Origin of the sequence: Nonomuraea sp. NPDC050786, from assembly GCF_040654115.1 — a bacterium.
In the GTDB taxonomy this organism is placed as follows: Bacteria; Actinomycetota; Actinomycetes; order Streptosporangiales; family Streptosporangiaceae; genus Nonomuraea.
The window spans coordinates 56,691-110,033 of record NZ_JBFAHJ010000031.1 but is presented as its reverse complement, the minus strand read 5'-3'; the positions used below and the strand labels follow the sequence as shown (position 1 = coordinate 110,033).

General features: G+C 71.9%; 58 protein-coding genes, 4 tRNA genes and 1 riboswitch. Of the genes, 27 read left to right on the top strand and 35 right to left on the bottom strand.

All coding sequences use genetic code 11. From position 1 onward, the window contains the following. Window positions 1–90: 90 nt before the first annotated feature. Together AB0H84_RS41200 and AB0H84_RS41195 are read right to left on the bottom strand one after the other, a co-directional pair. A complete protein-coding gene (locus tag AB0H84_RS41200; protein WP_357617165.1) occupies window positions 91–963 on the bottom strand; it encodes an aldo/keto reductase family oxidoreductase in 873 nt (290 codons plus the stop codon). Window positions 964–1,161: 198 nt separating this feature from the next. After that, entirely contained in the window at window positions 1,162–2,160 is a 999-nt protein-coding gene (locus AB0H84_RS41195; RefSeq protein WP_357617163.1) for an alpha/beta hydrolase, read from the bottom strand. 70 nt (window positions 2,161–2,230) lie between these two features. Here AB0H84_RS41195 and AB0H84_RS41190 point away from each other — a divergent pair, with 70 nt between their 5' ends. The 3 genes from AB0H84_RS41190 to AB0H84_RS41180 all read left to right on the top strand — a co-directional run bounded on the left by AB0H84_RS41190 (window position 2,231) and on the right by AB0H84_RS41180 (window position 4,289). Continuing rightward, a complete protein-coding gene (locus AB0H84_RS41190) occupies window positions 2,231–2,356 on the top strand; it encodes a hypothetical protein (protein ID WP_357617161.1) in 126 nt (41 codons plus the stop codon). A gap of 22 nt (window positions 2,357–2,378) precedes the next feature. After that, window positions 2,379–2,446: riboswitch (guanidine-III (ykkC-III) riboswitch) on the top strand. A gap of 13 nt (window positions 2,447–2,459) precedes the next feature. Beyond that, a complete protein-coding gene (locus AB0H84_RS41185) occupies window positions 2,460–3,338 on the top strand; it encodes an MBL fold metallo-hydrolase (protein WP_357617159.1) in 879 nt (292 codons plus the stop codon). Between the two features lie 363 nt (window positions 3,339–3,701). Further along, window positions 3,702–4,289, top strand: a complete 588-nt coding sequence (locus AB0H84_RS41180) for a hypothetical protein (protein WP_357617157.1) — start codon at window positions 3,702–3,704, stop codon at window positions 4,287–4,289. Here the strand turns inward: AB0H84_RS41180 and AB0H84_RS41175 are convergent. Continuing rightward, window positions 4,283–4,462, bottom strand: a complete 180-nt coding sequence (locus tag AB0H84_RS41175; protein WP_357617155.1) for a hypothetical protein — start codon at window positions 4,460–4,462, stop codon at window positions 4,283–4,285. The genes AB0H84_RS41180 and AB0H84_RS41175 overlap by 7 nt on opposite strands. Before the next feature lie 184 nt (window positions 4,463–4,646). On the opposite strand from AB0H84_RS41175, the gene AB0H84_RS41170 reads away from it, so the two are divergent. From AB0H84_RS41170 to AB0H84_RS41160, 3 genes are all read left to right on the top strand, one after another. Continuing rightward, window positions 4,647–5,657 carry an aldo/keto reductase gene (locus AB0H84_RS41170; protein WP_357617153.1) on the top strand — a complete coding sequence of 337 codons (1,011 nt, stop codon included), beginning with the start codon at window positions 4,647–4,649 and terminating at the stop codon, window positions 5,655–5,657. After that, entirely contained in the window at window positions 5,657–6,256 is a 600-nt protein-coding gene (locus tag AB0H84_RS41165; protein ID WP_357617151.1) for a TetR family transcriptional regulator, read from the top strand. The genes AB0H84_RS41170 and AB0H84_RS41165 overlap by 1 nt, the downstream gene beginning before the upstream one ends. A gap of 118 nt (window positions 6,257–6,374) precedes the next feature. Beyond that, window positions 6,375–7,310, top strand: coding sequence for an NADP-dependent oxidoreductase (locus tag AB0H84_RS41160; protein ID WP_357617149.1), 936 nt, complete (start codon window positions 6,375–6,377; stop codon window positions 7,308–7,310). A 64-nt stretch (window positions 7,311–7,374) separates the two neighbouring features. Here the strand turns inward: AB0H84_RS41160 and AB0H84_RS41155 are convergent, their stop codons facing one another. Then, window positions 7,375–8,322, bottom strand: a complete 948-nt coding sequence (locus AB0H84_RS41155) for an NADP-dependent oxidoreductase (protein ID WP_357617147.1) — start codon at window positions 8,320–8,322, stop codon at window positions 7,375–7,377. A gap of 49 nt (window positions 8,323–8,371) precedes the next feature. On the opposite strand from AB0H84_RS41155, the gene AB0H84_RS41150 reads away from it, so the two are divergent. Further along, entirely contained in the window at window positions 8,372–8,986 is a 615-nt protein-coding gene (locus AB0H84_RS41150; protein ID WP_357617144.1) for a helix-turn-helix domain-containing protein, read from the top strand. On the opposite strand, the gene AB0H84_RS41145 is transcribed toward AB0H84_RS41150, so the two are convergent. From AB0H84_RS41145 to AB0H84_RS41125, 5 genes are all read right to left on the bottom strand, one after another. Further along, window positions 8,980–9,114, bottom strand: coding sequence for a hypothetical protein (locus AB0H84_RS41145; RefSeq protein ID WP_357617142.1), 135 nt, complete (start codon window positions 9,112–9,114; stop codon window positions 8,980–8,982). The genes AB0H84_RS41150 and AB0H84_RS41145 overlap by 7 nt on opposite strands. A gap of 118 nt (window positions 9,115–9,232) precedes the next feature. Then, window positions 9,233–9,634 (bottom strand): hypothetical protein, encoded by a 402-nt coding sequence (locus AB0H84_RS41140; protein ID WP_357617140.1) that lies wholly within the window; start codon window positions 9,632–9,634, stop codon window positions 9,233–9,235. A gap of 98 nt (window positions 9,635–9,732) precedes the next feature. Continuing rightward, complete coding sequence (locus tag AB0H84_RS41135; protein ID WP_357617138.1) at window positions 9,733–10,377, bottom strand: response regulator transcription factor; 645 nt, start codon at window positions 10,375–10,377, stop codon at window positions 9,733–9,735. Beyond that, entirely contained in the window at window positions 10,368–11,453 is a 1,086-nt protein-coding gene (locus AB0H84_RS41130) for a histidine kinase (RefSeq protein WP_357617136.1), read from the bottom strand. The genes AB0H84_RS41135 and AB0H84_RS41130 overlap by 10 nt, the downstream gene beginning before the upstream one ends. After that, the gene (locus AB0H84_RS41125) at window positions 11,437–12,054 is read right to left on the bottom strand and encodes a DedA family protein (RefSeq protein ID WP_357617134.1); all 618 of its coding nucleotides are present in this window, start codon (window positions 12,052–12,054) and stop codon (window positions 11,437–11,439) included. Before AB0H84_RS41125 ends, AB0H84_RS41130 begins: the two co-directional genes overlap by 17 nt. Before the next feature lie 101 nt (window positions 12,055–12,155). Here AB0H84_RS41125 and AB0H84_RS41120 point away from each other — a divergent pair, with 101 nt between their 5' ends. Together AB0H84_RS41120 and AB0H84_RS41115 are read left to right on the top strand one after the other, a co-directional pair. Beyond that, window positions 12,156–15,005 (top strand): DEAD/DEAH box helicase, encoded by a 2,850-nt coding sequence (locus tag AB0H84_RS41120; protein WP_357617132.1) that lies wholly within the window; start codon window positions 12,156–12,158, stop codon window positions 15,003–15,005. Further along, window positions 15,002–16,342, top strand: coding sequence for an SWIM zinc finger family protein (locus AB0H84_RS41115; RefSeq protein ID WP_357617131.1), 1,341 nt, complete (start codon window positions 15,002–15,004; stop codon window positions 16,340–16,342). Before AB0H84_RS41120 ends, AB0H84_RS41115 begins: the two co-directional genes overlap by 4 nt. A gap of 42 nt (window positions 16,343–16,384) precedes the next feature. Here the strand turns inward: AB0H84_RS41115 and AB0H84_RS41110 are convergent, their stop codons facing one another. From AB0H84_RS41110 to AB0H84_RS41090, 5 genes are all read right to left on the bottom strand, one after another. Beyond that, entirely contained in the window at window positions 16,385–17,020 is a 636-nt protein-coding gene (locus tag AB0H84_RS41110; protein WP_357617129.1) for an SDR family oxidoreductase, read from the bottom strand. Window positions 17,021–17,201: 181 nt separating this feature from the next. Beyond that, complete coding sequence (locus AB0H84_RS41105) at window positions 17,202–18,407, bottom strand: SGNH/GDSL hydrolase family protein (RefSeq protein WP_357617127.1); 1,206 nt, start codon at window positions 18,405–18,407, stop codon at window positions 17,202–17,204. Between the two features lie 13 nt (window positions 18,408–18,420). Then, the gene (locus AB0H84_RS41100) at window positions 18,421–19,725 is read right to left on the bottom strand and encodes an FAD-dependent oxidoreductase (RefSeq protein WP_357617125.1); all 1,305 of its coding nucleotides are present in this window, start codon (window positions 19,723–19,725) and stop codon (window positions 18,421–18,423) included. A 21-nt stretch (window positions 19,726–19,746) separates the two neighbouring features. Continuing rightward, window positions 19,747–20,451, bottom strand: a complete 705-nt coding sequence (locus tag AB0H84_RS41095; RefSeq protein ID WP_357617123.1) for an SDR family oxidoreductase — start codon at window positions 20,449–20,451, stop codon at window positions 19,747–19,749. Then, window positions 20,445–20,897, bottom strand: a complete 453-nt coding sequence (locus tag AB0H84_RS41090; RefSeq protein WP_357617121.1) for a carboxymuconolactone decarboxylase family protein — start codon at window positions 20,895–20,897, stop codon at window positions 20,445–20,447. The genes AB0H84_RS41095 and AB0H84_RS41090 overlap by 7 nt, the downstream gene beginning before the upstream one ends. A gap of 144 nt (window positions 20,898–21,041) precedes the next feature. Here AB0H84_RS41090 and AB0H84_RS41085 point away from each other — a divergent pair, with 144 nt between their 5' ends. Next, on the top strand, window positions 21,042–23,936 hold the full coding sequence (locus tag AB0H84_RS41085) for a BTAD domain-containing putative transcriptional regulator (RefSeq protein ID WP_357617119.1): 2,895 nt from the start codon (window positions 21,042–21,044) through the stop codon (window positions 23,934–23,936). Here the strand turns inward: AB0H84_RS41085 and AB0H84_RS41080 are convergent. The 8 genes from AB0H84_RS41080 to thrC all read right to left on the bottom strand — a co-directional run bounded on the left by AB0H84_RS41080 (window position 23,921) and on the right by thrC (window position 30,643). Beyond that, window positions 23,921–24,532 (bottom strand): SRPBCC family protein, encoded by a 612-nt coding sequence (locus tag AB0H84_RS41080; RefSeq protein ID WP_357617117.1) that lies wholly within the window; start codon window positions 24,530–24,532, stop codon window positions 23,921–23,923. The genes AB0H84_RS41085 and AB0H84_RS41080 overlap by 16 nt on opposite strands. Continuing rightward, on the bottom strand, window positions 24,532–24,876 hold the full coding sequence (locus AB0H84_RS41075) for a metalloregulator ArsR/SmtB family transcription factor (protein ID WP_357617115.1): 345 nt from the start codon (window positions 24,874–24,876) through the stop codon (window positions 24,532–24,534). Before AB0H84_RS41075 ends, AB0H84_RS41080 begins: the two co-directional genes overlap by 1 nt. 50 nt (window positions 24,877–24,926) lie before the next feature. Next, window positions 24,927–25,532: an energy-coupling factor transporter transmembrane protein EcfT gene (locus AB0H84_RS41070; RefSeq protein ID WP_357617113.1), complete on the bottom strand. Its 606-nt coding sequence runs from the start codon at window positions 25,530–25,532 to the stop codon at window positions 24,927–24,929. Next, on the bottom strand, window positions 25,529–26,203 hold the full coding sequence (locus AB0H84_RS41065; protein WP_357617111.1) for an ABC transporter ATP-binding protein: 675 nt from the start codon (window positions 26,201–26,203) through the stop codon (window positions 25,529–25,531). Before AB0H84_RS41065 ends, AB0H84_RS41070 begins: the two co-directional genes overlap by 4 nt. Continuing rightward, complete coding sequence (locus AB0H84_RS41060; RefSeq protein ID WP_357617109.1) at window positions 26,200–27,438, bottom strand: thiolase family protein; 1,239 nt, start codon at window positions 27,436–27,438, stop codon at window positions 26,200–26,202. Before AB0H84_RS41060 ends, AB0H84_RS41065 begins: the two co-directional genes overlap by 4 nt. Window positions 27,439–27,454: 16 nt before the next feature. After that, window positions 27,455–28,858, bottom strand: coding sequence for an AMP-binding protein (locus AB0H84_RS41055; protein WP_357617107.1), 1,404 nt, complete (start codon window positions 28,856–28,858; stop codon window positions 27,455–27,457). Window positions 28,859–28,865: 7 nt separating this feature from the next. Beyond that, entirely contained in the window at window positions 28,866–29,474 is a 609-nt protein-coding gene (locus AB0H84_RS41050) for a biotin transporter BioY (protein WP_357617105.1), read from the bottom strand. Between the two features lie 104 nt (window positions 29,475–29,578). Next, window positions 29,579–30,643, bottom strand: a complete 1,065-nt coding sequence (gene thrC / locus AB0H84_RS41045; RefSeq protein WP_357617103.1) for a threonine synthase — start codon at window positions 30,641–30,643, stop codon at window positions 29,579–29,581. Between the two features lie 65 nt (window positions 30,644–30,708). Here thrC and AB0H84_RS41040 point away from each other — a divergent pair, with 65 nt between their 5' ends. Next, window positions 30,709–31,560 (top strand): MurR/RpiR family transcriptional regulator, encoded by an 852-nt coding sequence (locus AB0H84_RS41040; protein WP_357617101.1) that lies wholly within the window; start codon window positions 30,709–30,711, stop codon window positions 31,558–31,560. On the opposite strand, the gene AB0H84_RS41035 is transcribed toward AB0H84_RS41040, so the two are convergent. The 4 genes from AB0H84_RS41035 to AB0H84_RS41020 are packed head-to-tail and all read right to left on the bottom strand — an operon-like array spanning window position 31,544 to window position 33,605. Next, a complete protein-coding gene (locus AB0H84_RS41035) occupies window positions 31,544–32,071 on the bottom strand; it encodes a GNAT family N-acetyltransferase (RefSeq protein WP_357617099.1) in 528 nt (175 codons plus the stop codon). The two genes, AB0H84_RS41040 and AB0H84_RS41035, sit on opposite strands and share 17 nt — an antisense overlap. Before the next feature lie 8 nt (window positions 32,072–32,079). Continuing rightward, a complete protein-coding gene (locus AB0H84_RS41030) occupies window positions 32,080–32,646 on the bottom strand; it encodes an XRE family transcriptional regulator (protein ID WP_357617097.1) in 567 nt (188 codons plus the stop codon). A 27-nt stretch (window positions 32,647–32,673) separates the two neighbouring features. Next, window positions 32,674–32,961: a DUF6204 family protein gene (locus AB0H84_RS41025; protein ID WP_357617095.1), complete on the bottom strand. Its 288-nt coding sequence runs from the start codon at window positions 32,959–32,961 to the stop codon at window positions 32,674–32,676. A gap of 5 nt (window positions 32,962–32,966) precedes the next feature. Beyond that, window positions 32,967–33,605: a helix-turn-helix domain-containing protein gene (locus AB0H84_RS41020; protein ID WP_357617093.1), complete on the bottom strand. Its 639-nt coding sequence runs from the start codon at window positions 33,603–33,605 to the stop codon at window positions 32,967–32,969. 306 nt (window positions 33,606–33,911) lie between these two features. On the opposite strand from AB0H84_RS41020, the gene AB0H84_RS41015 reads away from it, so the two are divergent. After that, the gene (locus tag AB0H84_RS41015; RefSeq protein WP_357617091.1) at window positions 33,912–34,709 is read left to right on the top strand and encodes a DUF1838 family protein; all 798 of its coding nucleotides are present in this window, start codon (window positions 33,912–33,914) and stop codon (window positions 34,707–34,709) included. Continuing rightward, window positions 34,706–35,713, top strand: a complete 1,008-nt coding sequence (locus AB0H84_RS41010) for a nitrilase-related carbon-nitrogen hydrolase (protein ID WP_357617089.1) — start codon at window positions 34,706–34,708, stop codon at window positions 35,711–35,713. Before AB0H84_RS41015 ends, AB0H84_RS41010 begins: the two co-directional genes overlap by 4 nt. Here the strand turns inward: AB0H84_RS41010 and AB0H84_RS41005 are convergent. Beyond that, window positions 35,710–36,699 (bottom strand): ABC transporter substrate-binding protein, encoded by a 990-nt coding sequence (locus AB0H84_RS41005; RefSeq protein WP_357617087.1) that lies wholly within the window; start codon window positions 36,697–36,699, stop codon window positions 35,710–35,712. The two genes, AB0H84_RS41010 and AB0H84_RS41005, sit on opposite strands and share 4 nt — an antisense overlap. A 291-nt stretch (window positions 36,700–36,990) precedes the next feature. On the opposite strand from AB0H84_RS41005, the gene AB0H84_RS41000 reads away from it, so the two are divergent. The 3 genes from AB0H84_RS41000 to AB0H84_RS40990 are packed head-to-tail and all read left to right on the top strand — an operon-like array spanning window position 36,991 to window position 40,601. Further along, complete coding sequence (locus AB0H84_RS41000) at window positions 36,991–39,804, top strand: nitrate- and nitrite sensing domain-containing protein (protein WP_357617085.1); 2,814 nt, start codon at window positions 36,991–36,993, stop codon at window positions 39,802–39,804. Continuing rightward, on the top strand, window positions 39,801–40,199 hold the full coding sequence (locus AB0H84_RS40995; RefSeq protein ID WP_357617083.1) for a roadblock/LC7 domain-containing protein: 399 nt from the start codon (window positions 39,801–39,803) through the stop codon (window positions 40,197–40,199). Before AB0H84_RS41000 ends, AB0H84_RS40995 begins: the two co-directional genes overlap by 4 nt. 6 nt (window positions 40,200–40,205) lie before the next feature. After that, complete coding sequence (locus AB0H84_RS40990; RefSeq protein ID WP_357617081.1) at window positions 40,206–40,601, top strand: DUF742 domain-containing protein; 396 nt, start codon at window positions 40,206–40,208, stop codon at window positions 40,599–40,601. An 18-nt stretch (window positions 40,602–40,619) separates the two neighbouring features. Here the strand turns inward: AB0H84_RS40990 and AB0H84_RS40985 are convergent, their stop codons facing one another. After that, window positions 40,620–41,171, bottom strand: a complete 552-nt coding sequence (locus AB0H84_RS40985; protein ID WP_357617265.1) for a dihydrofolate reductase family protein — start codon at window positions 41,169–41,171, stop codon at window positions 40,620–40,622. Between the two features lie 392 nt (window positions 41,172–41,563). Between AB0H84_RS40985 and AB0H84_RS40980 the strand changes: the two genes are divergently transcribed. Beyond that, on the top strand, window positions 41,564–42,316 hold the full coding sequence (locus AB0H84_RS40980) for a class I SAM-dependent methyltransferase (protein ID WP_357617079.1): 753 nt from the start codon (window positions 41,564–41,566) through the stop codon (window positions 42,314–42,316). Between the two features lie 24 nt (window positions 42,317–42,340). Here the strand turns inward: AB0H84_RS40980 and AB0H84_RS40975 are convergent, their stop codons facing one another. From AB0H84_RS40975 to AB0H84_RS40965, 3 genes are read right to left on the bottom strand one after another with little or no spacing between them, the layout of a single operon-like run. After that, on the bottom strand, window positions 42,341–42,511 hold the full coding sequence (locus tag AB0H84_RS40975) for a hypothetical protein (protein WP_357617077.1): 171 nt from the start codon (window positions 42,509–42,511) through the stop codon (window positions 42,341–42,343). Between the two features lie 2 nt (window positions 42,512–42,513). After that, a complete protein-coding gene (locus AB0H84_RS40970) occupies window positions 42,514–43,608 on the bottom strand; it encodes an adenylyl-sulfate kinase (protein WP_357617075.1) in 1,095 nt (364 codons plus the stop codon). Window positions 43,609–43,663: 55 nt separating this feature from the next. Next, a complete protein-coding gene (locus AB0H84_RS40965) occupies window positions 43,664–44,029 on the bottom strand; it encodes a nuclear transport factor 2 family protein (protein WP_357617073.1) in 366 nt (121 codons plus the stop codon). Between the two features lie 92 nt (window positions 44,030–44,121). Between AB0H84_RS40965 and AB0H84_RS40960 the strand changes: the two genes are divergently transcribed. Continuing rightward, a complete protein-coding gene (locus AB0H84_RS40960) occupies window positions 44,122–45,003 on the top strand; it encodes a LysR substrate-binding domain-containing protein (protein WP_357617071.1) in 882 nt (293 codons plus the stop codon). A gap of 93 nt (window positions 45,004–45,096) precedes the next feature. Here the strand turns inward: AB0H84_RS40960 and AB0H84_RS40955 are convergent, their stop codons facing one another. Then, window positions 45,097–46,170: an NAD(P)/FAD-dependent oxidoreductase gene (locus tag AB0H84_RS40955; RefSeq protein WP_357617069.1), complete on the bottom strand. Its 1,074-nt coding sequence runs from the start codon at window positions 46,168–46,170 to the stop codon at window positions 45,097–45,099. Window positions 46,171–46,267: 97 nt separating this feature from the next. On the opposite strand from AB0H84_RS40955, the gene AB0H84_RS40950 reads away from it, so the two are divergent. Further along, window positions 46,268–46,993, top strand: coding sequence for a TetR/AcrR family transcriptional regulator (locus tag AB0H84_RS40950; protein ID WP_357617067.1), 726 nt, complete (start codon window positions 46,268–46,270; stop codon window positions 46,991–46,993). Here AB0H84_RS40950 and AB0H84_RS40945 read toward each other — a convergent pair. Then, window positions 46,977–47,729 (bottom strand): MerR family transcriptional regulator, encoded by a 753-nt coding sequence (locus AB0H84_RS40945; RefSeq protein ID WP_357617065.1) that lies wholly within the window; start codon window positions 47,727–47,729, stop codon window positions 46,977–46,979. The genes AB0H84_RS40950 and AB0H84_RS40945 overlap by 17 nt on opposite strands. Window positions 47,730–47,956: 227 nt before the next feature. Between AB0H84_RS40945 and AB0H84_RS40940 the strand changes: the two genes are divergently transcribed. The 5 genes from AB0H84_RS40940 to AB0H84_RS40920 all read left to right on the top strand — a co-directional run bounded on the left by AB0H84_RS40940 (window position 47,957) and on the right by AB0H84_RS40920 (window position 49,404). Next, window positions 47,957–48,027, top strand: a tRNA-Ala gene (locus AB0H84_RS40940). 19 nt (window positions 48,028–48,046) lie between these two features. After that, window positions 48,047–48,119: transfer RNA gene (locus AB0H84_RS40935), tRNA-Glu, on the top strand. A gap of 17 nt (window positions 48,120–48,136) precedes the next feature. Then, window positions 48,137–48,211, top strand: a tRNA-Arg gene (locus AB0H84_RS40930). Window positions 48,212–48,281: 70 nt separating this feature from the next. Beyond that, a tRNA-Cys gene (locus tag AB0H84_RS40925) sits at window positions 48,282–48,352 on the top strand. Window positions 48,353–48,582: 230 nt separating this feature from the next. Beyond that, window positions 48,583–49,404 (top strand): nitroreductase/quinone reductase family protein, encoded by an 822-nt coding sequence (locus AB0H84_RS40920; RefSeq protein WP_357617063.1) that lies wholly within the window; start codon window positions 48,583–48,585, stop codon window positions 49,402–49,404. Between the two features lie 29 nt (window positions 49,405–49,433). On the opposite strand, the gene AB0H84_RS40915 is transcribed toward AB0H84_RS40920, so the two are convergent. Beyond that, the gene (locus AB0H84_RS40915) at window positions 49,434–50,132 is read right to left on the bottom strand and encodes a response regulator transcription factor (protein WP_357617061.1); all 699 of its coding nucleotides are present in this window, start codon (window positions 50,130–50,132) and stop codon (window positions 49,434–49,436) included. Then, window positions 50,129–51,385, bottom strand: a complete 1,257-nt coding sequence (locus tag AB0H84_RS40910; RefSeq protein WP_357617059.1) for a sensor histidine kinase — start codon at window positions 51,383–51,385, stop codon at window positions 50,129–50,131. The genes AB0H84_RS40915 and AB0H84_RS40910 overlap by 4 nt, the downstream gene beginning before the upstream one ends. Before the next feature lie 272 nt (window positions 51,386–51,657). Between AB0H84_RS40910 and AB0H84_RS40905 the strand changes: the two genes are divergently transcribed. The 3 genes from AB0H84_RS40905 to AB0H84_RS40895 form a co-directional block, all read left to right on the top strand. Continuing rightward, window positions 51,658–52,059, top strand: a complete 402-nt coding sequence (locus AB0H84_RS40905) for a DUF6223 family protein (RefSeq protein WP_357617057.1) — start codon at window positions 51,658–51,660, stop codon at window positions 52,057–52,059. Window positions 52,060–52,167: 108 nt separating this feature from the next. After that, window positions 52,168–52,866: a sulfotransferase family protein gene (locus tag AB0H84_RS40900; protein WP_357617055.1), complete on the top strand. Its 699-nt coding sequence runs from the start codon at window positions 52,168–52,170 to the stop codon at window positions 52,864–52,866. 189 nt (window positions 52,867–53,055) lie between these two features. After that, window positions 53,056–53,343 (top strand): DUF6223 family protein (locus tag AB0H84_RS40895; protein ID WP_357617053.1); only part of this gene is annotated, 288 nt, incomplete at its 3' end.

Sequence of the window (53,343 nt, the reverse complement as noted above, 5' to 3'; positions counted from 1 at the left end):
GTGCGGTATGACCGGGGTCTTGTGGCAAGGCCCCCTGCGCGCTATGCGCTGATAGTGACGGGAGCAGCATTCTGATCTGCGGATACCCCGTCAGTGGCCGATCTTGTCCAGCTCGGCGAGTTCCTCGTCGGAGAGTGACAGTGCGGCGCCGGCGACGTTCTCGCGCAGGTGCGCCACCGACGAGGTGCCAGGAATCAGCAGGATGTTCGGCGACCGCCGCAGCAACCAGGCCAGGGCGACAGACATCGGCGTCGCATCCAACCGGGCGGCCACGGCCGACAGCGCCGAGGACTGCAGCGGGCTGAAGCCGCCGAGCGGGAAGAAGGGCACGTAGGCGATGCCCGCTTCGGCGAGCTCGTCGATCAGCTCGTCGTCTTGGCGGTAGGCGAGGTTGTACATGTTCTGCACGCACACGATCGGCGCGATCGCCCGTGCCTCGGCGACCTGTTCCGCCGTCGCGTTGCTGACTCCGAGGTGGCGGATCAGGCCCTGCTGCTGGAGCTCGACGAGCGTCTCGAAGGGCTCGGCGAGCGAGCCGGGTTGCGGTCCCTGGGCGTCGCCGAGCCGGAGGTTGACCAGGTCGAGCACCTCGAGACCGAGGGTTTCGAGGTTCTCCTGGACGGCGCGGCGCAGGTCTTCGGGCCGACGGGCCGACGGCCAGCCGCCGTGCTCGTCGCGGGTCGCGCCGACCTTGGTCACGATGTGCAGCGATTCCGGGTACGGGTGCAGCGCTTCATGGATCAGCTCGTTGGTGACGCGCGGTCCGTAGGCGTGGGCGGTGTCGATGTGCGTGATTCCGAGGTCGATGACCTCGCGGAGGACGGCGAGTGCGCTGTCACGGTCGGCGGGCGGGCCCATGACCCCGGGGCCGGCGAGCTGCATGGCGCCGTAGCCGAACCGGGTGACGGTCAGGTCGCCCAGGGTCCAGCTGCCGCCGGGTAGCGAAGTGGAGAGCGTGCTCATGCCTCTGTCTTTCATCGTTGCGCTGAGGGGCCGTCCATAACGGCTCGCTGCCTCAGTATGGGTAGGCAGCTTCCTGGCAGGAAGTAGGCACCTGCGAGTGCGTAAGTCACCTACGGGTTGGAGGCGCGCTCCACGGCAACGATGAGCCGTCCCCGTCGGCCGACGGGGACGCAGCGCGAACCGGCAGGCCCGGAGCCATCACCCGGCGAGGGCCCCTCGGAGGAAGTCGACGATCTCCGCCCGCGCGGCTTGGGCTTGCGGCACCACGTTCGGCATGCTGAGGAACGCGTGCCCCGCTCCGGGGTGTTCGGTGAGCCGCGCGGGCGTCCCGGCCGCTCGCAGTCGTTCGGCGTAACGGCGGCCGTGATCGGCCACCGGGTCGTGGGTCGGCACCACCACGAGCGCCGGGGCCAGCCCGCTCAGGTCGTCGGCATACAGCGGCGACAGCGCACGAGGATCGGTTCCCGGCGGAACGGCGAACCGGTGGAACAGCCGCAACTGCGGCACGGTGAGGGTGGGGCTGTCGGCGTACTGGGCGATCGAGGCGTGGTCGAACATCGTCTCGGTCAGGTCGACAGCGGGGTTGACCAGCACCTGTGCCCGCAGGAGCAGGCCGGACTCCCTGGCCCGGATCGTGGCCAGGGAGCTGATCAACGCGCCGGCGCTCTCGCCGAAGACGGCGGTCCGCGATGGGTCGACGCCCCACTGCCCGGCATGCCGTACCACGTGCGAGAGCACGTCCCAGCCGTCGTCGGCGGCCGCCGACAGCGGGGTCTCGGGGTCGAGGAGGCGGTGCTCGACCGAGACGACGACCGCGGGCAGGTGGGCGGCGAGGTGGCTGTTCACCCAGTCGCTCTGCACCGCCGTGCCCACGAACCCCCCTCCGTGCACGTGGAGCACGAGGGGCAGGCCGGCCTGGTCGACGCGCTGGTCGACGCGCTCCGGCGCGGGCCGGTACACCCGGACCGGGAGCTCGCGGCCGGGCAGCGCCACCCGCTGCCACTGGATCGCGGCGCCGGGATCCGGATCGCCGGTGATCGCCCGGGCCGCGGGGGACGCCCGCCTGCGGTTCTCCTCGTCCCGGTACGCGACCAGCTCCTCGGCCGTCATCGCCAACCAGTCGGGCGCCTTGCCCGCGGCCTGGCCGCGCAGCTGGATGCCGGCCGGCGTCTGCTTCCCGTCGGTGACGTCACTCATGGCTTCTCCTCTGACGGATATTTTCGCTACCAAAAGTATCGAAACCTATGGTAGCGAAAACAGGTGCCGGATGCGTACGGGGGCTGACGGCGGGGCGTTCGGCCAGGCAGTGGCGTGGGCCGGAGGGCGCGCCGTCCTGGATCCGCGCGACCTGACAGGCACCCCAGGACGGTCCACGGCGGCGGAGAGCGGCTGATCGCTGTCGTGGTACGGTCGCCGTGGAAGCCCGCCAGTGCTTGCCCCGGACGAGACGTGCGCCGTACCCGGCCTGCCAAGACGACGCACTCGAAGGAGACGTCATGGATGCGGGCACACCCCTGATCGATTTCGCTGGAGTGGCTCCAGAGCCTCGCGCGCTGGACGTCCGGTGGATTCACGGCTCACCGTCGGCCAAGCACAACACCGATCCGGACATCCAGGTCCACGCGTACGACGAGCACACGTTCATCCTGCGGCAGAACATGGCGATCAACTATGAGGCGCCGTTCATGTTCCTGCTGTTCGGCAACGCACAGGCGGTGTTGATCGACACCGGCGCCACCGCATCGGCCGAGTTCTTCCCCTTGCGCCGAGTGGTCGACGAGCTCGTCGCCGGCTGGCTCGCCCGCCACCCCCTGGAGGCGTACCACCTGCTGGTGCTGCACACCCACCCGCATGGCGACCACGTCGCGGGCGACGGTCAGTTCGCCGACCGCCCCGACACCACGCTGGTCGGCGCGGACCTGGTCACCGCCTGGCAGTACTTCGGGTTCGGCACGGATCCCGACGCCGTGGCGCAGGTCGACCTGGGAGGCCGCGTGCTGGAGTGCCTGGCCACCCCGGGTCACCACGAGGCGGCGGTCACGTTCTACGACCGGTGGACCGGGTTCCTGCTCACCGGGGACACGGTCTACCCGGGCCGCCTCTACATCCAGGACTGGCCGGCCTTCACCCGGACCATCGACCGCCTGATCGACTTCTCCGACCGCCGACCGGTCACCCACGTGCTCGGCTGCCACATCGAGATGACCAGGCAGCCAGGCGTGGACTACCCGATCCGCAGCACCTACCAGCCCGACGAGCCCCCATTGCAGATGACCACCGGGCACCTGCACGAGATCCGTACGGCGATCAAGGAGCTCGGCGACCGGCCCAGCCGGCGCGCCTGCCCCCTCTTCATCCTCTGGCCGAACCTCTGAGCCGCACAGACGGATCGGACCTCCTGCCCGATAGTTCCTGATCATGAACGGCTTCGCGCCCGGCGGGGCGCGGGTGCCGGACACATTGACCGCTGCCTCAACAACTTGTTTTCCGCGCGAATTCACATTCGACCTGCCGTCCTCGCCCTCCTCCTCGGCGGGGAATTGCAAGAAAGCGGAGGCCCTTACGAACTCCCGTGCACCCGGCTCCATCTAAAGGTATGGAGCAAGCGGCTCGGCGCGTCTCGCCCGGGCCACGGGGAGCGAATGGTCCGCCTGCGCGAAATGGCGGCACCGGAGCGCGACGCCCACGCGGCGGCTCGCGCGAACGCTCGTGAACACCTGAGCATACGGGAGGGCACCATGAGAAAGACGTCCGGCGGAATGGTCCTGGTGGCCGGCGCGCTCACTCTGGCGAGCGTGAGCGGCGGCCTGCCGGCGCGGGCCGAATCGGCGGCGGCCGTCCGGGCCACGGCTGCGCCGGTGAGCACCGTCGCCTCGGCGGCCCAGGTCAGCAGGTGCGACCAGAGCAACGACGCCAAGAAGTACGCGCTTCCCCACAAGAGCGACATCGTCGTCAAGATCGACCACTGCATCACCAAGAGGAAGTCCGGCAGGGGCTACAAGGTCTTCTCCAGTCTGACCATGTCCTGGGACGAGCTCAGCGAGCATTTCGGATCGATGCACCGGTTCAATCATTTCTACGTCTACCTGTACGTCAACAGGAGAAACAATGGCGGTGGCGGCGACAAGAACTACAAGAGAACCATGTGCATCTTCACCGACGCCCTCAACGCGCGCAGAGAAAGCGCCATCGCATGCTCCACGCCAATGGTGAGCTACAGCAAGAAGTACGACTACTACTCGGACGTGTTCGTGGTCGCCGACGTCGCGAACGACGGCAAGGGCGAGATTTACTGGGCACTCGACCGTTCGAAGTACATCTACTGATCCGCGTCGCGGGTGTTGGCCGACAGTGTGCCGGCCTCGCCGCCCCCCGGTCCGCAGTGGCTCGCGGAGAGCGGCGAGGCGGCTTCGCTCTGCGGGCCGATGCCGTCGTGGCCCATGACGGCCACGGCCCCCTTCACGGGTGGAGGCGTGGGCAGCGCAGTCGCGCCGCCCACCGCCCGTTTCCACGCGCCTACCAGCGCAATTCCCCGGTTTCGTCCTGGAACCTGTCGGACCGTCCGCGTCGAAGGTTGCCAGACGCACGACAGTCCTGGCGCACTCCTCCGGTGACCTTGGCTTCTTATCGGTATCAGGTTACAAAGCTTGATACTTGTAACCAATCCGGTTAGCGTTTGCCGTATGGAGCAGAGAACACTCGGCGCCGGCACCTGTGTGGGGGCGGTCGGGCTTGGGTGTGCCGGCATGTCCGGCGCATACGGACCCAGCGCCGACGACCAGAGCATCGCGACACTTCGCAGCGCGCTCGACGCCGGGATCACGTTCATCGACACCGCTGACCACTACGGGATGGGCCACAACGAGACGCTCATCGGGCAGGCGCTGCGACCCGCCGCCCGCGACCGCGCCGTGGTGAGCGTGAAGTTCGGCGCGCTGTTCGGCCCGGACGGCAGCGTGCGGGGCGTCAACGGCCGGCCTGACGCGATCCCGAACTACCTGGGCTACTCGCTGCAGCGGCTGGGCACCGACTACGTGGACATCTACCGCCCGGCCCGGCTGGACCCCGCTGTCGCGATCGAGGAGACCGTCGGCGCCATCGCCGAGATGGTGCACAAGGGCTACGTGCGCGGCATCGGGCTGTCCGAGGTCGGCGCCGAGACGATCCGCCGCGCCCACGCCGTGCACCCGATCACGGACGTCCAGATCGAGTACTCGCTGTTCAGCCGCGGCGTTGAAGACGAGATTCTGCTCACCTGCCGCGAGCTGGGCATCGGCATCACCGCCTACGGGGTGCTCGCCCAAGGAATGCTGACCGGGACGTGGCAACCGTCCGCCGACGACGCACGGCATCGCGGGCACCTGCCCCGTTTCGCCGCCGGCAACATCGAAGCCAACCTCGCGCTTGTCGAGCGGCTGCGGGAGATCGCCACCGCCCGCGGCGTCACGGTCGCACAGCTCGCGATCGCCTGGGTGCTCGCGCAGGGTCGCGTGCACCGAGACATCGTCGCGCTGGTCGGGGCCGGCCGACCGCGCCGGATCGCCGAGACGGTGGACGCCGCCGGCCTGCAGTTGACCGAGGACGACCTGGACGCGATCGAGCAGGCCGTCCCGCGCGGGGCGGTCGCCGGGGAACGCTATGCCCCCGCCCTGCTCGCGCTCCTGGACAGCGAGCGAACAGGAAGCAAGCGCTGATGCCCGCCCGAGTCCCGCTGGACGCGAACACCATCCTGGCGGCCACCGAGGAGATCCTGCGCCGCCACGGACCGGACAAGGCAACCGTCGTCGACGTCGCCCGGGCGCTCGGGGTCAGCCACGCCGCCGTCTACAAGCACTTCGCCTCCAAGCAGGCGCTACGCGAGGCTGTGACCCGGCACTGGCTCGACCACAACCGCGACACCCTCGCCGTCATCGCGGCCGACCGCGCGGTCCCGCCGGCGCAACGACTGCGTACCTGGCTGCACGCCGTCCTGGCCGTGAAGCAGGCCAAGATTCGCGAGGACCCGGAGCTGTTCGCCGCCTATGGGATCCTCGCGGCTGCGCACAGCACCGTCGCCACTGACCACGTCGCCGACCTCTTGGGCCAGCTGGCAGCCATCATCGCCGACGGTGCCGCCGACGGCAGCTTTCGCACCGACGACGCGGAGGCCACCGCCCGCGCGGTCTTCCACGCCACCGCCAAGTTCCACCACCTCGCCCATGCCGCCGAATGGCAGAACCCCGGCATCGGCACCGAGCTCGACGAGGTGTGCACCCTGCTGCTCGAGGGTCTGCAGGCCCCCACGTCGCCATAGCCGGATCGGGCTGAGCACCCGCCGCCGCCGATGTCGGCGGCGCGGTCAGTCCCGCGCACCCTCACCCAGGCAGCAACGAACAAGGAGTGACAGAACAACCGTGGTCCAAGCAATCGGAGTGACACAACCAGGTGGACCGGACGCTCTCGACGAGCTCGATCTGGCGGCCGAGCCGATCGGTCCCGGTCAGGTCAGGATCCGGGTCACCAGCGCCACGGTGAACCCGACCGACGCGATGATCCGCTCACGTCCGCGACAGGACGTGGCGGACGCGGCGGACGCGGCGGACGCGGTGCGGGTGCCGGGCATGGAGGTCGCCGGAGTGATCACCGACATCGGCCCCGCCGTCGAGCGCCCGTTCACGATCGGGGACGCCGTCATGGCCATCGTGGTGCCCTCGGGCGAGCACGGCGGCTACCGGGCAGACCTGGTCGTACCAGCCCGGTCGGTCGCGAAGATCCCGGCCGGGCTCTCGGACGTCCAGGCCGCCACCATCCCGATGAACGGGCTCACCGCGCAGCTCGCGCTCGACACGCTGGCGCTCCCGGCCGGCGCGACGGTCGCCGTCACCGGCGCCGCCGGCACCGTCGGCGGATACTTCGTCCAGCTCGCCAAGCAGGCCGGGCTGGTCGTCGTCGCCGACGCCGCCCGCCAGGACGAGACCTTCGTACGCGACTGCGGAGCCGACGAGGTCGTGCCGCGGGGGGATGATTTCGTGGCAACGGTCCGCCGCCTCCACCCCGGCGGTGTTGACGGGCTCCTCGACGCCGCCGTGCTGGAGGCCGGCACGCTCCCGGCCGTCAAGGACGGCGGCACCGTCGTCACCGTCCGCGGCTACCAGGGCGACGGGACCGGCCGGGTCCGCGTCGCCCCGATCTTCGTCCGCGACTACGTCGAGGCCGCGGCCGAGCTCGACCGGCTCGCCGAACTCGCCGGCGACGGACGGCTCACCATCCGCGTGGCCGGCCGACTGCCCGCCACCCGGGCCGCCGACGCGCACCGCTCGCTCGAACAACGCGGTATTCGCGGGCGGTTCGTCCTGCAATTCGACTGACCAAACCTCGAGCAACCGGAGCGACGAACGATCTCGGGGGCGGCCGTTGCCTGGGTGGGGCCGGTCAGTTCACCAGCACGATCTTCCCGCGAGAGTGGCGGCTCTCGCTCAGCTCGTGCGCCGCAGCCGCCTCAGTGATCGGGAACGCCGCCGCGACCGGCACCCGCAGCCGGCTCTGCCCGGCGAGCTCGACCGCGATGCCGAGACCGTGCACCGCCAGCGGGTCGGCGGCTCCGACGGCCGCTGTGTCGCCGGCCGGCACGCCGTGCGACAGGTGCACGCCGAGGGCCGCCGCGGTGAGGTCGGGAGCGATCGTCACCACGCGCGCCGGGTTGCCGGTGATGGCGATCAGGTCGGGCAGCGCCCCTCCCGCGCAGTCGAACACCGCGTCCACCCCGCCCGGCGCCAGCGCGCGGACCCGTTCGACCAGGCCCGCCCCGTACGTCGTCGGCTCGCAGCCCAGCGAGCGCAAGAAGTCGTGGTTGTGCTCCCCGGCCGTGCCGATGACCGTGGCGCCACGGGCGACCGCGAACTGCACGGCGACCGTGCCCACCCCGCCGGCCGCGCCCTGCACCAGCACGGTGTGCCCGGCGCCGACCGCGAGCCGGTCGAGCACACGCGTGGCCGTCTCGACGCTGCCTGCGGCGCCACCGGCCTCCTCCCAGCTCCACACGGCCGGTTTCGGCGCCCAGACGACCCGGACCGCGTGATCGGCGTTGGCGCCGCGCGCGGTCGTCGCGGTCATGCCGAACACCTCCTCGCCGACTCCGACACCCGTGACGCCGTCGCCGACCTCGTCCACCACGCCGGCGGCGTCGAACCCGGTCCGGTACGGGAACGTCACAGGCACCACCTCACGCATCTTCCCCGAACGGATGAACGTCTCCCCCGTCGACAGCCCGGACGCCCGCACGGCGATGCGGATCGTCCCCGGCCCTGCGTGTGGCTCCTCGACCTCGGCGACATGCACCACGCCGGCCGGGCCGTACTCCGAAAACTGAACAGCTCTCATGTGCCGCACCGTAACGGAACACCCCGTCCGCTTGACTAAAGTGAGAGCGGTGACGGCCGAAGTGAGTCAGAAGCTGCGCTCGGACGCCCGCGACAACCGCGCGCGCATTCTCGCGGTCGCCCGCGCGACGTTCGCCGCCGAGGGCCTCGATGTGCCGATCCGGGAGATCGCCCGGCGCGCGCAGGTTGGCGCGGCCACCGTCTACCGGCACTTCCCCACCAAGGAAGCGCTGCTCAGCGAGGTCTTCGCCGAGCCGATGGCCATGTGCTCGGCGGTCGTCGAGGAAGGGCTGGCGCAGGCCGACCCGTGGCACGGGTTCTGCCTGGTGGTCGAGAAGCTCATGGAGGTGCACGCCCTCGACCGGGGCCTGTCCGGCGCGTTCATCTCGCAACTGCCGTACTTCACCGCTGACCGCGACCGTACGATCCGGCTGCTGCTCCAACTCATCCGGCGCGCGAAGGCGGCAGGCGGCCTGCGGGCGGACTTCGTCCTGGAGGACTTCATCCTGGCGATGATGGCGAACGAGGGCATCCGCGCCGAGTCACCCGAGCAGCGAGCCGCGGCGTCGCGCCGTTTCGCAGCCCTGATGATCCAGTCGTTCCGTGCCGACCCCGTCCGCGCGCCGCTTCCGCCGGCCGTCCGGCTGCTGCCGGCCGTTCAGTAGTGTCCCGGCGGCGGCCTCCCGGCGTTCCTGCCGCCCCCGTCCTGCGCGAGCGTGGCCGGCATCGGCTCGTCGACCAGCCACCGCAGCATCGCCATCGGCTGCGCCAGGCTCCGCGTTGACCGATCCACCGTTCTCTCGTACGTGGTCTGCCCCCACGTGAGGCGGCCCGCGTCGCAATGACGTCCATCTCCGGCGAGCGGCACGTCGATGATCAGAGACGTGGACGTAACCGGCGGCCAGGCGCGACTATGCCTGCTTGCCGCCGGTGAACGGGGCCTCGCCCTCCTTGAGGGCGCGGAAGCGCAGCGCCGACCACACCTCGTCCACCGCCACCTGCCCGTTAGGGCGCAGCCCGTACTCGCCCACGATCGGCCAGAGCGTGTCACGGTTGATGTCCGCCTTGTTCCCCTTGGGGTAGGCGACCCACACGACCGGCGGCTCGGTGACCTGGTCGCGGTGCCGGTCCAGGATCTGCCGGGCCGAGGCGGAGTCGGAGGCGAACAGGAGCGCCACATCCGCCTCCTTGAGGTCCTCCACGTGGCGGGCGCCCTCGGGCAGCGGCCCGAGCAGCGGCAGGTGGGCGGTGTCGGAGATCCACACCTTGGACTCCGGCTTGATGAGCAGCTTGGCCGCGACGGTCTTGCTCATGACGTGTTCAGCTCCTTTGTAGGCGGAATGCCCCGACTGTCGGTGGAATGCCCCCAACATTCCACCGACAAATAAGATTGTCAAGACGACTTGAGTTGTCAGGACTTCAGGAAGTGCAGGACGGCCAGCACCCGGCGGCTGTAGCCCGTGGTGTGCGACAGCCGTAGCTTGTCGAACAGGGAGTTCACGTGCTTCTCCACCGCGCTCTGCGACACGTGCAGCGCCTGGGCGATCGAGGCGTTGGTCAGCCCCTGTGCCATCAGCTCCAGCACCTCCCTCTCCCGCGCCGTCAGCCGCGCCAGCGGGTCCACCTGCGTCGTGCGGGCCAGCAACTGGCGCACCACCTCCGGATCGAACGCCGCCCCGCCCGCGCCCACCCGCTCCAGCGCGTCCAGGAAGTCGCCCACCTGCGCCACCCGGTCTTTCAGCAGGTAGCCGACGCCCTCGACGTCCGCGCTCATCAGCTCGGTGGCGTACCTCTTCTCCACGTACTGCGACAGCACCAGCACCTTGACCTCACTCCAGCGCCGCCTGATCTCCAGCGCCGCGCGCAGGCCCTCGTCGGTGTGGGTCGGAGGCATGCGTACGTCCACCACCACGACGTCCGGGCGGTGCTCGGCCACGGCCGCCACCAGCGCCTCACCGTCGCTGACCGCGGCCGGCACCTCGTGGCCCTCCTCGAGCAGCAGCCGTACCAGGCCCTCGCGCAGCAGGGTGGAGTCCTCGGCCAGGATCACCCGCACGGCAGCACCGCCGTGATCGTCGTCGGCCCGCCCGCCGGGCTGCTCACCTCGAAGCCGCCGTCCAGCGCCGCCACCCGCCTGGCCAGGCCGGACAGGCCGCCGCCCGTCGCCTGCGCGCCGCCCGCGCCGTCGTCTCGCACCCGTACGACCACCGCGGCGTCCTCCTCGTGCACCTCGACCGTGATGAGCGTGGCGCCGGCGTGCTTGGCGGCGTTGGTGACGGCCTCGCACACCACGAAGTACGCCGCCGTCTCCACCGCCATGGGCGGCCGACGCCGCAGGTCGCAGGCTACCCGCACCGGCACACCCGAACGTTCGGCCACCCCTGCCAGGGCCTCTTCCAGGCCGAGGGAGTCCAGGCCGCTCGGGTAGACCCGCCAGGCCACCTCGCGCAGCTCGGCCAGCGCCTGCTGGGCCTCCTGGTGCGCCTGCTCCAGCAGCTCCGACCGGCCCCGCCGGGCGCGCCCGATCAGCATCGACAGCGCCACCAGGCGCTGCTGCAGCCCGTCGTGCAGGTCTCGCTCGATGCGGCGGCGCTCGGAGTCCACCGCGGCCACGATCCCGGCCCGGCTCTCGGCCAGCTCGGCGATCCTGCGCTCCAGCGCCTGCGTCGGGTCGGGGCCCAGCATGCGCAGCGCCAGCCGACGTTCCAGCGCGTGCACCCCGACCACACCCGACAGGACCAGGAACAGCAGCACGACCCCGGCCACCGCCAAGTAGGCGACCAGCGGTATCGACGGCCGCATCCCGTCGAACGCCTCGCCGCGCCCCCACGCGGCGAGGAAGCGGACCGCCGTGTCCGCCCCGTACACGAGGAGCGTGATCACCAGCCCGCCCAGCACGCCCGCCGGGACGCGGGCGGCGAGGTAGGGCAGCGGCCTGCCCTCCTGCAGGGCGCCGGGGTCCAGGCGCAGGCGGCGGGTCTCGAGGCGGGTCAGCCGCCGGGCCGCCGCGCCGACGTTCGGATTGTCCAGGAACGGGAGCGTCAGGAGCAGGAACACCAGCTCGATCAGCGCGGTCACGGCGCCCAGCGCCACCGCGCCGAGCAGCCGCAGCCCCTCAGCGGCGAGGCGCATGCCTGCCCTTGCGCCGCTCGGCCAGCCGCACGACGACGAACACCACGACAGCCAGCGCCACCAGCGCGATCACCACGTTGGTGCCGATGCCCACATAGGTCTCCACCAGCGCCCAGTTGTCGCCCAGCAGGTAGCCGGCCATCACGAAGATGGTGTTCCAGATAAGGCTGCCGGCGCTCGTCAGCAGCGTGAACGTCAGCAGCGGCATCCGCTCCACGCCCGCCGGGATCGAGATGAGGCTGCGGAAGAGGGGGATCATCCGGCCGAAGAACACCGTCTTGCGGCCGTGCTTGAGGAACCACGCCTCGGTCTTCTCGATGTCGGACGGCTTGACCAGCGGCAGCTTGGCGGCGATGGCCAGCGTGCGCTCCCGGCCCAGCAGCGCCCCCACCCAGTACAGCGCCAGCGCCCCGAGGACCGAGCCGAGCGTCGTGCACACCAGCACATCCAGCAGGTCCAGCTGGCCCCTTCCTGCGGTGAAGCCGGCCAGGGGCAGGATCACCTCGCTGGGCAGGGGCGGGAACAGGTTCTCCAGCGCGATCGCGAGCCCCGCCCCGGGCGCTCCGAGACTCTCCATCAGTCCAACCAGCCAATCAGTCATGGGCCCCAGGCTATGGAACGTCGGATATGCCGGGAATGAGGCACGCTTCCGATCGCGAGGTGCGGGAAACCACACCCCGCCGTACCGTACACTGTACGGCCGTGACCTCTTTGACGGATCTGGTACGGCACTCGGCAGTCTTCCAACCCGGCGACCCGCCCAGGTCCGGAAACATGGTCTTCCTGGACCCGGATGGGCCGTCCTCGGTGACGGTGGCCGCGCCCGACGGGGACACCCGGCAGGTCGCGGCCACGCTCGTCCCGGTGGGTGAGGCGGTGGCGGCGCTGGCCAGGGCGCGCATGGACCCGCAGGCCGACGCGGCGGCCCGCTTCTGGGGCGCGGTCGCGCTGGTGGCGCTCCAGCTCGTCACCCGGGGCCGCATCCTGCCGGGCGTGACGGCGGGCGACCACGACTCCTGGCGCGCGGGGCCGCTGGACGCCGCCGACATCCAGCGCATCCGCGAGCTGGCCGCCGCCATGCCCGCCTCGGCGCGCGCCCTCCCCCTCCACCCCGACGGGACCTCACCCGGCCTTAAGACCGCAGCCGATCGCGGGTCACGGGCGGCGGGCGGGACGGAGCGCCGAGCCGGGGACCCGGCGCAGGCACAGGCCGCCCACGTGGCTGAGGCGGGTGGCCGCGCCGGTGACGAGCAGCCGGACGAGGTGCGGTTGCCCGAGGCCGAGCCGCTGGTACGGGCGTTCCTCGACGCGGTCGCCGACGCCATGCCCCGCTCCCCCGGCGCCGTACGGGCCACCGGCCTGACCGCCTACGCCGCCGCCAGACCCGTCAAAGTCCCGCACCTGCGCCCCTGGGCCGAGGAGGTGGCGGCGGGGCTCGACTCCGGCGTACGGCTGTCGCTGCGCCTGGAGGCCGACGACCTGGCCGCCGCCGAGTTCCGCGCCGTCGTCCAGCTGCACAGCCTGGCCGACCCCTCGCTGGTCGTCGACGCCGCCGACCTGTGGCGCGGCCACGACCGGGGCTTCGGCCCCCGCGCCAGGATCGAGAGCACCCTGGCCGTACGCCGCGCCGCCCGTACCTGGCCCCGCCTTGAGCGGCTGCTCGACAGCGCCGTCCCCGACGAGCTCACCCTCACCGACGGCGACGTCGAGGAGCTCCTGGCCGGAGCCGCCGAGCGCCTGGCCGCCGCCGGGGTCGAGGTGCACTGGCCCAAGGCCCTCGTACGCGGCCTCAGCGCCCGCGCCGTCGTCGGCGAGCGCGACAGCAGGCCGTCGGACCTGCCGTCGTTCCTCGGCGGGCACCACCTGACGAGCTTCGACTGGCAGCTCGCCCTCGGCGACCGGCGCCTGACCGCCGAGGAGATGGACCGGCTGGCCGAGGCGCACCGCCCCGTCGTACGGCTGCGCGACCAGTGGGTCCTCATCGACCCCGACCTGGCCCGCAAGGCCCGCCAACGCGACCTCAAGCCCTTGACCGGCATCGAGGCGCTCAGCGCCGCCCTGACCGGCACCGTCGAGGTCGAGGGCGAGCAGGTCGCCGTCGAGCCCACCGCCTGGCTGCGCGAGCTGCGCGAGCGCCTGTCCGAGCCCGCCGACGTCGATCCGCCCGCGGGGCTGGCCGCCACGTTGCGCGACTACCAGCTGGCCGGGCTGCGCTGGCTGGCCCGGCTCACCTCGCTCGGCCTGGGCGGCTGCCTGGCCGACGACATGGGCCTGGGCAAGACGATCACGCTGATCGCGCTGCATCTGCACCGCTCAGGCACCGGCCCCACGCTCGTGGTGTGCCCGGCCTCGCTGCTGGGCAACTGGGAGCGGGAGATCGCCAGGTTCGCGCCCGGCGTGCCCGTGCGCCGCTTCCACGGGTCGAGCCGCACGCTGGCCGAGGACGGGTTCGTGCTGACCACGTACGGCACCATGCGCATGGACGCCGCCCGCCTGGCCGCGCACCCATGGGGTCTGCTGGTCGCCGACGAGGCCCAGCACGTCAAGAACCCCGCCTCCGGCACCGCCAAGGCGCTGCGCGAGATCCCCGCCGCCGCCCGCGTCGCGCTGACCGGCACCCCCGTGGAGAACAACCTGTCAGAGCTGTGGGCCATCCTCGACTGGACCACGCCGGGGCTGCTGGGCCCACTGGGCAGGTTCAGGGCGCGGTGGGCCAAGCCCGTCGAGTCCGGTGACGGTGAGGCGGCCGAGCGCCTGTCGCGGCTGGTCGGGCCGTTCCTGCTGCGCCGCCGCAAGAGCGACCCAGGCATCGCGCCCGAACTGCCGCCCAAGACCGAGACCGACCGTCCCGTCGCGCTCACCACCGAGCAGGCAGGTCTGTACGAGGCCGTCGTACGCGAGATCATGACTCAGATCGCCGACGCCCGCGGCATGGCCAGGCGCGGCCTCATCGTCAAGCTCCTGACCGGGCTCAAGCAGATCTGCAACCACCCCGCCCAGTACCTGCACGAGAGCGAGCCGCGCCTGCCCGGCCGCTCGGGCAAGCTGGAGCTGCTGGACGAGCTCGTCGACACCATCGTCGCCGAGGACGGCGCGGTGCTGGTCTTCACCCAGTACGTCACCATGGCCCGCCTCCTGGAACGGCACCTGACCTCCAGGGGCGTGAGCACGCAGCTCCTGCACGGCGGCACCCCGGTCGCCCGCCGCGAGGAGATGGTCGCCCGCTTCCAGGACGGCCGGGCCCCGGTGTTCCTGCTGTCGCTGAAGGCCGCCGGCACCGGCCTGAACCTCACCCGCGCCGACCACGTCATCCACTACGACCGCTGGTGGAACCCGGCCGTCGAGGACCAGGCCACCGACCGCGCCTACCGGATCGGCCAGACCCGGCCCGTCCAGGTGCACCGCCTGATCACCGAGGGCACGATCGAGGACCGCATCGCCGAGATGCTCGCCGCCAAGCGCGCGCTCGCCGAGGCCGTGCTCGCCTCCGGCGAAGCCGCCCTCACCGAGCTGACCGACGCCGAACTTGCCGCTCTCGTGGAGCTGAGATGACCGACGCACGTGGATTCGCCGCCTTCCCCCCGCAGCGCGCCGGGGCCCGTTTCGCCACCTCCTGGTGGGGGCGCGCCTGGATCCAGGCCATGGAGGACACCTCGCTGGACCACGGCCTGCTGCGCAAGGGCCGCGGCTACGCCAAGACCGGCCAGCTCGGCCCCATCACCGTCAGCCCCGGGCGCATAGCCGCCGTCTCCGAGAGCGAGTACGACACCGTCGTACGTGTCGAGCAGCTCACCGACGCCGCCTGGGAACGCTTCCTCGACCAGGTCGCCGCCAAGAGCGGCCACATCGCCGCGCTGCTCGACCGCGACATGCCCCACGACCTGGTCGAAGCCGCCGAGGACGCCGCCGTGCCGCTGCTGCCCGCCGTCGGAGACCTCGAACCCGAGTGCTCCTGCCCCGACTGGGGCCACCCCTGCAAGCACGCCGCCGCCCTGTGCTACCAGGCGTCGTGGCTGCTGGACGCGGACCCGTTCGTGCTGCTGCTGATGCGCGGGCGCGGCGAGCGCGAGCTGATCGAAGCGCTCCAGCGGCGCGGCGCTCCCGGCGACAGGGCTCACGGCGACGGCGCTCCCGGCGACGGGGCACCGGCCGGGGAGACCGCGCGGGCGGCCGGCGGTGTGGCGGCGGCGGAGGCGTTCGCGGCCGGCGTGCCACCGCTGCCCGACCCCCCGCCGCTCGATGTCGCCTTCGCCCCGCCCGCCCTGGACGCGCCCGCAGGCCGGGCGCCCGGCGGATACGGGGCCGCGGAGCGGACGTCCGGCGTGGGCGTGGTCGCGGAGCGGGTGCCTGCCGTGGGCGTGGCGGCGGAGCGGACGCCTGGCGTGGGCGTGGCGGCGGAGCGAGCGCCCGGCGAATACGTGGTCGCGGAGCGGACGCCCGGCGTCGATGTGGCCGCCTTGCGCGTGCTCGCTGCCTCGGCCGCCTCCCGGGCGCGCGAGGTGCTGCTGCACGGGCGCCTGCCGGAGCTCACCGAGCACCAGGACCGGGTACGCCTGGCCGCCGACCACGGACTCGATCTCCGGCTCGACCTCGGGCTCGAGGCGGCGGTACAGGCCTGGAGGTACGGCGGCGCGCAGGGTGTGGACGTGCTCGAGAGCGCCTGGACGCCGCCCCGCCAGGACCTCGCCAGAGCGCAGGCCCTGCTGGAGGCCGGATGGGAGGGCGAGCGCCCGCCGCAGGTGGAGGCGTGGCGCAACCGCTGGACCCTCGGCGCCATGCAACTGCGTTACGGCCGCGACGGCCGCTGGTACCCCTTCACGATGCGCGACGGCGCATGGTGGCCCGCAGGCCCGCCCGAGCGCGACCCTTCGGCGCTCGTCAGCGGCTAGACCTCAGGCACAAACGTGCGTGCCACCGCCGCCTGAGATCGGCTATGAGGCCACCGAGACGACGTGGCGGATGGAGCCCTGGTCGGTGATCAGGGTGAGCATGCAGCGGGCCACGTCGGCGCGCGTGGTGCTCAGGCCGCCCCTGATGTTGCGGTCGAGGGCCGTGCGGTAGCGGGCGCTGCGCCCGCCGTCGGTCAGGCGCGAGGGCCGGACGATCGTCCAGTCCAGGTCACTGGCGCGCAGCAGCCGCTCGGCCTCGGCCAGATCGGCGTAGGGGTGGCGCAACACGCGCTGCAGGAGCGGCTTGAGCACGTACTGCGTGAACGGGCCGTCATCGGCGCCGGCGACCAGCCCGGAGGCGCTGACCATCAGCAGGCGCCGGGACTGCGTCCGCGTCATGGCCTTGATCACGGCGGCGATGCTGCCGGACTGCACGGTGGTGGGGCCCCGCCCGCGTGCGCCCATCGCCGACAGCACCGCGTCGCGGCCCTTGACCGCGGAGGTGATGGCGTCGGCGTCCGTCACGTCGGCCTGCGCGACGTCCAGCCGCCCACGCAGGTCGGCGGGCAGCCTGGACGCGTCGCGTACGACGGCGGTGACCTCGTGGCCGAGGTCGAGTGCCTGGCGCAGGAGCTGCTGTCCCGTGCCACCGGTCGCTCCGAGGACCGCGAGCCTCATCGATGTCGCCTCCAGAGTTGGTGAGTATTCACTCACCCTACCTCGCGAACACCACGGAAGCTCAAAGATCTTCCTGCGCCTGCCCTTGCGTGCGGCGGCGGCCGCGAGGCGGCCTCGTACGCTCAGACTGAGCCGGGCACCCCAGTACGGTGAGTCTCGGGGTGCTCGGCGCTGCGCTGCGTCACAGGGTGCGCAGGTCGACCGCGTCGGCCATCGCCCGGTAGCCGGCCGGGTTGGGGTGCAGGTGGTCGCCGCTGTCGAAGGCGGGCCGGATCCGGTCGGGAGCGGCGGGATCGGCGACGGCACGCTCGAAGTCCGCGACCGCGTCGAATTCGCCGCCGGTCCGGATCCACGCGTTGACCGTGTCACGGACGCCCTCGGCCTCGCCGGTGAGCTCGGCCGGCAGGATGGTGCCGCCGACGATCCGGACGCCTCGCGCGTGGGCGGCGCGGATGAGCTGCCGGAAGCCGGCGATCAGATCGTCGGCGCCGACCTTGACCGCGGGCGTGGTGCAGGGCGTGGGCTCCCGCATGCCCAGCAGGATGTCGTTGATGCCCTCCAGCACGATCACGGTCTTGACGTGGGGCTGGTCGAGCACGTCCCAGCGGAAGCGGGCCACTCCCCGCTCGCCCAGGCATGCCGAGTCGTTGAGCAGCCGGTTGCCGGCGATACCGAGGTTGAGCACCGGCCGCCGCCCGCCGAGCCTGCGGGCCAGCGCGTCCGGGTACCGGTCGTCGGCGTCCTGGGTCGCGGCGTACCCGTCGGTGATGGAGTCGCCGAACGTCGCCACCGCGGCCCCGCCGCCCTGCACGTCCACTCCGGACAGGTAGAACCATGAGCTGTTGGTCTCGGCGAAGGCGCCCGCGCCGGTGTCGCCGGTGTGGTTGCCGGAGGCGCGGTAGGAGGTGGCCTGGGCGAGGTTGTGGTACGTGGACGGGCCGGTGTCGCCCTGGAAGTAGAGCGTCACCGCCAGCCGCTCGCCCGCCTTGACCGCAAGCCGGACGGGGTCACTGGCCGCCTGTCCACCGGCCGGGATGGCCACCGAGGCCGAGCGTGCGAACATCAGCGGCCGCAGCGTGCCCGTCCGGACGGCGGCCCCCGCGCCGGCCCGGCCCACGCTGGCGCCGGTCAGCCGGAGCGGGGTGCCGCCGTAGGCGTTCGACAGCCGGATCCGGACCGTCGGGCCTCCGGCGGTGACCTTGACCACCTGCCGTACGGACTGGTCGGCGAAGCCCTTCTCCGCCCAGGTGGGATACCAGACGTCAGGCGACGGCTGCTGGACGGCGCTCGCCCACGCCGCCGTCCACCTGCCGGTCTCGGCGCCGGCCGGCGCGGGTGATGCCGTCATGGCGGCGGTCAGCGCGGCGGCAGTCGCGATTTTCCACATGATGATGCTCTTTTCAGTCCAGGACAGGGAAGTTGGCGCGGAACGTGCCGTAGGGGTCGTGGTGGCGCTTGACGTCGCGCAGCCGGGCCAGGGTGTCTGCGGGGAAGGCCTGGGCGGCGTTCTCCCCCGGCGCGAGGAAGGTGTACGGCTTGCGCCCGCTGACCGCCTGCCCCAGCGCCGCGATCAGGGCGGCCTGCTTGCCCTGCACCGCGTCGACCAGGTGGGGCAGCCGCAGGCCGAGCAGGTAAAGCATGTATGGCTCGGCCAGCGCCCCGCCCGCGCCGCCGGCGGGATCGGCCTCGGCCAGCGCCCCGCCCAGATGCCGGACCTGCAGGTTCAGCAGGGGCGCGAGGTCGGCGCCGCTGAGCGTCTCCAGCGTCGCCGCGTCCAGGCCGGTCAGCAACTCGGTGCGGGCCAGCATGGGGCTGGGCTCGACCGGCTCGGCCGCGATCGTGCCCAGGTCGGCGATGTCCATCAGGCCGCGGCTGTCGGAGAGGCTGCCGCCGATCTCGTCGAAGGCGGCCAGGAGCGCCTTGGCCTCGGCATCGTCGCCGAGGTAGGTCACGTCCACGGAGACCATCGGCGGGGCAGGCGGCGGCGGCGCCATCCGGTTGATCCACACTGACAGCTCGCGCGGAGCGTCCGCGGTGATCCGCCGGAAGGCGTCGAACACCGCGCCCGCGCGGGCCGCCGGCCAGACGATCCGCCCGCCGTACACGCTGGGCGCCGGGTACAGCGCCAGCTCGATCGAGGTGATCAGCGCGTAGTCGCCGCCACCACCGCGCAGCGCCCAGAACAGCTCACCGTCGGATTCGCCGGTGACCCGCACCTGCCTGCCGTCGGCGTCGACGATCTCGAAGGCACGTACCGAGTCGGCGGCCCAGCCATGGCTGCGGCCGAACCACGAGACCCCACCACCGGCGACGAAGCCGGCCACTGTCACCGCCGGGCTGCTGCCGGCCGGCCCGGTGAGTCCGTATTTGCCGGTCTCGGCCAGCAGCCGGCCCCACCGCACCCCGGCGCCGACCCGGGCGATGCGCGCCTCCGCGTCGACCTCCACCCGGTCCAGGCGGCCGGTCCGCAGCAAAATCACACCCTGCACATCGCCCGAGGCGCCGTGGCCCGACGGCTGGGTGGCGACCGGCAGCCCGGCTTCGCGGGCGTACCGCACCAGCGCCGACACGTCGGCGGCGTCCTCGGCCTCCACCACGGCGGCCACCGGCTGGTGGACGCCCACCGCCCACGGGCGGGCCGCCTCGTCGAACCCGTCCTCGCCGGGGAGCAGCACGCGCCCCCGGACGGCATTACGCAGATCCATAGCTCTTGTCTCCTTCGGGAATCACCAGGGAAGAGGGCCTTCGTGCTGGACGAAGGTGGCGGTGGGGCCGTCGGCGTCCAGCAGGGCCATGGCCACGATCGGCGCGGCGCCCTCTTCGGGGGTCTTGATGCCTTCGTTGTGGTTGATGTCGGTCCTGACCCAGCCCGGGTCGACCGTGTTGACCTTGATCGGGGTGTCCCAGAGCTCCTTGGCGTAGGACACGGTGATCATGTTCAGGGCGGCCTTGGAGGAGCAGTAGGCCAGGTTGAGCATCGGCCACAGCGGATGGTCCTGGTCGAGGGAGCCTCCGATCGAGCCGCGCTCGCTGGAGACGTTCACGATGCGTCCCGCGGGCGAGCGGCGCAGCAGCGGCAGCATCGCGTTGGTGACCTCGATGACGCCGAACACGTTCGTCTCGTAGACCTTGCGGGCCTCCGCGGTCGTGCTCTGGCTCGGCGGTCCGTCCGGGATCATGATCCCGGCATTGTTGATCAGGATGTCGAGCTTGCCGTACTCCTGCTCGATCCACTTCGCCGCGGCACCGATGCTCTCGGCGTCGGTGACATCGAGCCGCACGTACGGCAGGCCGAGCCGCTCGGCCGCGGCCCGTCCCCGCTCCTCGTCACGGGCGCCGATGATCGCGGTGATGCCCTGGTCGGCGAGCTGACGGGCGATCTCGAAACCGATGCCCTTGTTCGCGCCCGTGACGAGCGCGACCGCTACCATGCCGCGCCCGCGATCTGCCGGGTGCTGGCGTTGAGGCGGTTCCACAGGTTGACGGTGGAGATCGTCATGATCAGCGCGGCGAGCTCGGCCTCGGAGTAGTGGTCGGCGACCTCGTCCCACAGCTCGTCGCTGACCTGGCCTCCGTCGGCGAGCCGGGTGACCTCCTCGGCCAGCGCCAGCGCGGCGCGCTCGGCCTCGGTGAAGTACGGCGCCTCCCGCCACGCCGCCACGGCGAACAGCCGTTCGTCACTCTCGCCCGCCTTGCGCAGGTCCTTGGCGTGCATGTCGACACAGACGCTGCACCCGTTGATCTGGCTGGCCCGTAGCAGCACCAGATCCGTGGTGATCTTGGGCAGTCCGGCCTGATCGGTGGCCTTGGTGAGGTCCATGAGCGCCTTCATGGCGCCGGGCAGGACGAGGGCGGGGTTCTTCATGCGTGCCTGCATGGTGACTCTCTCCTCATGAGCGGTGATCGCTTGATGTGACCAGCATGGGGAGGGCCGTTAATACGTTTGCGATGCGCTTTCGATGCAGGGTCGATGAGTCGCTTGTGGCATCTGATGCGATTGAGGCAAATGTAGGATTCGTGGGTGGATGTGCGGTTTGCGATCCTGGGCCCGGTCGAGGTGTCCGCCGGCGGGCTATCGCTTCCTGTTCTGGCGCCGCGACACCGCGCCTTCCTGGCCTACTTCCTGTTGAACGCCGGGGTCGTGCTGACCATCGACCGGCTGATCGACGCGATGTGGGGGCCGACGCCGCCGGACACCGCCCGCGCGCAGGTACATGCCGCGTTGACGGCGATGCGGCGCACGCTGCGCACGGCGGACGCGGCCCACCTGGTCCAGACCCGGCCGGCCGGATATGTCATCGCTCCGGCCGCCGGGCAGCTCGATCTGCAGGAGTTCGCGACGCTCGTGGCCGAGGCGGAGTCCGAGCCGGCCACTGCCGTACCGACGCTGCGCCGAGCGCTCGCCCTATGGCGCGGACCGGCCTTGGCCGGCGTCCAGGCCCATTTCGCGGAGAGCGCCAGGGCGCGGCTGGAGGATCGGCGCCTGGGCGCGGTCGAACGGCTTGCGGAGCTCGAACTCGCCGCCGGAAGGCACACCGAGCTCCTTGACCAGTTGGCCGCCGAGCTGGCCGCACATCCCTTGCGGGAGAAGCTGGCCGGGCAGTTGATGCTGGCCCTGCATCACGCCGGGCGCCAGGCGGACGCGCTGGCCGCCGGCCGTGACTACCGCCGCAGACTGGCCGACGAGCAGGGGCTGGACCCCGGCCACGGTTTCCTGGCAGTGGAGGAGACCGTCCTGCGCGGCGAACCGCCTGCGCCCACCTGGATCCGGCCCGAGGAGGCCGGGCCGCCCGCGGCCGCCCGGATCCATCCCGAGGAGGCCGGGCCGCCCACGGTGGCCGGGCCGCCCGCCGCTACCGGCCTGGCTGCGGCGGCGGGCGGTCTCGCGGCCAGACCAGTGGCGGCCTTTCTGCCCTACGACGTGGCCGACTTCGCCGGCCGCGCCGTCCAGGTGGAGGAGCTGTGCCGGCCCGCCTCCCAGCCGGTGACGATCTCCGTGATCGACGGCATGGCCGGCATCGGCAAGACGGCACTGGCCGTCCATGCCGCGCACCGCCTCGCCGAACGCTATCCCGACGGCCAGCTCTTCATCGACCTGCACGCCCACACGGCGGGCCAGCGGTCGCTCGAGGCCGCGGAGGCGCTGGAGGTGCTGCTACGGCAGCTCGGCGTGCCGACCGAGCGCATCCCCGTGTCCATGACCGAACGGGCCGCGCTGTGGCGAGCCGAGCTGGCCGGCCGCCGGGTACTGCTGGTGCTGGACAACGCCGCCGACGCCGCCCAGATCCGGCCCCTGCTGCCGGGCGTCTCGAACAGCCTGGTGCTCATCACCAGCCGCCAACGACTCACCGACCTGGACGGCGCGCGCTCCGTGTCCATGGACGTGCTGCCGCTACCCGACGCCGTCGCGCTTTTCACCGGCATCGTGGGCGAGCGCGCGTCGGCCGAGCCCGAGGCGGTCGCCGAGGTCCTGCTGCTGTGCGGGTTCCTGCCGCTGGCCGTACGCATCGCCGCCACCCGCCTGCGGCACCGCCCGCGCTGGAGCGTGGCCCACCTGGCCGAACGCCTGCGTGACGAGCGCCGCAGGCTCACCGAGCTGGCCACCTCGGAACGCGGCGTGGCGGCGGCGTTCACCCTGTCGTATCGTCAGCTCCCCGCCGACCAGCAGCGGTTGTTCCGCCTGCTCGGGCTGCACCCCGGCCGCGACATCGAACCCCACGCTGCCGCCGCGCTCGCCGATCTCCCCGTGGAGCGCGCCGAGGATCTGCTGGAGGACCTGCTGGACGCGCACATGCTCCAGCAGCGGACCTTCGGCCGTTACGTCTTCCACGACCTGCTCCGCCGGTACGCCGCGCAGCTCGCGGCCGAACAGGAGCCGCCGGACCTCACGCATGCGGCGATGACCCGGCTGCTCGGCCATCAGCTGATCACGGCATCGGACGCCATGGACCTGCTCTACCCCGACAGCGCCCACCGGCGGCCGCGCATCGAGCGGTCCGCGTGCCCGCCGGCGCCCCTCCATGACGCGCGGCAGGCGCTGGCCTGGCTGGACGCCGAACGAGCCAATCTCGTCCTGGCCGCCGACAGTGGCTCGGCGCACACCGGCCTGCTGGCCACCACGCTGTACCGCTATCTCTACGACCACGCCCACCACGACGACGCTCTCACTCTGTACGGCAAGGCGCTGCACGCCGCCCGATGCCGCGCGGATCCGGCCGGCGAAGGGCGGGCGCTGACCGACCTCGGCTGGGTGCACCAGGTGCAGGGCAGCCATGACGTCGCCCGCGAGCACTTCGAGCGGGCTCTGGCCGCTTGCCGTACGGCTGAGGACCTACGAGGTCAGGCTCGGGCGCTGGTCGGCCTGGGCCGGGTGGGCACGGACGAAGGCGACCACGAGCGGGCCAAGGAGGCGAACCTGCGTGCCTTGGAGCTCTTCCGCGACATCGGCGACCGGTTCGGCGAGGCCGTGACGCTGGACTACCTCGGCATCGTCCACGAGCGGCTCGGCCAGTACGCGCAGGCGGCCGACCTGCACCGCCAGGCACTGGAGCTGTCCAGGGAGATCGGCAGCCGAGGCGGTGAGGCCGACGCCCTGGACAATCTCGGCGTGGCCTGCACGCGGCTGGGCCGGTACTCCGAGGCCCGCGACCACCACGAGCAGGCGCTGGAGCTGTATCGGCGCTTCGGCTACCGGCGAGGCGAGGCCAAGGCACTCAACAGCCTGGCCGAGATCGCGGCGACCACGGGCGACCCCGGCCAGGCCGTACGCCTGCACACCGCCGCACTCGACCTGGCCGTGCAGCTGAGCAACCGGAGCGAGGAGAGGCGGGCCCGCGAAGCCGTCGCCCGGCTCCTCGCCACGCCGGAGACCTGTGCGCCGGAGACCTGCGCGCCGGCGTCCTACTCGGGGGCGTAGAACGCGGTGGTGGCGGCGACGGCGGCGGCCACCTGGTCGGGCGTGCCGCCCGCGGCCTGGTGGGCCTCGCCCCAGGCGCGGCTGCTCTCGGTGATGAAGCGCCGCCCCTCGCTGGTCTCGTGGAAGGTGTTCTCGTCGATCCCGCCCCGGCCGCCGATGGTCAGGTAGAGGCCGAGCCCCAGCAGCGCCAGGTCCCAGCCCACGCCGGTCGCGCCGGGGCCGTACTGATCCCACATCTCCGGCGGCATCTCGGCGCTGTGGCGCAGCTCGAACAGGGTGCCGCCGTCCTGAGCGGACAGGTGCACCTCCACCTCGGAGAAGCCGGGGTTCGGGCCGAACAGCCAGCTGACCTTGAGCAGGCTGGGCGGCTCGCAGCGCAGGATCTCGCCGCCCGCGTTGCCCTGGAGCTGGTACGTGCCCCCGAGCCGCAGGTCGCCGGTCACGGGCAGGAACCAGCGGTTCAGCCGTTCGGCCTGGGTGCAGGCGTCCCACACGTCCTTGATCTCGGCGTCGAAGTGCCGTCGCAGCACCACCGTCTTGATATCGCCGTCCTTCAGCTCGCGCTGAGCCTTCAGCAGCTCGTCGACAAAGTCCATCACGTGTCCTTTTCGTTCATGCGGCGCTCGCGCTTGCCGCGGGCCAGCTCCGTCGCCAGCGCATCCAGCCGTTGGCTCCAGAAGCCGCGAAATCGCTCCAACCAGAGATCGACCTCCTGCAGTGGCCCCGGCTCGACGGCATAGAGCCGCCGGGTGCCATGGGCCCGCACGGTGGCGAAGCCGTTGTCGCGCAGCACCCGCAGGTGCTGGGAGACGGCCGGCTGGGAGATGCCGAACTCACGCTGGATGACGGTGGTGAGCTCACCCGAGCTCTGCTCGCCGCCGGCCAGCAGCTCCAGGATCCGTCGTCGGACCGGATCGCCGAGGACGTCGAATGCGTGCACCGCCCGAGTATTTCAGGGCCAGCTTATATAAGTCAAACCTGGCATAGAGGTCAGTCGTCCAGGCCGCGGGCGCTGAGCGCCTCGCCGAGGGCGTCGGCGTGCCGGAGCGAGCTGACCACCAGCGGCACGGCGAAGGCACGCAGGCTGCGCTCGACGCCCCTGGCCCGCTGGGCCTCCCGGACCCGGGTGGCCAGCGCCGCCACCACCGGCACGCTCCGCACGGTCAGCGACAGCAGCAACGACACCCGGAACGGGTCCAGGCCGACGAACCTCGCGGGGGCCAGGCAGCGTTCCAGCGTGGAGAGCATGGCCGACATCCGGGTGGTGAGCGTGACCAGTCCGGCCAGCGCCACGGCCAGCACCACGCGCAGCGTCGCCGACACCGCCCCCTGCAGGTCCACGAACACCCACTGCATCCCGAACAGCGCCACCGCGAACCACCGCACCGGCTTGACCTGCGCCCAGGCCGCCGCCGCACCGACCCGCGACAGCGAGTACAGGCCCGCCACGACGACCGCCGCCCCGGCGAGGGCCGGAGGCGAGCCCAGCAGCACCAGCACCGTGCACCCCAGCGCCAGCCCGGCCAGCTTGGCCCCGGCCGGCAGCCGATGGAGCGGCGAGTCGCCGGGGACGAAGGCCCCGGTCAGGCCGTTCACGCCATGATCTTCCGGTAGTGGGCGACGGCCTCGTCCGGGGTGCCGTCGGCGACGATCCTGCCCTGATCCAGCACCAGGACGCGGTCGAAGTCCGCGAGCAGCGGCAGGTCGTGGCTGACCACCACCACCTGCTGCGGCATCTCCCGCAGCAACTCGGCGACCTGGCGGGAGTGGCGCAGGTCGAGCAGGGTGGTCGGCTCGTCCATGACCAGGATGTCCGGTTCGAGCACCATGACGGCGCACAGGGCGAGCAGCTGCTTCTGGCCGCCCGACAGGTGGTGGGCAGGGTGGTCGGCGTGGTCGCCCAGGCCGTACCTGGCCAGGACGTCGTGCACGCGCCGCTCGACCTCCTCGCGCGCCAGGCCCTTGCGGCGCAGGGAGAAGGCCACGTCCTCGGCCACCGTCGGCATCACGATCTGGGCGTCCGGATCGGTGAACAGGAACCCGACGGCCTTCCTGATCCTGGCGGCCTGGCGGCGGGTGTCGAGGCCGAGCACCGTGACGCTGCCCGCGGTGGGCAGGGCCAGGCCGTTGATCAGGCGGGCGAGCGTGCTCTTGCCCGAGCCGTTGGCGCCGACCACGCCGATGCGGCGCTCGGGCAGCGTGGCGGTGATGCCGCGCAGGACGTCCCGATCGTTGAGCCGTACGCGCACGTCGGCGAAGTCGATCACGCCGGACCACCCGGAAGGCCAGAACCCCGGCCGGGACCGACCACCTCGAACAGGGCGGCCACCCCGAGCCCGCCCCCGACCGCGGCCGCGGCCAGGCCCAGCGTCCCCGGCGGGGCGCCCGCGCGGACCAGGCGGCTGAACAGCCTGGTCACCACGACCGCGCCGCTCGCCCCCCACGGATGGCCGAGGGCCAGCGCGCCTCCGTCGGCGCACACCCGTTCGTCGCCCATGGGATCGAGCCCGAGCGCGTCGGTGACCGCCAGCACCTGCGCCGCGAACGCCTCCACGATCTCCACTGCCGCGACCCGTTCCAACTCCACCCCCGCACGCGCCAGCACCCGCCGCACCGCGGGCACCGGGCCCCAGCCGGGCAGCTCGGGATCGCACCCGACGACGGCCCCGGCCACCAGTCGCATCCCCGGCAGGCCCGCGCGCAGCCGCTCGGGCACGATGGCCACGGCCGCGGCGCCGTCACTGACCGGGGAGGAATTACCGGCCGTAACTGTACCTTCCGCCACGAACGCCGCGGGCAGGCGGGCCAGCGACGCTGCCCGCAGCGGCCTGGGCCGCTGGTCGTCGCAGCGCCCGCCGATCGGGACGATCTCCTCCGCGAACCGGCCCGCCTCCCGGGCGGCCAGCGCCCTCGCGTGGCTGCGGCAGGCGTAGGCGTCCTGGCGCTCCCGGCCGATGCCGCGCGCCGCCGCCAGCGCCTCGGCGGCCGGGCCCATGTCGGGGTCGGGCCGTCCGTCCGGAGTGAAGGCCGCCCTGGGGTACGGCTCCGTCGCGCCTCGATGCGTACGCAGGGGTGCGGTCGAGGCGCTCTCCGCCCCTCCGGCGATCACCAGGTCCATCTCCCCCGCGCGTACCGCCTGAGCGGCGACCAGGATCGCGGCCAGCCCGCTGCCGCACTGCCGGTCCACCGTGAGGCCGGGCACCTCGTCACCCAGGCCCGCCGCCAGCGCCGACACCCTGGCCACGTTGCCGCCCGGGCCCATGCAGTTGCCGAGCACCACGTCGTCGACCCGCCGCCCGGCCAGGTCACGCGCGACGGCCGCGATCACGGGCGCGGCCAGCCGATCGACGGTCAGCTCCTTGAACGCGTGCCCGGCGGTGCCGATGGGGGTGCGCCGTGCCGCCACGATGACGGGCTCGTCGGGCCGGACACGCACGCCCGCGGACTCGTCGGGCCAGGCAGGCACGGCCGCGGGCTCGTCGGGCCGGGCCGGCCGGGTCATGGGTGCGTTCCGCATGTCAGGTCAGCCGCCGGATGTCCGGGTCGCCGTCCGCCAGGCGGGCCGCCACCAGGGCGCGCGCGGGCTTGCCCGCCTGGGTGCGCGGCAGGCTCGGCACCGCGTACCAGCGGCGCGGCCGCTGCGCCGCGTCCAGGCCGCCCCTGGCCATCGCCTCCAGCAGGGCACGCGGCGGTGGCGGCGTGGCGCGTTCGGCCTCGATGACCGCCGTGACGACGGAGCCCAGTGCCGGGTGCGGCGAGCCGATCACCACGATGTCTCCCACACCGGGCACCTTCCTGAGCACCTCTTCCACGTCCTCGGGCACGACGGTGGCGCCGCCGGTCTGGATCGCGCCGTCACCCCGGCCGCGCACCCGCAGCACCTCTCCTGCCCGGTACGGCTCCGCCACGTCACCCACGCTCACCCAACCGTCACCGTCACGCCGGAGCGGCCCGGCGGCGTCACCCAGGTAGCCGTCGGCCAGCCAGGGCGAGCGCACCCACACCTCACCGAGAGAGCCGGCGCGTGCGGGCCGGACCTCGGTACCGGGAGAGCCGGCAGGTGCGGGCCTGACCTCGATCTCCACGCCCGGAAAAGGGCGCAGCCCACCCCCGTCGGCGTCCACCGCCACGAAGGACAGCTCACTGGCCCCGTAGTAGGACACAACACGAACCCCCGCCCGAGCGGCCGCCGCACGCGTGTCCGGGTCGAGGGCCGCGCCGCCCACCACCGCGGTTCGCAACGTCCCCGGGTGCGCCAGCACGTCGGGCAGCCGGTGCGGCACCAGGTGCACGACAGTGGCCCTGGCCGGCAGGTCACCCGGTGTTCTGGCGGGCCAGCGGCCCGGCAGGAGGGCCGTCGCGCCCGTGGCCAGGGTGTGCACGGCGGCGAAGGCGTACAAGCTGGACACCAGCGGGCCCGGGATCAGGACGACGTCGTCGGGGCGGATTCCGGCGAGGTCGCTGAGGTGCGGGAACGACGCCGTCCAGGACGCGCGGGAGCGCACGACGGCACGCGGCCTGCCGGTGCTGCCCGAGGTGAAGCCGGCCCACGCCCGATCGCCGGGCCGCGGCTCGTGCCGTACGGCTGGACCCGCCACGTACGGCAGCGGCGCGTCCACGTGAACGCCGGGGCCTGCGGGGGTGACGCGCGACCACCGCTCCCGGTCCCACGCGGGATCGCCCACCAGCGGCGTCGCGCCCGCCAGGTCCGCCGCGAGCGCGGCGACGAGCACCTCGACCGGGTCCGTGAGGCCGATCGCGACCAGCCTGCCCGGCCCGATGCCGAGGCCGATCAGGTGGCGGGCGGCGCCGTGGATCCGTTCGGCGAGCCGGGCGTAGGTGAGCTCCCCGGCGGGGCCGCACACCGCCAGGCGCGAAGGGCGCTCGGCGGCGTGCCGCATCACATGCTGTGCGACCGGCATCGGGGGGTCAGTGCCCCCCGCCGGTACGCAGCCGCTCCTGATGCACGGCGGGCACCGCGTCCGGGTACGCCCGCTGCGTGCCCCGGGCCACGACCGACGCGAAGACCGCCTTGACCAGGTCGCCGGGCAGGAACTGGATGCTCAGCAGCGCCGCCCGGCCCAAGGGCATGCCGGTGAGCGCGGCCTGAACGGGGATGCCGAACAGGTAGACCACGCCGACACCGCCCACCAGGCACGCCACCACCAAGGGGACGATGCCCGGGTTGCGGCCCGCGCGTTCGACGAGCCAGCCGGTCACCGCCGCGCCGGGGAGCCAGCCGATCAGGAACCCGGCCGACGGCCCGGCGAACACGCCCAGCCCCCCGCGCCCGCCGGCCAGCAGCGGCAGGCCCGCGGCGACCAGGACGAGCAGCACCGCGACCGCCAGCGCGGCCCGCCACGTGCCGAGAATCGCGCCCGCCAGCATCACACCGAACGTCTGGAGCGTGATCGGGACCGCGTTGCCGAAGAGGTTCAGCGAGCCCGGCAGGCCGAGCACCGCGATCAGCGCCGCGAACACGGCCACCCGCGCCAGGTCGCCCGTGGGGAACCCGCGCCGCTTGGATGCATCCTTCATGACGTCGATCCCACACCAGAACACCCTGCTTCAGGCATGGTGGTATCCCACAACTTTCCGGTCGTTCATCTGCGAACGACCGATACCGATCCCACAACCGGCCCTCAAGCGGCCAGGCGCAGGGCCCGGGCCACGTCGGAGGTGGACGAGGAGGTCTCCGTCGAGGTGTAGCCGTCGCGCAGGGAGGCGTCCAGGTCCTTCAGCCCGTTGCCGCTCAGCGTGATCACGATCCGCAGCCCCGGCTCCAGCGCCCCTCGCGCGTGCCGGTCGAGCAGGCCCGCGACGCCCGCCGCCGAGGCGGGCTCGGCGAAGACGCCGTCGCGGCGGGCCAGCAGCCGGTACGCCGCGAAGATCTGCTCGTCGGTCACCGCCGCGATCAGGCCGCCGGACTCGTCGCGGGCGGCGAGGGCGCCGTCCCAGGTGGCCGGGTTGCCGACGCGGATCGCGGTGGCGTCCGTACGCGGGTCGGCCACGGGCGTGCCGTGGACGAGCGGGGCCGCCCCCGCCGCCTGGAACCCCCACATGCGCGGCAGCCGCCCCGCCAGGCCCGCGCCGTGGTAGTTGCGGTAGCCGCCCCAGGTGGCGGTGATGTTGCCGCCGTTGCCCACCGGCAGGCAGTGCACGTCGGGGGCGTCGCCGAGGGCGTCCACGATCTCGTAGGCGACGGTGCGCTGCCCGGCCAGGCGCAGCTCGTTGCCGACCGAGTTGACCAGCGCGATCGGGTGGTGCGCGGCCAGTTCGCGGGCCACGCGCATGCAGTCGTCGAAGTTGCCGTCGATCTCGACGATCTCGGCGCCGTACCGTACGGCCTGGCCCAGCTTGCCGAGCGCGATCCGCCCCTTGGGGACCAGCACGGCGGCCGTCACCCCGGCGCGGGCGGCGTAGGCGGCGGCCGAGGCGCTGGTGTTGCCGGTGGAGGCGCAGATGACGGCCTGCGCGCCCGCTTCGGCCGCCCGGCTGATCGCCACCGTCATGCCGCGGTCCTTGAACGAGCCCGTCGGGTTGGCGCCCTCGACCTTCAGCCAGACCTCGCAGCCGGTGAGCTCCGACAGGTACGCCGAGCGCAGGAGCGGGGTGTTGCCCTCGTTGAGCGAGACGGACGGGGTGTCGGCGGTGACCGGCAGCCAGCGCCGGTAGTCGCTGTCGATCAGACCATGCCAGGTTCTCATGGTCCGAACCGTAACACTCGTTTCATGTCTCCTGGCAACAGGGAAACGATGTAACATTTGTCATTGTGGGGAACGATCCGGTGGCCGACCGCCTCAGCGCCGTCTATCCCGAGCTGCCGCCCGGAGAGCGGGCGATCGTGCGGGTGCTGCTCGACGACTATCCGTTCGCGGCGCTGGGCTCGCTGCGGGCGCTGGCCGAGCGCGCCGGGGTGAGCCCGCCCACGGCGTCGCGGCTCTTCGACCGCCTGGGCTACGCCGGATTCGCCGACTTCCAGACCGCGGTGCGCGACGGGGCGCGGGACCGGTCGCGGCTGCTGGAGTTCGTCACGGGATCGCCCGGCGCGGCCGAGAGCTCCGCGTCCGGCGGGGAGGCCCCCGAGTTGGGGCGGGCCGCCGAGGACCTGCGCAAGGGGCTGGACGGCACGCTCGCCGCCGCCACCGGCCCGCTGCTCGAAGCGGCGGCGGCGCTGCTCGCGGAGGCCGGGGCCGTGTGGGCGCTGGGCGGGCCGCTGAGCGAGCTGGCCGCCGAATACCTGATCCGCCAGCTCGCCAGCCTGCGCCCCGGCGCGCACCGGGTGCCCGACTCCGCGCAGGCCAGGGCCCGTACCGTGCTGGACCTGAGCGGCTCGGACGTGGTGGTGGCCTACGACTTCCGGCGATACTCGCCGGACATCGCCCGTTTCGTGCGGGCGGCACGCGCTCGGGGGGCGCGGCTGCTGCTCGTCACCGACGCGTGGGAGTCGCCGCTGTCGGCAGAGGCGGAGGTGCTGATCAGGCTGCCGCGCGAGGCCGCCGGGCCGATCGCGCCGCTCGCGCACGAGATCGCCGTCACCGAGCTGCTGCTCGTCGCCGCCGCCGCGCGGCTGGCGCCCGCCCGGCGCCTGGCCGACCTCGAGGCGCTCAGGCAGACGCTCTGAGCCGCTTGTAGAAGAAGCTGCAGTCCTGGAGCGTCCCGTCCGGCGATCCGGCGTACTCGGGGACGATGCCGTAGCGGGTCCAGCCGCCGGTGAGATAGACGTTCTCGGCCAGGCTGCCCGTCTCGGTGTCCAGGAGCAGCAGGTCGGCGCCGGCATCCAAGGCGGCCTGCTCGGCCGTGGCCAGCAGGGCACGCGACAGGCCGCGGCCGCGTGCGTCGCGGTGGACCATGAGCTTGACGATCTCGGCGCGGTGGCGGGCGTTCGGCTTTTGTGCCAGGGCGAGGCTGATGGTGCCGGTGACGACGCCTTCGTCGCGGCTCGTCCAGACCAGGAGACCGCCCTCGGCCACCGCCGGAGCCTGCGCACGCCACCAGGCGGCGGCCTCCTCGTGGCCGAACGGCGCCAGGAAACCCACGGAGGCGCCGCTGTCCACGGCGTCGACCAGGAGTTCGGCCAGGTCCTTGACGGAGGCGTCGAACTCGTCGGCGGTCAGGCGTTCGATGGTGTGCATGGGGTTCCTTACGGGAGGACGACCAGGATGGCGTAGCGGGCCGGGGACGGGCCCGGGCAGCGGAAGCGGGAGGCGCCCCACAGCCGGAAGCGCAGGCAGTCGCCCGCCTCGACGGTGTGCGTGTGGCCGTTCGCGGTGATCTCCACCGCCCCCTCCAGCACCCAGATGTGCTGCTCCAGCCCGGGCACCGGCGGCGCGTCGTAGGAGATGTCCGCTCCTGGCCGGAGCGTCGCCTCCACGACCTCGCCGCGCAGTCCGGGATGCGGCGGCGACACCGAGCGCCGGACGAACCCCGACTCCTCGTCGGTGAAGACCGGCTGCGCCCCGGCCCGTACGACCTCCGGCGGTTCGGCCTCCACCTCGGCCAGGAGCCGTGACATCGTCCGCTCGTAGACGCTGCACAACTTGCCGAGCAGGGCGGCGGTCGGGCTGATCTCCCCCCGCTCCAGCCGCGACAGCGTCGATCGGCTGATGCCCGACCGGCTCGCCAGCTCCTCCAGCGACCAGCCGCGCTCGAGTCGCAGCTCCGCGAGCCGCCCGGCGAGCCGGGCCGCCACTCCCTCAGCGTGTCTCACATCAGGGAATCTATCCCATATGCGGGATCAGCGCCGACGTCGCACCTTGATGTCGCGCATGTCCGTCACCGCGAGCTTCAGGATCTCGTGCGGATGGCCGTGCGCCTCCAGGGCGGCCATCGCGCCCAGCGCCGCCTCGTCCTCGCCGTCGTCCGGCTCGGCCGGCACCTGGCACCGGAAGGTGAACGCCGTAACCCCTTCGTCATGGGTGAACGTCCCGGCCTCGGTGTAGGCGGCGCCGCTCGCGGCCAGCACGGCGGCCCGTCCGGCCTCGTCGAGCTCCTTGAACTTGCCCCTGATCGTCACCCTGAACACACCACTCACTCCTCTCGTACGGCATAGGCCAGCACCTGCTCGCCCAGCACGCCTTCCACGACATCAAGCAACTCCAGGACCGCCGCGGCGATCGCGTCGGGCCGCTCCCCGGTCGCCGTACGCCGGCCGATCTCGGCATAGATCAGGGCGTGCAGGCACCCGATGTGCCAGGCCATCAGCCTGGGCAAGGGGTCGTCCCCGGCCGCGCCGGTCTCGGCGGCCAGCTCCACGGCCAGCGCCTCGGTCATCTGGTGACCGAGGTCCTGCAGCCGGGCGGCCAGCGTGGGAGCGGCCCGCATCATCTCCAGCACCGGCCCGAAGCCCGGTGTCAGGCCGACGCTGCGCTCGCGCCCGCGCACCTCCTCGCGCAGCCGGGCCAGCACCGCGGCGGCCGCCGACTGGCCCGGCGGCCGCCGCCGTACGATGCCGGCCAGCCGATCCGGCGAGGCCTCGTCCGGCGGCAGGACGAGATCCTCCTTGGCCGCGAAGTAGTTGTAGACGGTGTTCACCGAGACCTCTGCGGCCTCGGCCACCTCCGCGATCGTGACGTTGTCGAAGCCGCGCTCCACGAACAGCCCCACGGCCACGTCCGAGATGCGCTGCCTGGTCTGCCGCTTCTTCCGCTCCCGCAGCCCTTCGGTCATACTTGGAGTCTACTGTAATTTTCAAGTGGACTGCAGTTTCCTGGAGCGCGGTGGACAGCGCCGCCCGGCACATGATCACAATGGGCTCGCCCAGTCCGCCTCACAGGCCGGAGCGCGCCCATGGTCAAGCGCAAAGTCATCAGATCCCTGGCTCTCGCCGTCCTCTTCCTGAGCGTGAGCGCCCCGGGAGCCGCGGCGGACGATGAAAGCATTAATCCGACATTTCCTGGACCGGTCTACAAAACCGTCACCGACCGAAGCGGCCTTCTCTCGCTCCAAACTTTTGGCCGCCCCGACGGCAAGGATATGGTTTTCCGGATCTCGGGCAGCGTGTACGCGAACGTCGAAGGCAACAGCCTCGACCCGGCCATACGGCACGGCCAGAAACTCTTCAACATCGAGGGCTACAACATCAGGCGCCTCTACCGCGTGCCGGACACGACCCAGCTCTACCAGCTCTCCCGCGAGATCGTGTTCTACACCGACCCGGCCGACCCCACCCGGATCCTCCGGGAATGGAAGAACCCGATCGACCAGAGGACCTATCCGGTCATTCCCATCAACAACGACACGGTGAACTTCGGCCCGTTCAACGTCACCTCCTCCTACACCGGCCCGCCCCTGCGCACGATGCATGATGAGACCGTGTGGACCAGCGACATCGGCGTGCGCGCCGACTTCGGCACCGCGCTCGGCGAGCGGTTCGGGCTCGTGGGCGGCGTGTACGCGGCGCAGGAGATGTTCGACTTCTCCGTCGACGACCGCGAGGCGGCCGTCAGGACCGTCCCGGGCACCGTTCCCCACGGCGCGATGAAGACGAAGATCAGCTGGGCGCGGACGAGCCCGTGGGCGCCGTTCATGTGCCTGGCGGAGAGCGAGGTGCGCGGCCAGCTCACCTACCACGCCCGCAGCTGGTCGCTGAACTCCTACGCCGAGATCGAGCCGTGGCTGCGCGCCGAGGTCGAGGCGGAGCACCCGCTCTACAAGAGCGCCCCCAGCGCGCCCGGCGCCAGCGAGAACTCCTGGAGCTCCTTCTACGCCAAGCAGCTCGGCAAGGGCGCCACCACCTGGGCCGCGTGGTGCGCGGCCAACGGGCGCCCGTGACCGCGTACACGGCTCTGGCGCTCCAGATGGAGACCAGGGCCGTCAACGCCGCGCCTGATCCGCGCGCCGCCATCCGCGCCGCCATCGACCGGATCGGCGAGCAGGTCGGCGGCAGCAAGGCCTGGCTCGGCCGCGACCTGCGCCTGGTGGTGCTGCCCGAGTACGTCATGACCGGGTTCCCGATGCGCGAGAGCCTCGTCGAGTGGCGTGACAAGGCCGCGCTCGACCCGGACGGCCCCGAGTACGAGGCGCTGGCCGCGATCGCCGTCCGGCACGAGGTGTTCCTGTGCGTGAACGCCTACGAGCGCGACGAGCACTTCCCCGAGCTGTACTTCCAGGCCTCGGTCATCCTCTCCCCGCGAGGGGAGGCGGTGCTGCGGTATCGCAGGCTGCACTCGATGTTCACGCCGAGCCCGTACGACGTATGGGAGCGCTACCTGGAGGTCTACGGCATCGACGGCGTGCTGCCGGTGGCCCGTACCGAGATCGGCAACCTGGCCGCGCTCGCCTCGGAGGAGATCCTCATGCCGGAGCTGGCCCGCGCGCTGGCCCTGCGCGGCGCCGAGGTCTTCTGCCACCCCACCTCCGAGGCCTCCTCGCCCGAGCTGACCCCGAAGGCGATCGCCCGCCGCGCCCGCGCCGCCGAGAACCTCGCCTACGTGGTCTCGGCCAACAGCGGCGGCCTGCGCGGCATCGCGATCCCCGGCGACTCCACCAACGGCGGCTCGGAAGTGCTCGACCACCAGGGGCGGGTGCTCGCCCGGGCGGGCGCGGGCGAGTCCCTGGTGGCCGCCGCCGACCTGGACGTGGACGCGCTGCGCCGGCTGCGGCGGCGGCCCGGCATGGGAAACCTGCTGAGCCGGGTGAAGACCGGGCTGTGGGCCGAGGAGTACGCCAGGCACGACGGGGAGCGGGCGGACGGCCTGGCGCAGGGCGGGCGCGAGCGATCGTGGTTCACGACCCGGCAGGCAGAGACGATTCGGCGCCTGTACGGCTCCGGCTAGCCCGCCGGCTGCCCGGGTTCGGGCACCACCATGGAGGCCACGTCCACCTTCGACTTCAGGTAGCCGAACTCGTACATCAGGTCGGCCACCCGCTGGATGCGCCTGGCGCTGAGCGAGGTCGGGAAGGTGCCCATCGCCATGGTCATCACCGCCTGCTTCGGCGTCTGCGTGTAGAGCGGGACGACCTCGGCCAGCTCGGCGCGGTTGGTCGCGGCCAGCCGCTGCGCCCTGGTGACCGCCCGCTGGAAGGCGGCCGTGGTGTTCGGGTGCCTGGCCACCCATGCGTCCGTGGCGGCCAGGCCGTCGATCGGCAGCGCGTCGGTGGGCCCGGTGTTGGTGTCGAGCAGCAGCCGGGCGCCGGCCTGCTGGGCGGCCGACAGGAACGGCTCCACCATCCACGCCGCGTCCACCTGCCCGCTCGTGAGCGCGGCCAGCTGGGCCTGGAAGTCGATGGCGACGAACTTCACCTGCTTCGGCGTCACCTCGTGCGCCTTCAGATGCGCGCTCATCGACATCGTGCCCAGGTTGTTGAGCGAGTTGACCGCGATCGTCCGGCCCTTGAGGTCTCGGGGCGTCTGCAGCGGGGAGTCCTTGCGTACCACGACGCCCGCGATGCCGGGCGCGGCCTGCAGGCTGTCTGAAATGATCTTCATTCTGGCGGCGCCGCTGTCCTGGATGTTGATCAGCGAGACGTAGCTGCCCTTGAAGATGTCGATGCTGCCGTTGAGGATCTTCGGCATGACCGCCTGCGGCGCCTGGATGATCTCCGTCTTGATGGTCAGGCCCTCGGCCTTGAAGAACCCCTTGCGGTCGGCGATGAACACCGGGGCGGAGGAGGGCGTGGGACTGACGCCGATGGTCAGCGTGCTCTTCTCCAGGCTTCCCTGCGGGGCCGGGCCGGCCACGGAGCCGGTGCCGCCGCACGCGGCGACGGTGGCGACGGCCAGGAACGCCAGGAACGCGCGTAAAACAGAGCCGGATTCCATTCGGTTTCTCCTTGGCAGGTCACGCATCCGAAAGGCCGCGCTCAACGCCCTGACAAGCGAGAACCGATGGCAGTCACGCGGACAGTCGATGATCGTACAGCAGAGTTTGCGGTAATTGCTATGAAATGTTCGTGGGTGAGATTCGGGGTCAATCAGCCATTCCAAGGGGAGTCACGTGCTTTGTAAGGTTGGCCTAGCTCGTCGGCGTGTGCTCAAATTGCTCGTCGTCTCCGGGCGCGCATCACGCGCCCCGCAGGGCGGCGCGCATTCAGGCGAAAGAGTGGGGAGCCAGTGACGAAGGAACCGACCGCGCCCGGCCCCCGCCCTCGATTAGCACGCCCCCGCAGGCGGCGGCTGCGGGACTGGCGGGTGCGCGCGCGCCTGGTCGCGCTGATCGTCATCCCCACCGCGGTGGGCGTCGTGGTCGGCGCGCAGCAGGTCATCACCTCGTGGGCCGCCGCCGGCCGGTACCAGAACGTGCTGGACAAGGCCGAGCTCGGCGACTCCATCATCGAGCTGACCCACCGGCTCGCCCACGAACGCGACCTCGCGGTGCACTACATCGCCGCCGGCCGCACGCCCGAGCGCTCGGAGCCGCTGCGCGCCGAGTTCGACCCCGTCGACCAGGCCGCCGCCGCCGTCCGCGCGAAGGCCCGGGCGATCACCCCCGACCACGGCGAGGGCGCCTGCGCCATCACCCAGCAGATGCTCAGCCGCCTGCCGGAGATCGCCGCGACCCGCGACACCGTGCTGAAGACCCAGCTGCTCGCGCTGCCCGCGCTGACGAAGTACTCCCAGATCATCAACGCCTTCGACCAGTTCCACGACCAGATCGGCCAGGGCGGCGATCAGGAGGCCCTGGCCAACCGCGTCCGGGCGCTGTCGGCCCTGGCCAAGGCGCACGACGCCGCCTCGCAGCAACGCGGCCTGCTCGCGGCGGTGGCCACCGTGGGCCGCTTCCAGAGCGGCGAGCTCGACCGGTTCATGGCCGCCCGCGCGCAGCAGGAGAGCGAGGTCGCCGTGTTCCGGTCGGTGGCCACGCTGGAGGAGCTGCAGACATACGACGACACCGTCACCGGCACGCTCGTGGACCGCGCCGAGGTGATCAGGCTGCGCGCGCTGGCCCAGGTCACCGAGGGCGGCGGCATCGACATCGAGCCGGAGGGCGACGACGACGCCGACCGCTGGTTCGAGGCGATCAGCGGCACCGTCGACGGCATGTGGACGGTGCAGCGGCGCCTCGGCGAGTCGATCATCGTGCAGAGCCGCACGCTGCAGGACACCGCGCGCCACGAGGCGCTCCTGGCCGCGACGTACAGCCTCCTGCTGCTGCTCGCGGTCCTGATCGCCACCACCATCATGGCCAGGTCGCTGGTGCGGCCCCTGCGCAGGCTGCGCACGGAGGCGCTGCACATCGCCGGCGTCCGCCTGCCCAGGACCGTGCGCACGCTGCGCGAGACCGGAGACGCCTCCACCGTGCCCATCGTCCCCATCGGGGTCGACTCACTGGACGAGGTCGGCGAGGTCGCCCGGGCCTTCGACGAGGTCCACCGCCAGGCCGTCCGGCTGGCCGGCGAGGAGTCCAGGCTGCGTGCCGACGTCAACGCCATGTTCGTCAGCCTGTCCAGGCGCAGCCAGACCCTGGTGCAGCGGCAGATCAAGCTCATCGACGGGCTGGAGCGGGGCGAGCGGGACGAGCGCCGCCTGGCCAGCCTGTTCACACTGGACCACCTGGCCACACGCATGCGGCGCAACAACGAGAACCTGCTGCTCCTGGCCGGACAGGCGCCTCCCCGGCGGTGGAACCGGCCGGTCAGCGTGGCCGACGTCGTACGCGCGTGCCTGTCAGAGGTGGAGAACTACGAACGGGTCCAGGCCAGGATCACCACCCGCGGCGCCGTCTCCGGGCAGGCGGTCAACGACATCATCCACCTGCTGGCCGAGCTGGTGGAGAACGCGCTGTCGTTCTCACCGCAGAACACCCAGGTCGTGGTCGCCGCGGACGCCGTCGCTGATGGCGGCGGCGTCATGCTGACCATCACCGACACCGGCATCGGCATGGTCCCCGACGAGCTCGCGCAGGCCAACGAGCGCCTGTCCCGCGCGCCCACGGTGGACATCTCGGTCTCCCGCCGCATGGGCCTGTTCGTGGTCGCCCGGCTGGCCCACCGCCACGGCGTGCGCGTGCGGCTGAGCCGGAACGAGGTCAGGGGCATGACCGCGACGGTGTTCCTGCCGGAGGCGCTGCTGGAGCCGCCCGCCTACCCGACGCCGGGCGCGCCCTCGTCCTTCGACCGGCCGCTTCCCGGCTCCTGGGACGCTCAGCCGCCCCGCCAGCGCACCCCGGACATGGCCGACTGGCCGTCGTTCGCGACCGATTCCGAATCGGGGACGGGCTGGTACGACACCTTCGACACGCCCGCCGCCAGGGCGCGGTTCGACCTCCTGCGAGGCGGCATCCCCACCCCTGACGCCGCTTTCCGCGGCCCGACCGCCAACGGCTCGGGCTCGGGTGGCCACGTCGGCGCCGGCCCTGGCCCGTCCTGGATCGCCGACGGCTCCGGACCGGATGGCCATGTCGGCCCCGGCGCGTCGTGGATCGCCGACGGCTCGGACCCGGGCGGCCACGTCGGCCCCGGCGCGTCCTTTTCCAGCAGAGCGAACCGCTTGGCGGCCATGCCCGGCGACCCGCTCTCCGGCCCTCTGGACGGCCCGGCCGCCGGGTCCGCCGACGGCGGCTACCTGCCGATCTTCGCCGCGGTGGAGTCGGCCTGGTTCAACCGCGACAGATCCGACAGCGGCTGGGGCTCGCCCCAGGCCGACGCCGGGTGGAGCGCCGCCGAGGCCGCCGCCACCCCGGCCAACGACGGCACCACCGCCTCCGGCCTGCCCAAACGCGTGCCCAAGGCCAACCTGGTGCCCGGCAGCGCCGACACCCCCTCGGTGCCCAAGGGCGTCGCCCCCATCCCGCGGGTCACCCCCGAGGAGGTCCGCGACCGCATGGCCGGCTACCAGCGCGGTTTCCGAGCCGCACGCGACGAGATCAGCATGCGCAGCATCCCTCCCTTCACATCAGGGAGCACGTCCCGCGAGGAAGGCCCATGATCCGCAGCAACAACCTCGACTGGTTGATCACCGACTTCGTCCGCTCCGTTCCCGGTGTGGCGCACGCCGCCGTCGTCTCCTCCGACGGGCTGCCCCTGGCCGTCTCGGCCGGCTTTCCCCCCGAGCGGGCCAACCAGCTGGCCGCCGTCGCGTCGGGGCTGGCCAGCCTGACGCAGGGGGCGTCCTCACTGTTCGGGGGCGGCGCGGTCGTCCAGACCGCCGTTGAGATGCAGCGCGGGCTCATGCTGAACGTGTCCATCAGCGACGGGTCCTGCCTGGCCGTGCTGGCCGCCCCGGACTGCGACATGGGCGTGGTGGCGTACCAGATGACGCTCCTGGCCGACCGGGCCGGGCAGGTGCTCACCCCGGCGCTGCGCTCCCGGCAGATCAGGTGAGCGCGCATGACCGACCCCCGATCGGGCGGCGGCTGGCGGCCGCCGCCCGGCCCCGACGAGCAGGACCTGGAGTCGCCCGTCCGGCCCTACGCGGTGACCGGCGGGCGCACCACGCCGCGCATCGAGCTGGCGATGGAGGCCCTGGTCTGCTCCGCTGACGCCCCGCCGCACGCCTTCGCCCTCATCACCCCCGAGTACGCCGCCATCAGCGAGCTGTGCCGGCAGGTCCGCTCGGTGGCGGAGGTGGCGGCGGTGCTGCGGATCCCGCTCGGCGTCGCCCGCGTGCTCATCGCCGACATGGCGGCCGAGGGGCTCCTGCGGCTGCACCAGCCACGGCTGCGCGGCGGCCGCCCGGACCCCGGCCTGCTGGAACGGGTGCTCAGCGGCCTGCAACGGCTCTGAGCCCGCTGGCCGACCGGCTCAGCGACGGACGCGGTAGCGGATGTGGGTGGCCTCCGGCGTGTCCAGCACCCGGACGATCTCCAACTCGATCTCCAAAGGCAAGATGTCGAACATCCGACGGCCACGACCGAGCAGCACAGGGATCAGATGGATCTGCGCCTCGTCAAGCACCCCTGCCTCGAGCGCCCGTTGCGCGGTGTACGCACCACGCACCTGCACGTCCCGGCCCCCAGCGGCAGCCTTCGCCTGCGCCATCGCGCTTTCGATCCCGTCGGTCACGTACGTCACCATCGGATAGCCCCAACGGGCGGCGGGGCCCGGCGGCCGGTGACTGGGGACGAAGATCGGGAGACCGTTGTGGTCACCGCCCCAGTGATCCATGAGCTCGGCGGTCCGCCGTCCGGCGAGGACCGCACCGGCCTCGTTCCATTCGTCCTGGAATTGCTTGACCGGTCCGGCTGGCCGGCCGGACTCCCCGTCCGCATCGGCCCACTTGTGCAACCGCTCGCCATCGTCGCCGCCGAGGAAGTCGTCGGGATCGGCGATGAACCCGTCGAGTGACATCGACATGTCGAGCACTGAGATAGACACTTCGACCTCCAGCGGTCTCAGTCCGAACCGGTCACTTGCTGTAGACCCGGCATGGCGGCATTGCTCATCGGCCAGCCGAACCCACCGTCAGCCCGTATGGACGCGTCGCGGTAAGGACGAAGCGCCGCAGGAAGCTGATTTTTGGCCTACGGAAAAGCGCCAGACAAGGGCGTTGACCGGACATTCCCCCGTCGGGAAGCCAAGAGCATGTCAAAGGGCCGTGGCCCGGCGGAGCCTGGACAGGCTACTCCGTCCGGAGCGGAGGTTGGCGCGGATGACGGTAGAGCTGTTGTCGCGGCTGTGGCGCACCCGCTTGAATCAGCAGGCCACCACGGCCAACTGCGGATGAGTCGGAAAGGAAGAGGCTCTTGATGAGTGAAGCGTTCTACTCGCACGCGAGGCTGTACGACCTGATGTTCCCGGGCGGCGGTCCCGCGGTCGACTTCTACCGGGCAGCCGCCGATCGGCAAGGCGGGCGCGTGTTGGAGCTCGGGTGCGGCACCGGGCACAAGCTGATCCCCATCGCGTCCGACGGGCATCCGTGCGTCGGCCTGGACTTCTCGTCGGACATGCTGGCTGAGGCTCAGCGAAAGGCGAATGAGCATGGTGTGGCGGTGGAATGGACGCAGGGCGACATGCGGGCCTTCGATCTGGGCCGCACATTCGACTTCGTGTTCATCACGGCCAATTCCCTGCTGCATCTGCATGAGGCTGAGGATTTGGTGAGCTGCTTTCGCTCGGTCCGGAGACACCTGGCGCCCGGAGCACGGTTCGTCTTCGATGTGTTCAACCCGAGCGTGCGCCTGCTTGCCGAAGCCGATGGCGTGCGGCGCACCCGGGAGTCGTTGTCGTTCATGGATCCTGACCGTGGCAACGTCAGCGTCGATGTCGCCGAGATCTACGATGCGCCCGCGCAAGTCACACGCGGGACGTGGCACCTCTCGACTGACTCCGAGCCCGACTTCGTCGTCGCACCGCTCGAAATCAGGAGCATCTTCCCGCAGGAGCTGCCGCTGCTCCTCTCGCTCGGCGGTCTTCGGCTCGTCGAGCGCATGGGCGACTGGTCCGGCCGGCCATTTGCCGTGGACACGCCGCTTCAACTCTGCATCTGCGAGTCTGCGTGATCGAAGGCGAGAGCACGGTCTCGGTCACGCAGAACTCGCCCTGGCGAACGACACCCGCTCCCCGGACGGCACCTCCAGCAGATCCGCCAGATACACCGGCAGCATCGGATCCGCCCGCCACGCCGCCTTCGCCACCGTGGCGTGCAGCCGCCGCTCCGCGGCCTGCCGCACCGTAGCGACCTGCCGGGCCAGCACAGCTAGGGACGGTGAGGCCAGGCGGCGAGGACTTCGTCGGCCAACTCCCCCGGCGTCCGGCCGTCGGTCTCGACGCGGAGGTCGCCCGCGCCGGCCTGCTCCAGCGCCTCAGCCTCGCGTGCCGCCTCCTCGGCGACCCGCCGCAGGGCAGCCGCATCCAGGCCCTTCAGCTCGTCCCCCGGTATCGCCGGCCCGCCTCCCCTGCCGCGCAGCTCGACCCGCTCGGCCAGCGTGCCCGGTCCCGCGTGCAGGCGGCAGACCGTCAGCGCCGCTCCCGGCAGCAGTCCGGCGTAGTCCCGAACCGTGTCGTCGCGGTCGGCGTCGCCCGAGACGATCACGCACCGGACCCCGTCGGCGCGGTATCCGGCCCACAGGGCGGCGAGGTTGCGGGCCCTGAGCCGGTGATGGTCACGGCCGGACGTGCCCGGGCGCAGCACCCCGATCTGCTTGAGATCGACATAAGCCGCCGGTACGCCGCCGCGGAGCACCCGGGTGAAGACCTCGTACGCGACCGTGGACTTGCCGGCCGCGGTCGCGCCGGAGAACCACAGCACGGGCACCGAAGGCGCGGCGGCCGCCGCGGGCGGCCATCCCCCGGCCCGCTCGAGGACCGTCCTGGCCACCTCGGGCACGGAGAGACCGCCGGTGTCCACACACAGGTCGGCGAAGTCCGTACGGTCCAGCGCCTCGGCGTCCGCCACGGCCTGCTCCACCATCTCCGGCATCCAGCCCCGGCCGAGAAAGCGCTCCTTGAGCTCGGGAGGGTCGACCCGGAGCCGGCACAGTGTCAGTGCGGCGTCCGTGAGCAGGCCGGTGTAGTGGCGCACCTCGTCGGCGGTGTTGACGTAGCTCGCCAGCACCACGCACTGCGCGCCTTCCCGGCGGAAGTTGGGCCACATCGCGGCGAGGTTCCTGGCGCGGACGGGATGGGTGCCGCCGTTCGGGAGCGGGTGGAGCATGGCAATCTGGTCGCCGTCCACGAACGCCGTCCTGACGCCGCTCCGGCTGAGCTGCGCGAACACCTCCCAGCCGACCGACGACTTGCCGACGCCCGACGGCCCGCAGAGCCACAGCAGGGGCAGGCGATCATCGCTCACCCGCGCGACCCTAGCGGCCACCGTCCCGCGCCGCGACCCTATTTCCGGCGGGCGGTCAGCCGGCGGGCGGGACGAACTCGGGCTGGTCGATGATGCGGAGCCAGCTCCCGTCCGGCTGACGCCGTACGACCTGCGCCCGCGCGCCGGTCCCGTCCTTGGGCGGCGTCGAGGTGAGCGCGATGTCACCGAAGACCAGCGTCGGCAGCGGCTCCTCCGGCTCGAAGTGCGGCCGCCCGGCCAGCACCTTCTCCCACAGCTCGCGGATCGCCTCCCGGCCCACCGTCTGGCTGCCGGGCGGGTAGGCCAGCACCGCGTCCTCGTGGTAGAGCGCGGCGACCCCGGCCGCGTCACCGGCGTTGGACCGCTCGACGAACAGGCGCGTGATGTCCTCGGGCCGCATGGCCTTGGCGTACTCCGTCATGATTCCTCCTCAGTCGTTCGCTGGGTCCAGCCTGCCGCCGCCTCAGTCAGAAGTCCAACAGATGGTTCTCATAGAAGCTAGAATTGGCAGTCATGGAACTGAGGCAGCTGGAGTACTTCGTCGCGGTCGCCGAGGAGCAGAACTTCACGCGGGCCGCCGAGCGGGTGCACATCAGCCAGTCCGGCGTCAGCGCGCAGATCCGCCAGCTGGAGCGCGAGCTGGGGGCCGAGCTGTTCGACCGGTCGGGGCGCACTGCCACGCTGACGGTCGCGGGCAAGGCGGCGCTCGAGCACGCCAGGGCCGCGCTGGCCGCCGCGGGCGCGGTCGGCGAGGCGGTGGGCGAGGTGAGCGACCTGATCCGGGGGCGGCTGGCGATCGGGATGGTGATCGGGTGCACGATCACGCCGCTGTTCGAGGCGCTCGCCGCCTTCCACCGGGCGCATCCCGGGGTGGAGATCAGCCTGCTGGAGGGGAACTCCGACCGCCTCGTCGAAGGGGTCCGCGCCGGCACGCTCGACCTGGCCCTCGTCGGCACCGCCACCGCCGTTCACGAGGGACTGGAGGCGCTCACGATCATCAGCGAGCGTCTCGTCGTGGCCGTCCCGCCCGACCACCCCCTGGCCGCGCTCCCCCAGGTCACCTTGACCGACCTGAGCACGTACCCGATCGTGTGCATGCCGCCCGGCACCGGGCTGCGCGCCGTCTTCGACCAGGCGTGCGCCGCGCAGGGCGTCCGGCCCGTGATCGCCCTGCAGGCCAGCGCCGCCGACGCCATCGCCGACCTCGCCGCCCGCGGCGTCGCCGTCGGCATCCTCAGCGCCTCGATGACCGACCGGCACGCCGACCGCCTCACCGCCCGCACCATCGCCGACGTCGAAAGCCCCGCCCTGGTCGCGCTGGTGTGGCGGGCCGGGCACCGCCCTGCCGTACGCGAGCTGCTCGCGCACGCGCGCCGGGCCTTCGCGCTCCGTTGAGCGGCCGTGGCGCGCACGCGCGCCGGATCTTCGCGCTCCGTTGAGCGGCCGTGGCGCCATGGGGCCGCCGCGGCGCGGGCGGTCCGGGAACCACTACATCGAGTCGTAAAGGCGCAGCGCCCCCTTGACGCCTTCGGGTGAGTAGAGGGCCGCCAGGCCGTCCGTGGTGAACCGGGCCCAGCGCGTCGCGCGGGGCAGCATGGCACTCTCGTAAGCGCGTACCGCCTCGTCGAGGTCGGTCGCGGCGGCGAGGGCCTCGGCCAGTTCGGCGCCCTCGAGCATGGCGAGGTTGGCGCCCACGCCGAGCGGCGGCATCAGGTGTGCCGCGTCGCCCAGCAGGGTGATGCCGGGGGTGTGCTCCCAGGTATGGCCGACGGGCAGGCTGAACAGGGAGCGCATCACGAACTCCTCATCGGCGTGCCGCAAGAGGTCGCGCAGGCTCTCCGCCCACCCGTCGAACAACGCCAGCACCTCCGAGACCGCCAGGTCCTGCGGGCCGCGGAAACTGGCGTACACGCGGATGCGGCCGTTGCTGTTGCGCTGCGCGACCAGGGCCCTGTTCGCGCCGTACGCGGCGAAGGAGCCGTTGCCGACCAGGCGCGCCTGCTCGGGATGGCGCGCCTCGTCGAAGCCGGTCTCCACGAAGGTGACGCCGGTGTAGGCGGGCACGTCCTTCGACAGGCACGGACGTACCCGGGACCAGGCTCCGTCGGCGCCCACGATCAGGTCGAAGTCCTCGCCGGTGCCGTCGGGGAAGAGCACGCGGCCCTCTCGGGTGACCGCGTCCACGGGACGGCCCCAGCGGACGGTGCCCTCGGCGAGCGAGTCGATGAGCAGGCCGCGCAGCTGGCCCCGGTCGATCTCCGGCCGGCTCTCGTCGCCGTCGGCGGGCTCCTCGTGGCGCAGCATGGTGCCGGTCTCGTCGAAGATCCGCTGCTCCTGCCCCTCCGGGCGGGCCAGGGCGCGGAACCGGTCGAGCAGGCCGGCCTTCTCGAGCGCGATCTGTCCCGAGGTGGAGTGCATGTCGAGGGTGCCGCCCTGGGAGCGGGCGTCCGGGGACGGCTCGCGTTCGTAGACGGTGACGGGGAGCCCGTGGATCTGCAGGACCCGGGCGAGAGTGAGGCCGCCGAGCCCGGCTCCGACCACGGCGATGCGGGGAGAGGCCATGAGGCACCTTCCTTCGATACAGTGTATTGAGAAATACACTGTATCAGTATGGACGTCGTATCATCGAGCTGCAGGTTCTACCGGAAGGCGCGATGGAATGACGGCACCACAGGAGCCGATGCTCGTCTGGGAGCGGCCCGAGCCGCCGAGCCGGCCGGCGCCCAGTCCGCTAAGCAGGGAGCGGATCGTCCGCGCGGCCATCGACCTCGCCGACCGCGACGGCCTCGACGCGGTCTCCCTACGCAAGGTCGCCGCCGCGCTCGACGCGGGCCCGATGCGCCTGTACGGCTACCTGTCCACCAAGGAAGAGCTGCTGGACCTGATGGTGGACGAGGTCTACGGCGAGATCGTCCCCTCCGGATCCGCCGGACCCGCCGGACCCTCCGGAGACGACTGGCGGGCGGCGCTGACGGAGCTCGCGCGCCGCACCAGGGAGGCCGCCCTGCGCCACGAGTGGTTCGCCGACCTGCTGGGCAGCCGGCCGCGCCTCGGGCCCAACGCGCTGGCGTACCTCGAAGCCTCCCTGGCCTGCCTGGGCGACACCGCGGTCGGGACCGTGGTCCGGGTCGTCAGCACCGTGAACGCGTACGTGCTGGGCGCGGTGCGCCGCGAGGTCACCGAGCTGCGGGCCGAGCGGGCGACCGGCATGGACGAGCAGGCGTATCAGGCCGCCAGGGGGCCCTATCTCGCGCGGATGCTGGCCACCGGCCGCTACCCCGCGGTGGCCAGGTTCGTCGAGGGCGAAGACGTCGATCCCGACTTCGACGAGGGTCTGGAGTACGTGCTCGACGGAGTCGCCCCGCTCGTCAGCGGCGGGCGATGAGGCGCATCGCCTGGCGTACGACCTCGGCCTGGGCGGGAGCGAGCCCGTCGAGGAACGGCTCCATCATCCCGGGCTCCCAGTCGGGCAGGCCCGCGTGCGCCAGCAGGTGCTCCGCGCTGTAGTCGGCGAGCATCGCCGCCAGCGGCGCCACCTTGGGATCGTCCGGCGAGGCGTCGGCCAGCTCGTCGAGCCGCTGGTAGAACTCGTGCCCGCGCGCCGCCACCTCCGGATCGGCGGCCAGCGAGCCGAACATCGTGAACGCCCGCTCCCGATCGGTCTCCTTCGCCATGCTCTCCATCAGCACCAGCAGGTCACGGTCCCAGGCCGCCGCCTTCGAGGCAGGCAGGTCCACCGCGCGCAGGAGCGCCACCAGCTCGGGCGAGGCCGTCTCGTCCGGGCCCAGCGTTCCGCTCCTGGCCCCCTCGAGCACCTCGGCCAGACGGGCACGGCGCAGCCGGATCTCGTGCTCCTGCCTGGCCAGATCCGCGTCGAGCTCGGCGAGGATCTCGGGCAGCGCCCTGGAGCGGTCGTCCGCGATCACGTCGCGCGCCTCTTCCAGGCTCAGCCCGAGCTCGACGAGGCGGCGGACGCGGGCCAGGGCGACGGCGTCGCGCATGCCGTACTCGCGGTAGCCGTTCACCCGCCGCGGCGGCTCCGGCAGGATGCCCTGCTGGTGGTAGTAGCGCACGGTACGCGTGGACACCCCGAGCAGCGCGGCGAGCTCTCCGATTCGCATACTTCCGCACCATAAATCATTGGCGTTCGCCGAGCCCCACCGGTTACCGTCGGAGTACGCCGGATGAACGAAAGGAAAGGGACCCGCCATGCGATTCGCAGCCGAACGCGCCTGCTGCCGCCGCGCGGCGGCGCTCGCCCGAAAGGCTTCTGGATAACTCTCGCGCACGAGCATCCAGAGGCCGCCGGTCACGCACCGGGCGGCCTTTTTCTTTCGAGCTTCTCCCCGGGCTGATGGTGAAAAGGCATCACACCTGCCTTGCAAGCAGGAGTTCAGGTTTCGAGATCCTGTCGGTCCACGTCAGAGCAGATCCCAAGGCCCCGTTGGTCCAGCGGTCAGGACGCCCGGCTTTCACCCGGGAAATCGCCGGTTCGAGTCCGGTACGGGGTACGAACTGTTTATCTCATGGCCCTATAGCTCAATGGAGAGAGCGCCGGCCTACGAAGCCGGGTCCGTTGCAGGTTCGAATCCTGCTGGGGCCGCTGCCGATGTGGCGGTTCGACGCCGCCCTCGCGCACTTCCGCCTCGACCTGACGGGGGCCGGGGCGGCTTGGCGCAGTTCGCCGGTTGCGGAGGCGGGATTGCAAATCCCGCTCGTGCGAGTTCGACTCTCGCCTGCGTCTCTCCGTCCCTCGGGTTGACATCTTTCCCGGGCTCCGCGTGTAATAGCCGTCGCGTCGCGTGACGCCGGCCCGGAGGACGGCGGCGGCATGGAGGCGCCGTATCAAGGGGGATGACGCCGTGACTTCTCACATCACCGGGCCTGCCTGAGCGCAGCCGGCCTGCCGCGCTTTTCCCGCGCGAGGGCTCTCACGTCATCGACATCCATCCCGCCTTGGAGCGAAAAACACGCATGCCCATTGACTTCAACCAGCAGATCATCGACGAATTCCGGGCCAACCGCGGCCAGGTCGGCGGCCCGTTCGAGGGAGCCAGGCTGCTCCTGCTGACGACCGTCGGAGCGAAGACCGGCAAGCCTCACACCACGCCGCTCGGTTACCTGCCCGACCGCGACCGCATCCTGATCATCGCCTCCGCCGGCGGCTCGCCCCGGCACCCGGCCTGGTACCACAATCTCGTCGCGAACCCGCAGGTCACCGTGGAGGACGGCGTCTTCACCTACCAGGCGAAGGCGGTCGTGCTGGAGGGCGACGAACGCGAGCGGATGTTCGCCCGCGCCGTCGAGTCCGACCCCGGATGGGGCCGCTACCAGGAGACCTCCGGCCGGACCCTGCCCGTGGTGGCGCTCATCCCGGCCTACGGCCCGCCGACCGGCCCCCTGGGCGACGTGCTCAAGCAGATCCACGACGCCTTCCGCAGGGACCTGGCCCGCATCCGCTCGGAGGTCGCCGCGTCGGGACCGCGCCTGGGCGCGCAGCTGCGCGTCAACTGCCTGACCGTCTGCCACAACCTGCACGAGCACCACTCGCGCGAGGACGGGCACATGATCCCGACGCTGGAGGAGCGCTATCCGGAGCTCGCCCCCGTCATGGCGCGGCTGCGTGCCGAGCACGAGGCCGTCCAGCAACTGCTCGGCCAGCTCCAGACCCTCCTCGCCGCCGACGACACGGACCCCGTCATGCTCCTGGACGAGGTCAACCGCCTCACCCGGGAGGTCGAGGCGCATCTGGACTACGAGGAGGAGTACCTCGTACCCCTGCTGAACCAGGGCTGAGCCCGGCTCCGGGCGCGAACGCCGCGTGCCTACATCGCAGGGCTGACCAGTCCTGTCTGGTAAGCGATGACGACCAGTTGCGCACGGTCGCGCGCACCCAGTTTCGCCATCGCGCGGCTTACATGGGTGCGCGCGGTGGCCGGGCTGAGAAACAGCTCGGCACCGATCTCGTGGTTGCTCAGGCCCTGCCCGACCAGGGCCAGGACTTCGCGCTCGCGGTCGGTCAGGACCGCGAGCCGGTCCTCCGCGGCCCGCGCGGCTGTTCGTCGCGCGGTGAGCTGGCCGATGAGGCGTCGAGTGATCCGCGGCGCGAGCAGCGCCTCTCCGGCGGCGACCACCCGGATGGCATGCAGGAGCTCGGCCGGCCCGGCGTCTTTGAGCAGGAAGCCGCTGGCTCCGGCCTGCAAGGCGTCGAAGACGTACTCGTCGGTGTCGTAGGTGGTGAGGATGAGGACCCGGACCTGCTCCAACCCGCGTGTCTCGGCGATCCGGGCGGTGGCTTGAATCCCGTCCACCTTGGGCATGCGGATGTCCATCAGCACGACGTCAGGGCGGGTGGCGCGGGCCCGTTCGACGGCTTCGGCGCCGTTGGTGGCCTCCCCCACCACCGTGATGTCCTCCTCGAGGTCGAGCAGGACCTTGAACCCCGATCGCACGAGACCCTCGTCATCGGCGAGCAACACCTTGATCGGAGCGTTGGTCAACGGGGAGGCGGCCGCCGCGTTCACAGGCGCGACCCGGTCGGGGCGAGGGGCAGCCTTGCCCTGACCTCGAACCCGCCACCCGGGGTCGGCCCGGCGTCGAGTTCTCCGCCCAGCAGTTGACAGCGCTCGCGCATGCCGACGATCCCGCGGCCGGGCTTGGCCGAGTTGCCCGTGCCGCTCGGATGCCGGGCCGGTAGGCGCGGATTGTCGGAGTCATGACCTGGGGCGGCAAGGCGGCCCTCATCGGTCACGCGGATCTCCAAGGCCTCGACCCCGGGGTGCAACGCAACCGTCACCCGAGTCGGTCCGACGTGGCGGACGACGTTGGTGATCGATTCCTGAACGATTCGGTAGGCGGCACTTCCCACCGCGCTGGGGACCGGCGCCGCCGGCGAGCTCTCCTCGAGCTTGATGTCGAGTCCCGCCTCGCGTGCCTTCGCGGCCAGCCCGTCGACCTGTCCCAGTCCGGGGTACGGCACCCGCCCCTCGCTGTCGTCACCGTCGTCGTCACGCAGCACCCCGAGGATGGCCCGCATCTCCCGCAGCGCCCGGGAACTGGTCTGCTCGATAACGCGCAGCGCCTCGCGCGCCACTTCCGGCCGCTTGTCGAGCACGTGTGCGGTGACACCGGACTGGACGTTGATGATCGCTATGGCGTGCGCGACGGTGTCGTGGACCTCGCGCGCGATCCGGAGCCGTTCGGCGTCGACCCGCGCCCGCGCCTCCTCCTCACGGGTGCGTTCAGCCAGCTCAGCGCGCTGCTGAGCTTCTGCCGCGATGACCTGCCGGGACCGGACGGACTCGCCGAGGGCGGCGCTCATGACGGACGCGCCGATCCGGAAGAACACCCAGCCGATGGCGGCGCGTGGCTCGATGTCGGCCGCGGCGACCAGCCAGACGACGGCCAGCACCGAGGTGCCCACGCCGGCGATCACCAGCGAGCGGCGCCCGTCGCCGTAGGCGGCCAGGGTGTACAGGGCGACGAAGAGCCCGAGCCAGCCGGGCCCGTCCGGGAAGTCGAGGCCGTAGTAGACCAAGCTGGCGAGCGCGGCGGTGACGAACACCGGCAGCGGCCACCGGCGGCGGACGGCGACGACCACACCACTCAGGATCAGCAGGACATAGCCCAGGTTTCCGAGGTCGGTGAGGGGACGCTGTACCACCTCATCGGCGTTGCGGACGATCGTGCCCTGAACCTGCATCACGGTGATGAAGAGCGCGAGCAACACATCCTGCGCCGGCGCGGGCAGGCGCCTCGACAGGGCGCGGTGTTTCATGCCGCGATCCTACGGGTCGCGCGCGCGAGAACACTCCGCCCAGACGCGCGACCGCCTACGACGACGGGCGTACCGAGGCATGAGTCGTCTACGCGAAACTGCGTAGGCGCTGCCGTCCGCTGCCGGAGGCCGCGGCCGCCTCGACGGCGCGACGATCGATCCCGTGCACCCCTTCCAGGCGCTCACTCGTCACCGGTACCTCGACCTGCACAGGCCGAGTCACCGCGCTGCACACGCTGCCGACGCCCGCCATTCGACCGAAAGGATCCTCAATGTCAGCCCTGTTGGTGCTTGCCGCACAGGCGGCCTCGCCAGTCTGTACGACGCCGACAGAATGCGCGGGCCAAGGGGTCGACACCTTCCTCGGGACCCCCGCGCGGATCTGGGCCAGCGTGGCCGCACTGGTGGCGCTGGGCGGCGTGGTCATCGGCTGGCTGGCGCTCCGCTCCGTCCGTCGTAGCGGCGACGGCGGGAAGGGGGCAGCCATCGTGGCTGTGGTGGTGGGGCTGATCGGCGGGCTCAACGGCGCGGTCAAACTGGCTGTCGCCGACGGCGGCCTCGGCACCGGCAACGGAGTGTTCGGGGCGGCCCTGGCCCTGGCGCTTGGGCTGGCCGGTGCGGTCCTCGGCGGACTGGCCCTGGACCGCGCCCGCCGTACCCGGCCGAGCGGCTGACCGCAGCTTGGCTGCCCTACCAATCCGATACCTATGCCAAGGCCGTGGTCAACGTCTGCCGAAAGGCGAACACCGCGGCCGCAACAGCAGGAGGCTGACGTGTTACACGTGATCGGCGCGGGATTCCCGCGCACCGGAACCAGATCGATGAAGGCCGCGCTGGAAAGGCTGGGATTCGGTCCCTGCTACCACATGGCCGAGATCGGGGGCAATCCCGACCACGTCGACCGGTGGGTGCCCGCCGCCTCCGGCCTGCCGCTGGACTGGGAGAGCGTGCTCAACGGCTACCGATCCACCCAGGACTGGCCGGCCAGTTTCTTCTGGCGCGAGCAGGCAGAGACCTATCCGGACGCGAAGGTCGTCCTGACCGTCCGCGATCCGCATCGCTGGTATCTCAGCATGCAAGCTCTGATCGCCACCCGCCGGGACCTGCCGCCTGACCTGCCTGAAGCGGGGGCCGCGGTACTCAGGACGATGGAGAGGCTCCGCCCGGTTCTCGATCTCATCGGAGAGTCGACCTTCGGTGACACCTGGGACTTCCAGCGCGGCATGCCCGACGAAGACATCGCGGTGGCGGCATTCCACCGTCACGTGGCCGTTGTCCAGGAGAGCCTGCCCGCGGATCGCCTTCTGGTGTTCGACGTCCGCGAGGGCTGGGAGCCGCTCTGCCGGTTCCTGGGCGTCGAGGCTCCCGCCGGCGAGCCGTTTCCGCGCCTCAACGACTCCGAGACGATGCAGCGCGCGCTGCAACGACTGTTGACCGATGGCAGCATCGACTCGGCTCTCATTTCTGGCACGCACGACTGAACGGCATCACCGTGCCTTTTCGCAGGGCCGTCCTGCGGAAAGGCACGGAGGTCGTCTTCGCCCCTGCCAAGGCGATCCCGTGAAATCCCTCCCAGGCGCTCGCGCTCGTCAGCGGCACCTCGGCCGGCACAGGCGGTCCGCCTCGCTCCACACGCTGTCGACGCCCGTCATTCGACCGAAAGGTTCCTCATGTCCATCCGCCACTTGCTAGCCACCGCCGCATCGGCCCCGCTCGCAATCGTGGGGCTCGCCACACCGGCGGCCGCGCAGGTCTTGGTCCAGCCCGTCGGTGCTTACACCATGACCGCCGGGCGTCTCTGGTCCTTGGTGGCTGCGGTGCTGGGGCTGGCCGGCATCGTCGTCGGCGGGCTGGCTCTGGCCCGCTCCACCGGCCGCATCGGCTCCACCGGCCGCATCGGCTCCACCGGCCGCATCGGCTCCACCGGCCGCATCGGCTCCACCGGCCGCATCGGCTCC

What these genes read in the sequence shown, in the direction of transcription:
- AB0H84_RS41140 (WP_357617140.1), bottom strand. Translation starts at nt 9,634, where the DNA reads ATGAGCAAGACCGTCGCGGCCAAGCTGCTCATCAAGCCGGAGTCCAAG.
- AB0H84_RS40910 (WP_357617059.1), bottom strand. Translation starts at nt 51,385, where the DNA reads ATGAAACACCGCGCCCTGTCGAGGCGCCTGCCCGCGCCGGCGCAGGAT.
- AB0H84_RS41130 (WP_357617136.1), bottom strand. Translation starts at nt 11,453, where the DNA reads ATGCGCCTCGCCGCTGAGGGGCTGCGGCTGCTCGGCGCGGTGGCGCTG.
- AB0H84_RS40905 (WP_357617057.1), top strand. Translation starts at nt 51,658, where the DNA reads ATGTCAGCCCTGTTGGTGCTTGCCGCACAGGCGGCCTCGCCAGTCTGT.
- AB0H84_RS41035 (WP_357617099.1), bottom strand. Translation starts at nt 32,071, where the DNA reads ATGCACACCATCGAACGCCTGACCGCCGACGAGTTCGACGCCTCCGTC.
- AB0H84_RS41095 (WP_357617123.1), bottom strand. Translation starts at nt 20,451, where the DNA reads ATGGTAGCGGTCGCGCTCGTCACGGGCGCGAACAAGGGCATCGGTTTC.
- AB0H84_RS41105 (WP_357617127.1), bottom strand. Translation starts at nt 18,407, where the DNA reads ATGTGGAAAATCGCGACTGCCGCCGCGCTGACCGCCGCCATGACGGCA.
- AB0H84_RS40980 (WP_357617079.1), top strand. Translation starts at nt 41,564, where the DNA reads ATGAGTGAAGCGTTCTACTCGCACGCGAGGCTGTACGACCTGATGTTC.
- AB0H84_RS41165 (WP_357617151.1), top strand. Translation starts at nt 5,657, where the DNA reads ATGCCCGCCCGAGTCCCGCTGGACGCGAACACCATCCTGGCGGCCACC.
- AB0H84_RS41100 (WP_357617125.1), bottom strand. Translation starts at nt 19,725, where the DNA reads ATGGATCTGCGTAATGCCGTCCGGGGGCGCGTGCTGCTCCCCGGCGAG.
- AB0H84_RS40965 (WP_357617073.1), bottom strand. Translation starts at nt 44,029, where the DNA reads ATGACGGAGTACGCCAAGGCCATGCGGCCCGAGGACATCACGCGCCTG.
- AB0H84_RS40945 (WP_357617065.1), bottom strand. Translation starts at nt 47,729, where the DNA reads ATGCGAATCGGAGAGCTCGCCGCGCTGCTCGGGGTGTCCACGCGTACC.
- AB0H84_RS40955 (WP_357617069.1), bottom strand. Translation starts at nt 46,170, where the DNA reads ATGGCCTCTCCCCGCATCGCCGTGGTCGGAGCCGGGCTCGGCGGCCTC.
- AB0H84_RS41125 (WP_357617134.1), bottom strand. Translation starts at nt 12,054, where the DNA reads ATGACTGATTGGCTGGTTGGACTGATGGAGAGTCTCGGAGCGCCCGGG.
- AB0H84_RS41170 (WP_357617153.1), top strand. Translation starts at nt 4,647, where the DNA reads ATGGAGCAGAGAACACTCGGCGCCGGCACCTGTGTGGGGGCGGTCGGG.
- thrC (WP_357617103.1), bottom strand. Translation starts at nt 30,643, where the DNA reads ATGAGAACCTGGCATGGTCTGATCGACAGCGACTACCGGCGCTGGCTG.
- AB0H84_RS41110 (WP_357617129.1), bottom strand. Translation starts at nt 17,020, where the DNA reads ATGAGGCTCGCGGTCCTCGGAGCGACCGGTGGCACGGGACAGCAGCTC.
- AB0H84_RS41190 (WP_357617161.1), top strand. Translation starts at nt 2,231, where the DNA reads ATGCGTACGGGGGCTGACGGCGGGGCGTTCGGCCAGGCAGTGGCGTGG.
- AB0H84_RS41195 (WP_357617163.1), bottom strand. Translation starts at nt 2,160, where the DNA reads ATGAGTGACGTCACCGACGGGAAGCAGACGCCGGCCGGCATCCAGCTG.
- AB0H84_RS40985 (WP_357617265.1), bottom strand. Translation starts at nt 41,171, where the DNA reads ATGTCGATGTCACTCGACGGGTTCATCGCCGATCCCGACGACTTCCTC.
- AB0H84_RS41090 (WP_357617121.1), bottom strand. Translation starts at nt 20,897, where the DNA reads ATGCAGGCACGCATGAAGAACCCCGCCCTCGTCCTGCCCGGCGCCATG.
- AB0H84_RS40990 (WP_357617081.1), top strand. Translation starts at nt 40,206, where the DNA reads ATGACCGACCCCCGATCGGGCGGCGGCTGGCGGCCGCCGCCCGGCCCC.
- AB0H84_RS41060 (WP_357617109.1), bottom strand. Translation starts at nt 27,438, where the DNA reads ATGACCCGGCCGGCCCGGCCCGACGAGCCCGCGGCCGTGCCTGCCTGG.
- AB0H84_RS41180 (WP_357617157.1), top strand. Translation starts at nt 3,702, where the DNA reads ATGAGAAAGACGTCCGGCGGAATGGTCCTGGTGGCCGGCGCGCTCACT.
- AB0H84_RS41020 (WP_357617093.1), bottom strand. Translation starts at nt 33,605, where the DNA reads ATGACCGAAGGGCTGCGGGAGCGGAAGAAGCGGCAGACCAGGCAGCGC.
- AB0H84_RS41200 (WP_357617165.1), bottom strand. Translation starts at nt 963, where the DNA reads ATGAGCACGCTCTCCACTTCGCTACCCGGCGGCAGCTGGACCCTGGGC.
- AB0H84_RS41050 (WP_357617105.1), bottom strand. Translation starts at nt 29,474, where the DNA reads ATGAAGGATGCATCCAAGCGGCGCGGGTTCCCCACGGGCGACCTGGCG.
- AB0H84_RS41115 (WP_357617131.1), top strand. Translation starts at nt 15,002, where the DNA reads ATGACCGACGCACGTGGATTCGCCGCCTTCCCCCCGCAGCGCGCCGGG.
- AB0H84_RS40950 (WP_357617067.1), top strand. Translation starts at nt 46,268, where the DNA reads ATGACGGCACCACAGGAGCCGATGCTCGTCTGGGAGCGGCCCGAGCCG.
- AB0H84_RS41005 (WP_357617087.1), bottom strand. Translation starts at nt 36,699, where the DNA reads ATGGAATCCGGCTCTGTTTTACGCGCGTTCCTGGCGTTCCTGGCCGTC.
- AB0H84_RS40960 (WP_357617071.1), top strand. Translation starts at nt 44,122, where the DNA reads ATGGAACTGAGGCAGCTGGAGTACTTCGTCGCGGTCGCCGAGGAGCAG.
- AB0H84_RS41080 (WP_357617117.1), bottom strand. Translation starts at nt 24,532, where the DNA reads ATGGACTTTGTCGACGAGCTGCTGAAGGCTCAGCGCGAGCTGAAGGAC.
- AB0H84_RS41155 (WP_357617147.1), bottom strand. Translation starts at nt 8,322, where the DNA reads ATGAGAGCTGTTCAGTTTTCGGAGTACGGCCCGGCCGGCGTGGTGCAT.
- AB0H84_RS40920 (WP_357617063.1), top strand. Translation starts at nt 48,583, where the DNA reads ATGCCCATTGACTTCAACCAGCAGATCATCGACGAATTCCGGGCCAAC.
- AB0H84_RS41185 (WP_357617159.1), top strand. Translation starts at nt 2,460, where the DNA reads ATGGATGCGGGCACACCCCTGATCGATTTCGCTGGAGTGGCTCCAGAG.
- AB0H84_RS41015 (WP_357617091.1), top strand. Translation starts at nt 33,912, where the DNA reads ATGGTTTTCCGGATCTCGGGCAGCGTGTACGCGAACGTCGAAGGCAAC.
- AB0H84_RS41055 (WP_357617107.1), bottom strand. Translation starts at nt 28,858, where the DNA reads ATGCCGGTCGCACAGCATGTGATGCGGCACGCCGCCGAGCGCCCTTCG.
- AB0H84_RS40995 (WP_357617083.1), top strand. Translation starts at nt 39,801, where the DNA reads ATGATCCGCAGCAACAACCTCGACTGGTTGATCACCGACTTCGTCCGC.